Source organism: Vibrio sp. 1F279, from assembly GCF_041439815.1.
GTDB lineage: Bacteria > Pseudomonadota > Gammaproteobacteria > Enterobacterales > Vibrionaceae > Vibrio > Vibrio tasmaniensis_A.
The window spans coordinates 1-57447 of record NZ_JBGOOU010000036.1; the positions used below are offsets into that span (position 1 = coordinate 1).

The 57447-nt window shown below is 44.2% G+C and carries 55 protein-coding genes and 1 riboswitch; of the genes, 38 read left to right on the forward strand and 17 right to left on the reverse strand.

All coding sequences use genetic code 11. The annotated features are described in order from the left end of the window. Positions 1–962: 962 nt before the first annotated feature. Genes ACED60_RS20695 through hemC form a run of 4 tightly spaced genes read right to left on the reverse strand, consistent with a single transcriptional unit; the run spans position 963 to position 5059 of the window. Positions 963–2144: a heme biosynthesis protein HemY gene (locus tag ACED60_RS20695; protein ID WP_054542665.1), complete on the reverse strand. Its 1182-nt coding sequence runs from the start codon at positions 2142–2144 to the stop codon at positions 963–965. Continuing rightward, a complete protein-coding gene (locus tag ACED60_RS20700) occupies positions 2144–3370 on the reverse strand; it encodes a uroporphyrinogen-III C-methyltransferase (RefSeq protein WP_371728359.1) in 1227 nt (408 codons plus the stop codon). The genes ACED60_RS20695 and ACED60_RS20700 overlap by 1 nt, the downstream gene beginning before the upstream one ends. A 19-nt stretch (positions 3371–3389) precedes the next feature. Next, positions 3390–4118: a uroporphyrinogen-III synthase gene (locus ACED60_RS20705; RefSeq protein ID WP_371728360.1), complete on the reverse strand. Its 729-nt coding sequence runs from the start codon at positions 4116–4118 to the stop codon at positions 3390–3392. Positions 4119–4120: 2 nt separating this feature from the next. Then, positions 4121–5059 (reverse strand): hydroxymethylbilane synthase, encoded by a 939-nt coding sequence (gene hemC / locus ACED60_RS20710; protein WP_009848205.1) that lies wholly within the window; start codon positions 5057–5059, stop codon positions 4121–4123. Between the two features lie 344 nt (positions 5060–5403). Between hemC and ACED60_RS20715 the strand changes: the two genes are divergently transcribed. Beyond that, on the forward strand, positions 5404–7932 hold the full coding sequence (locus ACED60_RS20715) for a class I adenylate cyclase (RefSeq protein ID WP_371728361.1): 2529 nt from the start codon (positions 5404–5406) through the stop codon (positions 7930–7932). A gap of 71 nt (positions 7933–8003) precedes the next feature. Here ACED60_RS20715 and cyaY read toward each other — a convergent pair whose 3' ends face one another. Further along, positions 8004–8318, reverse strand: a complete 315-nt coding sequence (gene cyaY / locus ACED60_RS20720; protein WP_371728362.1) for an iron donor protein CyaY — start codon at positions 8316–8318, stop codon at positions 8004–8006. Between cyaY and ACED60_RS20725 the strand changes: the two genes are divergently transcribed. The 8 genes from ACED60_RS20725 to ACED60_RS20760 all read left to right on the forward strand — a co-directional run bounded on the left by ACED60_RS20725 (position 8298) and on the right by ACED60_RS20760 (position 18358). Further along, on the forward strand, positions 8298–8510 hold the full coding sequence (locus ACED60_RS20725; RefSeq protein WP_009848208.1) for a lipoprotein: 213 nt from the start codon (positions 8298–8300) through the stop codon (positions 8508–8510). The two genes, cyaY and ACED60_RS20725, sit on opposite strands and share 21 nt — an antisense overlap. A 41-nt stretch (positions 8511–8551) precedes the next feature. Then, on the forward strand, positions 8552–9805 hold the full coding sequence (gene lysA / locus ACED60_RS20730) for a diaminopimelate decarboxylase (protein WP_009848209.1): 1254 nt from the start codon (positions 8552–8554) through the stop codon (positions 9803–9805). Positions 9806–9816: 11 nt separating this feature from the next. Then, on the forward strand, positions 9817–10647 hold the full coding sequence (dapF, locus tag ACED60_RS20735) for a diaminopimelate epimerase (RefSeq protein WP_009848210.1): 831 nt from the start codon (positions 9817–9819) through the stop codon (positions 10645–10647). A 43-nt stretch (positions 10648–10690) separates the two neighbouring features. Continuing rightward, a complete protein-coding gene (locus tag ACED60_RS20740; protein ID WP_371728363.1) occupies positions 10691–11389 on the forward strand; it encodes a DUF484 family protein in 699 nt (232 codons plus the stop codon). Further along, entirely contained in the window at positions 11358–12290 is a 933-nt protein-coding gene (gene xerC / locus ACED60_RS20745) for a tyrosine recombinase XerC (RefSeq protein WP_086048531.1), read from the forward strand. The genes ACED60_RS20740 and xerC overlap by 32 nt, the downstream gene beginning before the upstream one ends. A gap of 15 nt (positions 12291–12305) precedes the next feature. Next, positions 12306–13022: a 5-amino-6-(5-phospho-D-ribitylamino)uracil phosphatase YigB gene (gene yigB, locus ACED60_RS20750; RefSeq protein WP_371728364.1), complete on the forward strand. Its 717-nt coding sequence runs from the start codon at positions 12306–12308 to the stop codon at positions 13020–13022. A gap of 165 nt (positions 13023–13187) precedes the next feature. Next, the gene (locus tag ACED60_RS20755) at positions 13188–15686 is read left to right on the forward strand and encodes an EAL domain-containing protein (RefSeq protein WP_371728365.1); all 2499 of its coding nucleotides are present in this window, start codon (positions 13188–13190) and stop codon (positions 15684–15686) included. Positions 15687–15877: 191 nt separating this feature from the next. After that, entirely contained in the window at positions 15878–18358 is a 2481-nt protein-coding gene (locus ACED60_RS20760; RefSeq protein WP_371728377.1) for an EAL domain-containing protein, read from the forward strand. A gap of 179 nt (positions 18359–18537) precedes the next feature. Here ACED60_RS20760 and ACED60_RS20765 read toward each other — a convergent pair whose 3' ends face one another. Next, the gene (locus tag ACED60_RS20765; RefSeq protein ID WP_371728366.1) at positions 18538–19134 is read right to left on the reverse strand and encodes a tRNA-uridine aminocarboxypropyltransferase; all 597 of its coding nucleotides are present in this window, start codon (positions 19132–19134) and stop codon (positions 18538–18540) included. Between the two features lie 2 nt (positions 19135–19136). Continuing rightward, positions 19137–20681, reverse strand: a complete 1545-nt coding sequence (locus ACED60_RS20770) for a COG3650 family protein (RefSeq protein WP_371728367.1) — start codon at positions 20679–20681, stop codon at positions 19137–19139. 39 nt (positions 20682–20720) lie between these two features. Between ACED60_RS20770 and ACED60_RS20775 the strand changes: the two genes are divergently transcribed. Beyond that, positions 20721–21188, forward strand: coding sequence for an EVE domain-containing protein (locus tag ACED60_RS20775; protein WP_371728368.1), 468 nt, complete (start codon positions 20721–20723; stop codon positions 21186–21188). Between the two features lie 88 nt (positions 21189–21276). Here ACED60_RS20775 and ACED60_RS20780 read toward each other — a convergent pair whose 3' ends face one another. After that, positions 21277–22104: a Cof-type HAD-IIB family hydrolase gene (locus ACED60_RS20780; RefSeq protein WP_009848219.1), complete on the reverse strand. Its 828-nt coding sequence runs from the start codon at positions 22102–22104 to the stop codon at positions 21277–21279. Between the two features lie 190 nt (positions 22105–22294). Further along, positions 22295–23275: an alpha/beta fold hydrolase gene (locus ACED60_RS20785; protein ID WP_009848220.1), complete on the reverse strand. Its 981-nt coding sequence runs from the start codon at positions 23273–23275 to the stop codon at positions 22295–22297. A gap of 81 nt (positions 23276–23356) precedes the next feature. Here ACED60_RS20785 and rhtB point away from each other — a divergent pair, with 81 nt between their 5' ends. The 7 genes from rhtB to ACED60_RS20820 all read left to right on the forward strand — a co-directional run bounded on the left by rhtB (position 23357) and on the right by ACED60_RS20820 (position 29925). Continuing rightward, positions 23357–23974, forward strand: coding sequence for a homoserine/homoserine lactone efflux protein (gene rhtB / locus ACED60_RS20790; protein ID WP_009848221.1), 618 nt, complete (start codon positions 23357–23359; stop codon positions 23972–23974). A 45-nt stretch (positions 23975–24019) separates the two neighbouring features. Beyond that, entirely contained in the window at positions 24020–25240 is a 1221-nt protein-coding gene (locus tag ACED60_RS20795) for an EAL and HDOD domain-containing protein (protein ID WP_009848222.1), read from the forward strand. Positions 25241–25338: 98 nt separating this feature from the next. Further along, on the forward strand, positions 25339–25680 hold the full coding sequence (locus ACED60_RS20800) for a metalloregulator ArsR/SmtB family transcription factor (protein ID WP_009848223.1): 342 nt from the start codon (positions 25339–25341) through the stop codon (positions 25678–25680). An 89-nt stretch (positions 25681–25769) separates the two neighbouring features. Further along, positions 25770–26771: an ArsJ-associated glyceraldehyde-3-phosphate dehydrogenase gene (locus ACED60_RS20805; protein WP_371728369.1), complete on the forward strand. Its 1002-nt coding sequence runs from the start codon at positions 25770–25772 to the stop codon at positions 26769–26771. 158 nt (positions 26772–26929) lie between these two features. Next, complete coding sequence (locus ACED60_RS20810; RefSeq protein ID WP_371728370.1) at positions 26930–27439, forward strand: cyclin-dependent kinase inhibitor 3 family protein; 510 nt, start codon at positions 26930–26932, stop codon at positions 27437–27439. Positions 27440–27536: 97 nt separating this feature from the next. Continuing rightward, on the forward strand, positions 27537–28757 hold the full coding sequence (gene arsJ, locus ACED60_RS20815; RefSeq protein WP_371710186.1) for an organoarsenical effux MFS transporter ArsJ: 1221 nt from the start codon (positions 27537–27539) through the stop codon (positions 28755–28757). Positions 28758–28911: 154 nt separating this feature from the next. Further along, entirely contained in the window at positions 28912–29925 is a 1014-nt protein-coding gene (locus tag ACED60_RS20820) for an acyltransferase (RefSeq protein WP_102249640.1), read from the forward strand. Between the two features lie 60 nt (positions 29926–29985). Here ACED60_RS20820 and ACED60_RS20825 read toward each other — a convergent pair whose 3' ends face one another. Continuing rightward, the gene (locus tag ACED60_RS20825; protein WP_009848228.1) at positions 29986–30315 is read right to left on the reverse strand and encodes a DUF2500 domain-containing protein; all 330 of its coding nucleotides are present in this window, start codon (positions 30313–30315) and stop codon (positions 29986–29988) included. Between the two features lie 244 nt (positions 30316–30559). Here ACED60_RS20825 and ACED60_RS20830 point away from each other — a divergent pair, with 244 nt between their 5' ends. The 4 genes from ACED60_RS20830 (at position 30560) to ACED60_RS20845 (ending at position 33607) form a co-directional block, all read left to right on the forward strand. Continuing rightward, entirely contained in the window at positions 30560–30934 is a 375-nt protein-coding gene (locus ACED60_RS20830) for a DUF4145 domain-containing protein (protein ID WP_122047539.1), read from the forward strand. A gap of 928 nt (positions 30935–31862) precedes the next feature. Continuing rightward, complete coding sequence (locus tag ACED60_RS20835) at positions 31863–32483, forward strand: lysoplasmalogenase (RefSeq protein ID WP_009848230.1); 621 nt, start codon at positions 31863–31865, stop codon at positions 32481–32483. Positions 32484–32573: 90 nt separating this feature from the next. Then, positions 32574–32810, forward strand: a complete 237-nt coding sequence (locus tag ACED60_RS20840) for a YecH family metal-binding protein (RefSeq protein WP_122047540.1) — start codon at positions 32574–32576, stop codon at positions 32808–32810. A 212-nt stretch (positions 32811–33022) separates the two neighbouring features. After that, the gene (locus ACED60_RS20845; RefSeq protein WP_009848232.1) at positions 33023–33607 is read left to right on the forward strand and encodes a YhgN family NAAT transporter; all 585 of its coding nucleotides are present in this window, start codon (positions 33023–33025) and stop codon (positions 33605–33607) included. 117 nt (positions 33608–33724) lie between these two features. On the opposite strand, the gene ACED60_RS20850 is transcribed toward ACED60_RS20845, so the two are convergent. Further along, positions 33725–33991, reverse strand: a complete 267-nt coding sequence (locus ACED60_RS20850) for a DUF1145 domain-containing protein (RefSeq protein WP_009848233.1) — start codon at positions 33989–33991, stop codon at positions 33725–33727. 10 nt (positions 33992–34001) lie between these two features. Further along, entirely contained in the window at positions 34002–34604 is a 603-nt protein-coding gene (gene rsmD / locus ACED60_RS20855) for a 16S rRNA (guanine(966)-N(2))-methyltransferase RsmD (RefSeq protein WP_009848234.1), read from the reverse strand. Between the two features lie 230 nt (positions 34605–34834). Here rsmD and ftsY point away from each other — a divergent pair, with 230 nt between their 5' ends. From ftsY to glpG, 6 genes are all read left to right on the forward strand, one after another. Then, entirely contained in the window at positions 34835–36103 is a 1269-nt protein-coding gene (ftsY, locus tag ACED60_RS20860) for a signal recognition particle-docking protein FtsY (protein ID WP_371728371.1), read from the forward strand. Positions 36104–36180: 77 nt separating this feature from the next. After that, positions 36181–36858 (forward strand): cell division ATP-binding protein FtsE, encoded by a 678-nt coding sequence (gene ftsE, locus ACED60_RS20865; RefSeq protein ID WP_009848236.1) that lies wholly within the window; start codon positions 36181–36183, stop codon positions 36856–36858. Next, positions 36845–37813 carry a permease-like cell division protein FtsX gene (gene ftsX / locus ACED60_RS20870; protein WP_371728372.1) on the forward strand — a complete coding sequence of 323 codons (969 nt, stop codon included), beginning with the start codon at positions 36845–36847 and terminating at the stop codon, positions 37811–37813. Before ftsE ends, ftsX begins: the two co-directional genes overlap by 14 nt. 177 nt (positions 37814–37990) lie before the next feature. After that, positions 37991–38848: an RNA polymerase sigma factor RpoH gene (rpoH, locus tag ACED60_RS20875; protein ID WP_029223159.1), complete on the forward strand. Its 858-nt coding sequence runs from the start codon at positions 37991–37993 to the stop codon at positions 38846–38848. A 441-nt stretch (positions 38849–39289) separates the two neighbouring features. After that, positions 39290–39610, forward strand: coding sequence for a thiosulfate sulfurtransferase GlpE (glpE, locus tag ACED60_RS20880; RefSeq protein ID WP_009848240.1), 321 nt, complete (start codon positions 39290–39292; stop codon positions 39608–39610). A 55-nt stretch (positions 39611–39665) separates the two neighbouring features. Continuing rightward, the gene (gene glpG, locus ACED60_RS20885; protein WP_012605025.1) at positions 39666–40508 is read left to right on the forward strand and encodes a rhomboid family intramembrane serine protease GlpG; all 843 of its coding nucleotides are present in this window, start codon (positions 39666–39668) and stop codon (positions 40506–40508) included. 87 nt (positions 40509–40595) lie between these two features. Here glpG and ACED60_RS20890 read toward each other — a convergent pair whose 3' ends face one another. Then, positions 40596–41003, reverse strand: a complete 408-nt coding sequence (locus tag ACED60_RS20890) for a flagellar basal body-associated protein FliL (protein WP_009848242.1) — start codon at positions 41001–41003, stop codon at positions 40596–40598. A gap of 162 nt (positions 41004–41165) precedes the next feature. On the opposite strand from ACED60_RS20890, the gene ACED60_RS20895 reads away from it, so the two are divergent. Together ACED60_RS20895 and ubiA are read left to right on the forward strand one after the other, a co-directional pair. Then, on the forward strand, positions 41166–41708 hold the full coding sequence (locus tag ACED60_RS20895; RefSeq protein WP_162924288.1) for a chorismate lyase: 543 nt from the start codon (positions 41166–41168) through the stop codon (positions 41706–41708). Then, positions 41709–42563 carry a 4-hydroxybenzoate octaprenyltransferase gene (gene ubiA, locus ACED60_RS20900; protein WP_009848245.1) on the forward strand — a complete coding sequence of 285 codons (855 nt, stop codon included), beginning with the start codon at positions 41709–41711 and terminating at the stop codon, positions 42561–42563. It begins immediately after the preceding gene. Between the two features lie 104 nt (positions 42564–42667). Here the strand turns inward: ubiA and plsB are convergent, their stop codons facing one another. After that, positions 42668–45091 (reverse strand): glycerol-3-phosphate 1-O-acyltransferase PlsB, encoded by a 2424-nt coding sequence (plsB, locus tag ACED60_RS20905; RefSeq protein WP_009848247.1) that lies wholly within the window; start codon positions 45089–45091, stop codon positions 42668–42670. 220 nt (positions 45092–45311) lie between these two features. Here plsB and ACED60_RS20910 point away from each other — a divergent pair, with 220 nt between their 5' ends. The 4 genes from ACED60_RS20910 (at position 45312) to dinF (ending at position 48838) form a co-directional block, all read left to right on the forward strand. Beyond that, positions 45312–45674: a diacylglycerol kinase gene (locus ACED60_RS20910; protein WP_029223019.1), complete on the forward strand. Its 363-nt coding sequence runs from the start codon at positions 45312–45314 to the stop codon at positions 45672–45674. A 94-nt stretch (positions 45675–45768) separates the two neighbouring features. Then, complete coding sequence (gene lexA, locus ACED60_RS20915; RefSeq protein WP_009848249.1) at positions 45769–46389, forward strand: transcriptional repressor LexA; 621 nt, start codon at positions 45769–45771, stop codon at positions 46387–46389. A 97-nt stretch (positions 46390–46486) separates the two neighbouring features. Further along, positions 46487–47365, forward strand: a complete 879-nt coding sequence (locus ACED60_RS20920; protein WP_371728373.1) for a class I SAM-dependent methyltransferase — start codon at positions 46487–46489, stop codon at positions 47363–47365. A 117-nt stretch (positions 47366–47482) separates the two neighbouring features. Further along, positions 47483–48838: an MATE family efflux transporter DinF gene (gene dinF, locus ACED60_RS20925; RefSeq protein ID WP_371728374.1), complete on the forward strand. Its 1356-nt coding sequence runs from the start codon at positions 47483–47485 to the stop codon at positions 48836–48838. A gap of 106 nt (positions 48839–48944) precedes the next feature. Here the strand turns inward: dinF and sthA are convergent, their stop codons facing one another. After that, positions 48945–50345 carry a Si-specific NAD(P)(+) transhydrogenase gene (gene sthA, locus ACED60_RS20930; protein ID WP_371728375.1) on the reverse strand — a complete coding sequence of 467 codons (1401 nt, stop codon included), beginning with the start codon at positions 50343–50345 and terminating at the stop codon, positions 48945–48947. A gap of 327 nt (positions 50346–50672) precedes the next feature. Here sthA and fabR point away from each other — a divergent pair, with 327 nt between their 5' ends. Next, a complete protein-coding gene (gene fabR, locus ACED60_RS20935) occupies positions 50673–51314 on the forward strand; it encodes an HTH-type transcriptional repressor FabR (RefSeq protein ID WP_010438693.1) in 642 nt (213 codons plus the stop codon). Next, positions 51314–51685, forward strand: a complete 372-nt coding sequence (locus tag ACED60_RS20940) for a YijD family membrane protein (protein ID WP_012605017.1) — start codon at positions 51314–51316, stop codon at positions 51683–51685. Before fabR ends, ACED60_RS20940 begins: the two co-directional genes overlap by 1 nt. Before the next feature lie 80 nt (positions 51686–51765). Here the strand turns inward: ACED60_RS20940 and trmA are convergent, their stop codons facing one another. After that, positions 51766–52875 carry a tRNA (uridine(54)-C5)-methyltransferase TrmA gene (gene trmA / locus ACED60_RS20945; protein WP_009848254.1) on the reverse strand — a complete coding sequence of 370 codons (1110 nt, stop codon included), beginning with the start codon at positions 52873–52875 and terminating at the stop codon, positions 51766–51768. 154 nt (positions 52876–53029) lie between these two features. Next, positions 53030–53233, forward strand: a riboswitch (cobalamin riboswitch). A 39-nt stretch (positions 53234–53272) separates the two neighbouring features. Here trmA and ACED60_RS20950 point away from each other — a divergent pair. The 3 genes from ACED60_RS20950 to murI are packed head-to-tail and all read left to right on the forward strand — an operon-like array spanning position 53273 to position 56614. Further along, complete coding sequence (locus ACED60_RS20950) at positions 53273–55033, forward strand: TonB-dependent receptor domain-containing protein (RefSeq protein WP_371728376.1); 1761 nt, start codon at positions 53273–53275, stop codon at positions 55031–55033. Positions 55034–55081: 48 nt separating this feature from the next. Further along, positions 55082–55747 (forward strand): ATPase, encoded by a 666-nt coding sequence (locus tag ACED60_RS20955; RefSeq protein WP_009848256.1) that lies wholly within the window; start codon positions 55082–55084, stop codon positions 55745–55747. Between the two features lie 60 nt (positions 55748–55807). Beyond that, entirely contained in the window at positions 55808–56614 is an 807-nt protein-coding gene (murI, locus tag ACED60_RS20960) for a glutamate racemase (RefSeq protein WP_029225473.1), read from the forward strand. Here murI and ACED60_RS20965 read toward each other — a convergent pair. Then, positions 56577–57029, reverse strand: a complete 453-nt coding sequence (locus tag ACED60_RS20965; protein ID WP_009848258.1) for an RNA-binding protein — start codon at positions 57027–57029, stop codon at positions 56577–56579. The genes murI and ACED60_RS20965 overlap by 38 nt on opposite strands. Positions 57030–57447: the final 418 nt, after the last annotated feature.

Consider the following 57447-nt stretch of genomic DNA (forward strand, 5'->3'; position numbering starts at 1 on the left):
TGTCACGCCGGGGGTCGCGGGTTCGAGTCCCGTCCACTCCGCCACTTATTAGAAAAGCCCTGCTAGAAATAGCAGGGCTTTTTTACATCTCAATAAAAGTGTTTTGCCCTTCGGCCGAGTGAGTCCTACAAAGGGTTTGCCAGAAGTCCACAATCCCATCCATTCCGCTACTTATTAGAAAGCCTAGTCTGACGACTAGGCTTTCGTCGTTTCTGGGGTATGTATTTTAACTCTTGGCTTTGGCTTCCGTAAAAGGTTGTTTTGGCTAGTAATCGTTGAATCGACGATTGATTAGAAAGCTATGCTAAGCAATAGCCGGGCTTTGCGATCTAACATGACAAATTGATATTAATTAATAAGTTAGCAGGAGTTCTCTAAGTGGCTGTGGCTTCTTAATTACTTCTGTTGAGTGATTAAGCCGCGCTTTAAACTTCGGAGTTTTATTGTGTCTCAGCATTGATTTCGTCTAGAGTCTGAAACTCCGCTGCTATACATTCACTTCTTCAATCTTAAACTAAGCTATCTGATCGTTATTCCTTCAAAAATCTATATAAAGGTTGTCAGTCAGCTCAAATGGATTCTAAACAGCTTGTTTTATAATTGGCTAAAACTGCATACGGATAGCTCTAAAGTATCCCTCAGTGTTTTTTAGGAAACCTTGCGGGTGATTTCATGAGGATTTAACCTCATGACTTAAAATCAGTACTTATAAAGCATTAATAGCATTTGAAATCCAATGATCAAGATGTGTGACTTATGGATTGTTCCGAGCTAGGCAGGCCTTATTAAAAATGGACGGTGCTTCGGTCAGCAATAAGCTGGGTGTGGAGAAGGGATCTGGATGGAAGACTTTTACTACCATCTCTAGTGTTTGCTTATTGGTACTGAGGAAGTTATCGAAGGTAAACAGTAGATACAAAAAAGCCGATGCTTGGCATCGGCTTCATGTTAGTTGTGTCAGTTTAAGCTGGTTGAACGAGAGCGAGTGCCTTGCGAGAAACTTCGTGAGCAGCCTTCGTTAAGTTTTGCTTTTCTAGTGCATCAGATAAGTATCCGTAATCTGATACGTTTGAGCGAAGTGCTAGTGCTTTCTCGAAGTGGGTTTGTGCTTCTGACCACTTCTGTTCTCTTAGGTAGAACTGAGCCAATGCGCTGTGTGCTTCGGCATTGCCACCATCTTTACTGATGGCGCGCTCTAGCATCACAACGACTGGGTGGTGATCGGCAAGGTTAAGCTCTGGAAGCAACATGTAGAGCTCATTTGAACCACTCTTCGCAATGTTTTCTTTGATCACAGTGAAGGCTTCTGAGTCAGCTTTACGAGCGATCAGTTGCTTCACAAAGCAGGAAACAAGGTGAGAGCTTTGTTTCTGCTTTCTTGAAAGCTTGTTCCAATGGCTGATTAAACCTTCGCTACCTTGCTGCTGTGCCACATCGTGAAGCAAGCCGCATTGTGCTTTTTGTTCTAACTCAACTTGCTCATCAGCCGTAAGAAGCTTGTTTTTGGCTAGCTTAGGCGTTAACTCTAGTAATGGTTGCCAGAGTTTAAGCTGCATGTAGGTGGCTTTTAGTAGGCCAAGTACAGCGGTGTTATTAGGATATGTACCTTTTAAGGTCGAAAGTGTATCGAATGCGGCTTCGTAGTTCGACTCACTGATTTGTTGTTTTGCTTTAGTTAGCTCAACGGCTAGTAGAGAGTCCTCTTGCTGGCTAGCAAGTTCGATGTATTTATCACGCTCACTCGTATTACCTTGTTCATGGGCAGCTTGAGAAGCGACTAAATAACAAAGCAGAGGCATGTCGTGATGATTAGCCCAGCGAGTTACTTTCCTCTCTGCGCCTTTCCAATCACCTTCAAGAAGTTTGATGATGCCTTCATTGGTATAACGACGAGAACGTTTTAGTTTACGAACACTGAACCAGTTCCAAGTCGTCGAGCTTGCGTACATAAGCTTTTTGAATAGGTACTCCAAGCCGAATAGAGCAGCTAGAAGAGCAATGACAAAAATAACCAGTGTTGTCACGCTCATCTCAATGGTCTTATTTGCTATCGAGATCAGGACATAACCTTGCTGACCTGAGAACTGGGTACCGACAACTAATCCGGCACCTAGAACGAGAAAAAGAAAAATCCAGCGAATCATTATTTCTCCTCCGTGGTCATAACGGTCACTTCACGACGTAGGCGCTCACGTATAACATCTGACAACTCATTTTGAGACTCAAGTTTTACAGGGTATTTCACAGAGATATTCTGCTCACTTAACTGTTTAATCGCCTTCTCAAATTCGATCACTGAGTTGTTATCTTGGTTCAGGTACGCTTTCGACCACTCGCTAGCGGTATTAAGTGCTGCACTGTAGACATCACCTTGCTCTTTGTAGACAGCACGAATTGCGGTCTCTAATTTACCCTTGATATTCTCACGTAGGTAGAAGTGTTGCTCAGGAGAGAGTAGAGGGATGACTTCACCATCACGACTACGGAAGGTGATGAAGTTTTCTGAGAAGTCTTTCATCGACGTCATCAGGTTGTTCTGCCAATCATTAATATCTTTTGATACCGCTTTTTTCTCAACAACTGCAGCTTCTGGAAGAATTGCATTGGCAAGCGGTAGCGTATCGACTTGCTGTTGTAGGCTTGTGATGCGTAAAACTAAGCCATCGCGGTCGATAAGAGGGATAGTGCGAAGCTTAGTAATGTCATTGGTCATTGATTGGCGCAGTGATACTAAGCTTGGGTCATTTAGTGCGGCGATACGTTGATCGGCGCTTTCCATTAGTTTGGTTGCGCTAACGGCATCATGCTCAAGGAACAATTTACGACCTGCTAGTTTTACTAGGTAATCGGCCTCAGCAAGCAACCAGTCATTTGGTCGACGGCCTTTAACGTCAGCTACTGCTAACTGCAGGCTTTGAATACTCTTTTGTTGCTGGGATTGTACGACCTGAGTTTTCTCCACTGCGTGAGAAGCTTCTTGGATAGTCTCTTGCTTGATGGTTTGCAGGTCTTTATTTACTGCAGATTGGGTATTTTGCAGTTGTGTTTGAAGAGCAGCGATTTGAGTTGAGTACTCAGCGCTCTTTTGCTGCATTTGAAATGCGATGCCGCCACTGAAAATAATAGAAATAGCGATCGCAATAGCGCCTAGTTTGACACCGCGCTTACCTTGTTTTTCTGCTTTCTCGATTTGCTCTTTATGCTCAGCTTGAGGTTGTTCACTTTGAACCGTATTTGACGCAGAGGCATCAAGTTTTTGTTCAGGCTGTTTTGTCTCTGTAGATTCAGCTTTTTCGTTTTCAACAACTACTGGCTGAGTGTCTTGTTTCTTTTCAGGTTCAATATGCTCATTATTTTTTTTGCTTGTCATGCTTATTTCCTGTTTCTAGCTAGGGCCGGAGAGCAGCCAGTAATATTTGGTTCGTAGCACTTTGAGTATTGGTCACGTTCGAGAAACCGAGTTGTTGTGCTCGTTCTACTATGCGCTGGCTTGGGACAAATAGTTGTCTCGTTGAAAGCCAAGCCAAATACTCATCAGGGGTAATTGAGCAGAGATACTCCAATTGTTCCTGACTAGTGATGACAACTTTGGACGTTTTTTTGTTTATCCATGTTTGATAGATATTGTGATCGTTAATGGGAATATATTCTCTACGGTAGGTCTCACAATAAGAGACTTGTGCACCTCGATTGAGTAGAGAATCTCTAATGAGCTCACGCCCACCATTTCCACGCAGTATCAAAATGGATTTATTATCTACGCCATTAAGTTCAGTAAGTTTGAGAAGATGTTCACTATCACTCACTTTGGGATAGTTTACTTTTTGTTTACTAACTTTGCTTAAAACGTGCGCAGTTTTTTGACCAACACCAAGATAAAGCGGCGAAGTTGGCCAAATAGATGAAGTTTTCGAAAGGATGTTTTGGGCAGCGGTCACGGCGTGGTGACTGACTGCAATAATGATATCGCTGTTATTAAGCTGGGTGCTTAAATCCGATGAGTGTGGATTATCAACGATACGAATAAGCGGATGATGGATTGCTTGAATCCCTTCATCCGCTAGTTGTTGGCAAAGCGATTGTCCCTCTGAACCGGGACGAGTCACCAACACTGTCATGATTATTCTTGATCAGCGTAGAGCTTGGTTAAGATTTCTCTCGCGCCATCATCCAGCAATTGATTTGCCAGAGTAACGCCAAGTGCTTCTGCATCTTTGCGAAGGCCAGAGATCTCACCACGAACCATTTTAGAACCATCTGGTTCGCCTACTAATGCACGTAGCCAGATATTATCGCCATCTAATAATGAGTAGCTACCGATAGGAACCTGACAACCACCTTCTAGAGTTAGGTTCATTGCACGTTCGCATAGCACACGATCGGCTGTGTCTTTGTGGTTCAGTGGCTCAAGAAGCTTGATTAGACGTTCATCATCTAGACGACACTCAATACCAACAGCGCCTTGCCCTACAGCAGGTAGAGACTGTTCAGGTTCGATAAAGCTACGGATACGTTCTTCTAGCTCTAATCGCTTAAGGCCAGCTGCCGCCAGCACGATAGCATCGTATTGACCATCGTCGAGTTTACCTAGACGAGTACCAACGTTGCCACGCAGTTCTTTGATGATGAGATCTGGGCGGTATTCTAGCAACTGACATTGACGACGCAGGCTGCATGTACCTACGACAGCACCTTGTGGTAACTCATCGATGTTGTTGTAAGTATTTGATACGAAAGCATCACGAGGATCTTCGCGCTCACAAATCGTTACTAGACCTAGACCTTCAGGGAAGTCGACCGGTACGTCTTTCATTGAGTGAACCGCTAGGTCAGCACGACCTTCTAGCATTGCTACTTCAAGTTCTTTAACGAACAGCCCTTTACCGCCTACTTTAGCAAGTGGCGTGTCTAGGATGATGTCACCTTTGGTCACCATAGTTACCAACTCAACCTCTAAACCAGGGTGAGCAGCTTGCAGTGCATCCCTTACAAAGTATGCCTGCCAAAGGGCAAGAGGGCTTTTTCTGGTCGCGATACGGATTGGTGCTGAATTTGTCATGGTGTTTCCGATATAGGTTCTGTAATAGGCTAATCCTACCATTGTGAGGCGAAAATTCTTACTGTTTGATCATTCGATACTTTGATAGCAGAGGGAATTTCATGAGTTCACCAAAATAGTGTGATTGGTATCTCATTTGAAACATGGGCTATTATTAGAAATAGTCAATAAAGAGGACACTACGGCGCCGCGAGTTTTACTTTCAGTCATCAAGGGATTCGTAAGTATGACGGCGTCCTTTGCTTTACCGATAAGGGTAAAAGTGTTAAATTGATCACGTTTTGTTGCTGCTTTCGTTCAGTAACTAAACAGAAGTACACTTAATCTCAAACCAAGGACTTACCTTGCAGGCTTACACTCAAACTTTGATTCAACGATTAGACAATCTAAATCAGCAGCGCATTGATCGTGCGTTGGCGTTGATGAATGTGCAGGGCCAGCGAGTTTTTAACCTTATCCCCGCGCTGCTTCATTTCAATCATCCGATGATGCCTGGTTATTATGACCAACAAGTTCCTTTTGGAATTCGTAGCTTCACGCTTAATGAATTCCAAAAGCAATTTGTCTCTGATACTGAATTAACTCTGGGCGGAAAACTTACCGAGGCCGATGAACCAGCAATCTTGGGCTTGTACACCATGGGCAGTACTTCGTCTATTGGTCAAAGTACCTCAAGTGATCTTGATATCTGGGTGTGTGTATCTCCAGATATGGATGGCGCATCTCGCGATAGCCTGACCAATAAATGTCTGCTTATTACTGATTGGGCTGAAACCTTAGGGGTTGAAGCGAACTTCTTTTTGATGGATGAAGAGCGTTTCCGCTCGAATCATTCTGAAGAGATGACCGGTGATAACTGTGGTTCTTCACAGCACTTACTACTGCTTGATGAGTTCTACCGCTCAGCCGTTCGTTTGGCTGGCCAGCGTTTGTTGTGGCAAATCATCCCGCCAGAAATGGAGGAGTGCTACGACGAGTATGTCCAAGGTTTATGTAACGATGGTTATCTTGATTGCTCGCAGTGGATCGATTTCGGCAAGCTGAACAGTATTCCTGCTGAAGAGTACTTTGGTTCAAACCTATGGCAGCTCTATAAGAGTATCGACTCACCGTATAAATCGGTGTTGAAGGCGATCCTGTTAGAAGCTTATTCATGGGAATACCCAAACACCCAGCTTCTTAGTATTGACACCAAGCGTCGTTTCTTCGCAGATGAACCTGATCTGTATGGCATGGATAGCTACTATCTGATGCTTGAGAAGGTAACTCGCTACCTAGAACGTATCAACGACCATACTCGATTGGATTTGGTGAGACGCTGCTTCTATCTTAAGACCCACGAGAAGTTGTCACGAGATGCGGGTATTGGTTCTGTCGCATGGCGTCGTGAAGCCTTAACCGAGATGACTAAATCTTGGAACTGGGGACATGAAACCATTGCTGAGCTCGACAACCGCCGTAACTGGAAGGTTGAGCAGGTTAAAGTGGTGCACCATGCGCTGCTTGATGCCTTGATGCTGAGCTATCGTAATCTGATTCAATTTGCACGTCGTAACGACATCACTTCAGCTATCAGCCCGCAAGATATCAGTATCTTGGCACGTAAGCTTTATGCTGCGTTTGAGGTGTTGCCAGGCAAAGTGACGCTACTGAATCCACAAATATCCCCGGATCTCCATGAGCCTGATTTGAGCTTTATCGAAGTTCGTCAGGGTCAGTCAAATAAAGCGGGTTGGTACTTGTACAAACAGCCTTTGATTGCACATCGCATTCTCGGTCAGCCTTCACTTGAACACCATGAGTACTTGAGTAAATTGGTTGCTTGGTCGTTCTTTAATGGCCTAATTACAGAGTCGACGCGTTTGCACTCTGTGGTTCGAGATGCTCATATTGATATCGATAAATTTTATCAAATGGTGAGCGATCTACGTAATACCTTCTCTTTGCGTAAGCGTCGTCCGAGTATGCAGGCACTGGCGAGCCCGTGTGAGATCAGTCAACTGGCGATGTTCATCAACTTTGAAAATGACCCGACGTCTGAATTAAGTGGTCGCGCATTAAAAGTGGATCTTAAGAATGCCGATATTTTCAGTTTTGGTGAAGAAGGTAAGAGTTTAGTTGGCAGTGTCGATCTGGTTTATCGGAACTCTTGGCATGAAGTTCGTACACTTCATTTCCAAGGCGAAACCGCGATGTTGGACGCGCTGAAGACGGTACTGGGTAAAATGCACCAGGATGCGTTGCCGCCAGAGTCGGTCGATGTGTTCTGTTACAGCAAAAACCTACGCGGTGTGATGCGTAATATGGTGTATCAACTGCTTGCCGAGTGTATCGACTTGCGATTAAAACCAATTGAGCCAGAGAAACGTCGCCGATTTAAAGCAATTCGCCTGGCAAACAAAATGTTTGGTCTGTTCTTTGAACGTCGTGGCGTTTCGGTACAGATGTTGGAAAACTCGGTCGATTTCTATCGGAGTATCTCAACCAACAAGTTGAAGGGTTCTCCTTTACTGATGCTTGATAAAGAACAGGAGTATCAGCTACCAGAAGTGGTTGATGGTTTTGCGAGTGAAGGTTTAATTCAATTTTTCTTTGAGGATACCGACAAAGGTTTCAATATTTATGTATTGGACGAGTCGAATCAGGTTGAGGTATATCACCAGTACAGCGGTGAAAAAGATGAGATGATCGCAAGCGTGAATTCTTTCTACACTTCAGTAAAAGATGAGTCGAAGGTGTCGTCTAAGTTGATTAACTTTAACCTACCTCAGTACTACCAAATTGTTCACCCTGAAGAAGGTAACTCTTATGTGGTGCCATATCGTAACGATGCGACTTTAGCTTCTCGGAGCTCAAAGATAGTCAATATCTAATCTTACCAAGACTGATTGATATTAAAAAAGGAGTGATTGATTCACTCCTTTTTAGTTTTTCTTACAAATGATTAGGCCCAATTAATCTCTTCATCTGCGTGCTTTTCGCACTCTTCTTTGACCATCTCAAACAACGCCATGCCCGTCTTTGAACATGTCCACTTGTCGTCAACTAGCTTGAAGTGAAAGCCGCCAGATTTAGACGCTAACCAGATCTCACGCATTGGTTCTTGGCGATTGATGATAATTTGGCTGCGGTTTTCAAACTCCAACGTCATTACGTTACCAGTCACTTCATAATCAATATCTGCCTCTGATTCATCGATCGCTTCTTCGATGTTTTGCATCTGTATATCGACCAGCTTATGAAATTCAGTCTCGTTCATCCTTTCTATCCTATTGCTTTTCCTGAGTGTGGTGCGATTATAGGGGGCATTGAGTTAATAATCACGATGTGCAAAATGAAAAAACTAATTACCGCTTTGTTTATGGTGTCCGTTATTGGACTTTCTGGTTGTGGTCAAACGGGTCCTTTGTATGATCCTGATGAAGTTCAACAGACTGAACAATCACAATAAGTGAAACACGCAGAAATCGTTATTTATAAGGGATAAGAACTTTGGATTACTTCAACTATCAGGAAGATGGCCAGCTTTGGGCTGAGGACGTCGCACTTTCACAACTAGCAGAGCAATATGGTACACCGCTGTATGTATATTCTCGTGCCACATTAGAACGTCACTGGAACGCATTTGACTCATCGGTAGGTGAGCACCCGCATTTGGTGTGTTACGCCGTTAAAGCTAACTCGAATCTAGGTGTGTTGAATACCTTAGCTCGTTTGGGTTCTGGTTTTGACATCGTTTCTGGTGGTGAGCTAGAGCGTGTGGTTGCTGCAGGTGGCGATCCGGCGAAAGTTGTTTTCTCTGGTGTCGGCAAAACAGCCGCAGAAATGAAGCGAGCGCTTGAGTTGAACATTAAATGTTTCAACGTAGAGTCTGAGCCAGAACTGGAGCGACTGAATAAAGTGGCCGGTGAACTTGGAGTTAAAGCGCCGATTTCACTGAGAATCAACCCTGATGTTGATGCCAATACTCACCCTTATATCTCTACGGGTCTGCGTGATAACAAGTTTGGTATCGCCTTCGATCGTGCTCCTGCTGTTTATGCGTTTGCTAAAACACTCGATAACTTGTCTATCCATGGTATTGATTGCCATATCGGCTCTCAGTTAACGGATATCGAACCTTTCATCGATGCCACTGATCGCTTGCTTGCGTTGATCGATCAACTACGAGCTAACGATATCAACATCAAGCATCTTGATGTTGGCGGTGGTTTGGGGGTGGTTTATCGTGATGAATTACCACCACAGCCCTCTGACTACGCGAAAGCCTTGTTGGCTCGCCTAGACAATCATTCTGATCTAGAGCTGATTTTCGAGCCAGGAAGAGCGATTGCGGCTAACGCTGGTGTATTATTAACAAAAGTCGAGTTCCTTAAGCCAACAGAGCATAAGAACTTTGCCATTATCGATGCGGCAATGAACGACCTGATGCGCCCTGCACTTTACCAAGCTTGGCAAGATATTGTTCCAGTTAGCCCGCGTCAGGGTGAAGCTGTGACTTACGATTTAGTTGGCCCTATATGTGAAACGGGTGACTTCCTAGGTAAAGATCGTGACCTTGTTCTTGAAGAGGGCGATTTATTGGCTGTTCGTTCAGCAGGTGCTTATGGCTTCGCTATGTCATCTAACTACAACACTCGTTCGCGTGCGGCAGAAGTGATGGTTGATGGCGATAAAACTCATTTGGTTCGTCAGCGTGAAGAGCTTACGAGTCTGTGGGAACTTGAAAACATTCTTCCGGAGTAATTTTAAGCGTTATGCACTTCCACTTTTCTAAAATGCATGGTTTGGGCAATGATTTCATGGTCGTGGACTGCATTACTCAAAATATTTTCTTTTCTCCAGATTTGATCCGTCGTTTGGCGGATCGTCACACTGGTGTGGGTTTTGACCAGCTACTTGTAGTTGAAGCTCCCTATGATCCTGAAACTGACTTCCATTATCGCATATTTAATGCAGATGGCAGTGAAGTTGAGCAGTGTGGCAATGGTGCACGTTGTTTTGCTCGATTCGTTCGCATGAAAGGCTTAACGAATAAGTACAGCATCAACGTGAGCACCAAGAAAGGGAAAATGGTTCTTAAGATTGAAGACAATGATTTAATCACTGTCAACATGGGTATTCCTGAGTTCGAACCGGGCAAGATTCCATTTAAGGCGAAGCAGCCAGAAAAGACGTATATCCTAAGAACGGATGTACACACCTTGTTCTGTGGTGCTGTTAGCATGGGTAACCCACATGTGGTTACCGTAGTTGATGACGTCGATACAGCAGATGTGGATACCTTAGGTCCGCTGCTTGAATCTCACGAACGTTTTCCTGAGCGTGTTAATGCTGGCTTTATGCAAGTGGTTAACCGTGAAGAGGTTCGCTTGCGCGTCTACGAACGTGGTGCGGGTGAAACTCAGGCGTGTGGCAGTGGCGCATGTGGTGCAGTTGCTGTTGGTATAACACAAGGCTTACTGGCTGAGAATGTGAAGGTTCGTCTACCTGGTGGTGACTTACACATTAGCTGGCAAGGCCCTGGGAAACCTCTGTTGATGACTGGCCCAGCAACGCATGTGTTTGATGGTCAGCTTTCTTGCTAATAACGATATAACAAATAGATTTATAAAAAATAAAGGATAGGTTTTGTCTTACGTTGAAGGCGACACTCTGACTGCAGAGGTGGTTGCGGAATATTTACGTGATAACCCAGATTTCTTTCAAAACAGGAAAGATTTGGTTGATCGCCTTGCTATTAATAATGTTGAGCAGGGCGCTGTTTCTCTGGTTGAGATTCAGCTTAAACGTCAGCGTCATAGAATCGAAGAGCTGGAAGAAGAGATCACTGGCCTGATGTCACTAGCGGCGAATAACGATAAAACTTTCTATGAATTCATGGATCTGCAAACTCAAGTGTTGAAATGCAGTGACTTCATTCAGGTTATCAAGGCTGTTGAACAAAAAGCGTTGGAACTAGGGCTTAAGGCTCATGTACGAGTTCTCTCACAATTAGGTTTTTATCAGCTGAATGAAGAGCGTTACTCGAAATTTTCACTTAACCATTTCAATGGCAAAGATGCTTATCTAGGGCGATTGAGAAAGGCAGACAGACACGATTTGTTTGGTGATTATCCAGTTCCAGAGCTAGGCTCTTATGTAGTGCTACCCCTTGCTAAGCGAACTCCACTGGGTGTACTCGCTTTTTCTAGTGAAGATGGCGGACACTTCCAGCCTCATATGGACACGCTCTTTTTACGCCATTTAGCACTTGTTGTCGCTCATTTGGCGGACACCTTACCTTGGCAGATAAATAATGAGCCTAGAACCCAAAATACCTCTTCCTAATAGCCTTCAAAAGCCGCTTTCTCGCTTCTATGAATATCTTAGAAGTGAGAAGGGACTCAGCTTACACACCCAACGTAACTACAAACAACAACTTGAAACCATGGCCGCTCATTTAGTCACTCTTGGACTAAAGGATTGGTCTCAAGTCGATGCGGCGTGGGTAAGACAACTTGCAAGTAAAGGCATGCGCGAAGGAATGAAAGCGAGCAGTATTGCGACTCGCTTATCGTCACTGCGCAGCTTCTTTGATTTCCTTGTCTTGCGTGGCGAAATGACCGCCAATCCTGCTAAAGGGGTTTCAGCACCTCGCAAACAGCGTCCTTTGCCTAAAAACCTCGATGTTGATGAAGTCGGGCAGCTGCTTGACGTAAACGAGGATGACCCGCTATCGATTCGTGACCGAGCGATGATGGAAGTGATGTATGGTGCTGGACTACGACTGGCCGAGCTGGTCGGTATCAATCTTAAAGATGTGTTGGGTCGACAAGGCGAAATCCGAGTGATTGGTAAAGGCGACAAAGAACGCAAAGCGCCTTTTTCTGGTTTAGCGAAAGAGTGGGTTGATAAATGGCTCAAAGTTCGTGGTGAACTCGCTTCGCCGGGTGAGCCTGCACTGTTTGTCTCGAAGTTAGGGACTCGTATCTCTCATCGCAGCGTGCAAAAGCGCATGGAAGAGTGGGGCAAGAAGCAATCTGTCGCGAGTCACATCAGCCCGCATAAACTGCGTCACTCCTTTGCAACGCATGTACTGGAGTCGAGCCAAAACCTTCGTGCGGTTCAAGAGTTGCTCGGGCATGAAAACATCTCGACAACCCAAGTGTACACTCACTTAGATTTCCAACATTTAGCACAAGCTTATGACCAAGCTCATCCAAGAGCTCGTAAGAAGAATAAAGATTAGATTAAAGGTTTAACTATGCGAATTTATCGAGGGTTAAAGCCCATCAAAGCCATGACCTTTGATTTGGATGATACCTTGTACGACAACTGGCCTGTGATCATGAAGGTTGAGAAAGAGATGGCGCAGTGGCTTTATCAAAAGCATCCTGTGTCTGCTTCTCTTTCGTTAGAAGAGTGGCAAGGTATCAAACAGCAAGTCGCCTCTGAAAACCCAGCGTTAAAGCATGATGTCACCGTGTGGCGAGAAACACAGATTAAGCGTGGTTTGTTACAACTGGGGTATTCTCAGCAGCAAGCAGAACAAGCGGCTCGTGAAGGCATAGAACACGCCTTGTGGCTGCGAAATCAGGTGGATGTGCCACAAGAAACGCATCGAGTGATGGCTGAGCTGAGCCAACGTATTCCTTTAGTTGCGATTACTAATGGCAATGTCGACCCACATAAAATTGGCTTGGGGCAGTACTTCCAATTAATCCTTAAAGCCGGTCCTGACGGCAGAGCAAAACCCTACCCAGATATGTTTGATAGAGCTCAGCAATACCTAAATTGTGACGCTGAGAATATTCTCCATGTTGGTGATCATCTTAGAACCGATGTCTATGGAGCGAAGACAAATGGTTTCCAAGCATGCTGGTTTAATGATACTGGTTCCAATTTATATGATTTCCCTAAGGCAACAGTGCTGCCTGATGTTGAAATAGAGCAACTTAGTGATCTTATGCGATTAACTTAATGGCCGTAGTAAGCTTAATGTGTCGCATTTATGATATTGAATTGTTACATTAGTCACAATTAAATGCCTGTTTAGGCTAGGATAATTGGCGACTACTTTTGATCGAAATTTTTGATTCATAGTAGTGCGGGTTCTCATTTCACTCGATTTCGAACAAGGGTTGGCATGCAAACATTTACATTTCTCGCAAATACTGAGGAGTTATTTAAGTCTCAATTTGATCAGCGAGAGTGGTGTGACAGCAAACAGTACCTTATTCAAATTTTCTCTGCTCAGTCCTCTGATATCGCTCGTCGAATTGCCAATGCAGCCCTCAATCGCATAGGGCATGCGACGTTAATCGGTCAGAGCGCCCGTTATGTTATCTGTGATAACAGCCTGAAGCATGAATGTACCTTAGTCGTCGTCAGTGAATTTAACGATACCCATTTAACGTCTACAGTTCAGACGTTTACCGGAAACCCAAATCAAGACAGCCAAGATCTCGCTTCTCAATTAAACCTTACAGAAGAAACCAAAACGGTTATCAGCTTGTGCGATCAGGTTGAAGGGCGTGACTATCCTATTTATAGCGCCTTTGAGAGTTTACCTTACGCATTACCAGTTGCTGGTGGGCTGTGCCACGAGAATGAATATGGCCGTTGGGTTATGTATAATGAGCAAACCTACCAACATGCTTGTGTTGCGGTTGCATTGACTAACCCTAGCTTAAAGATTTGGTCGGACGCGTATTCTGAGTGGAATCCTATTGGGATGAAATTGCGAGTGACACACGCAGTTGGAAATCGTTTATATGCGTTGAATGACAAGCCGGCTATCGAGGTGTTCAAACATTACCTTGCTGATGGTAAAGATCTCCCTTTTAGTCAGTTGATGAGCTTCCCCCTGTATCGAGAGCTCGGCAGAAAGAAGTGCATCTCGACGCCTCTACGTATTAATGATGATGGTAGTATTGAGTTTGATAGCCCTTGGCATGTCGGCGAAGAGGCCCAGTTTTGTTATAACCATCCTTCTTTGACCGCAGAAAAAGTGCGTCACGGCGCTGAGATGCTTGCCGTGCATCAGCCTGAATCGGTGATCATCTATAACTGTGTATCTCGACTAGAATTTATCGACAGTAAACTTGAGCTCAAACCATTTGAAGGGATAGTAAACGCGTGTGGTGCATACTGCATGGGCGAACTATATCGCAACGACGATCGCCAAGAGATACTGCATCACAGCCTTACCTATATTGCGATGAGAGAGTCGGACGAGATTAATGAGTTTCGTTGCGAAGATTTCAAGCGAGACTCAACGGTATCGCCACTACTCAACTTAGTCAGAAATGCGGTCGCAGACCTCGACAGTATGAACACTCAGATGGAGAACAAACTCCATCAACAGGCACGTCGCTTAACTGAAAGCTACCGTATTGACTCTCGCACTGGGCTACCCAACCGTATTGTATTAAAAGAACGCCTCAATACGATTTTATTCAATGAACATCTGTTGACGCTGAAGCTGACTAATTTTCATCAAGTTAACGAAAAATACGGTTATCAAGTGGGTGACCAATTACTGCTTGATCTGTCGAATCATTTTGTCGACCGATTGCACCTTAGTGTGGCTAAGGAATCCAAGGTAAAGGTTGAACTGTTCAGTATTGGTGTCGGTGAGTGGGCAATTATCTTTAACGCGAGTGTCGATAGCGTGAAGATAGAGCAACGTTTCGTCGAGTTTGCTGATGGTATTGAGCATATTAATTTTGAGCCATATGGATTAACCGACATAGACTACCTTTCGGTTTCTCTGTGTGGTGGTTTCGCTAGTCGCTGTGATTTCTTAGCTGATAGCGGTGATGAGATCTTGTTGAAAGCGATTGAAGCTCGACGCTACGGGGTGCGGAACAATACTCACATCACTAATGCAAAAAACATTCAGGTGAGTGAGGAAGATCGTAAAGAACAACTAGGCTGGCTGAGCTGTGTAAGCCGCGCAATCTTAGATCAGAACATTATCACCTACTCACAGCCGATTGTGGCGTCTGGTACTCACGAAATGATTGGCCAAGAGTGCTTGGTCAGAATCATGGAGTCGGACGGTACCATTGTACTCCCTGGTAAGTTCTTACCCATTATTGCTGACACGCATCTCTATACTCGCCTTAGCCGGCACATGATTCGAAACACCATTGGCTACATGGCAAATAAGCAGAGTTCTTTTTCAATCAACCTATCCCCACAAGACTTACTGAGCGATAAGACGCTTGAAGTTCTCGAGTCAGCGATTAGTGGTATGAACGACCCCACTCGACTTGGTCTAGAGGTTCTCGAGTCTGAACAGATCAAAGATTATGGCCGCATGATAGAAGTGTGTGATCACTTCCGTGCTCTTGGGGCGAGAATCATTGTTGATGACTTTGGTTCTGGTTATTCCAATATTGATGAGATCATTAAACTTGAGCCGCAGATCATAAAGCTCGACGGTAGCTTGATTCGCAATATCGACAAAGACCCAAAGCAAAGGAATATCGCCTCTCAATTAGTACGCTTGTGTCAGGTGTTTAACGCCAAAACAGTTGCCGAATTTGTCCATAACCAACAGGTTTGTGAAATTGCAGAGCAAATGGGTGTCGATTATCTGCAAGGTTATTACTTTGGTGAGCCTAAGCGACTGTTTTAGTTATTAAAACCCTCAGACCTTAACGTTACTTGCTTTTAAAGTGCTTCACTGGCACTGATGATGGCTCTTTAGTGGAATGAATGATGTCTAACTAGCGTCACATTATTTATAAGACGATTGTAAGTATTCCGTGCAAGCTTTATCTATAATAAGCACAATAACAAATCATTAACGTAACGATTAATGTGAATATGCAATCGACCTCTTTCCAGATACAAGACATTAAGTGCACCCAGCGTGAATTGCAAAAGATAGATTTTCATCAACATGACAATCTACTGATTCAGGTGTTTTCTTCTTTCGAGAAAGATTCGGTGTTGGCTGCCTGCCAAGTAATTCAGTCGACTTTCCCCAACGCCAAATTGATTGGTTGTAGCGCTAATCACTACATCAGCCAAGGTGTGATCCTGCATAAAGGTCTCTATGTTATTGTTACTCGCTTTGAGGCGATGTCTTACACTTGTGGTGTTGTCGAATATAGCGAGCAGCCTCGACGGGATAGCCAAGCGATGTGGCAGCAGCTTGAATGTAATGCTGATACTCAAAGCATTATCTGTTTCGCCGATCGCTTGCAGATAAATAACCAAGATCTATTTTCAGCGTTTGAGCAGTCGATATATTCATTACCTATTTGTGGCGGTGCATCGACCATTACAGAGCATGGACGATGGGTGATGCTCGATGGTATTTGCTATGAAAATGCCTATGTCATGTTAGCACTGCACAGTGTTGAACTCGCAATTACTAAGGGGTATTACTGCGAATGGAACCCCATTGGTCGTACCTTCCGAGTGACTGGCGCTCAAGATAATCGGCTAGCTGAATTGGACGGTATACCTGTCCGAGAAGTCTATAATCGTTACCTCGCTGACGGTCTCGAAATCCCTTTTGAGCAACTGTATAACTTCCCCTTGATGGTCGGTGAACCCAAAGACCAGAACACTCACTTACCGCTCAAGGTAACAGAGGGTGGAGAGATAGAATTCAGTGGGTCGTTTCAAGTTGGTGATGAGGTGCGGTTTTGTTATGACCATCCTTCATTGACCCTAGAGCAAATCCGATTGGGCGTTCAACAGATTGCTTCCCATAAACCAGAACAGTTTTTTATCTACAACTGTACCTCTCGCATTGATTTCATTGATGGCAACCAAGAGGTTGAGGTTTTCCAAGCATTAGCGGACACCTATGGCGTGTACTGCATGGGAGAGCTCTATCAAGATAATGGCCAGCAACGAATTTTGCATCATAGCCTCACTTATCTTGCGCTTAGGGAAGGTGAAGGCAAGGCGGTATTACCATTAGAGACACAACCCGCGACCAATATTTCCCCTCTGTTTTCATTGATACGAAATGCTCTGCTTGATGTCGATGACATGAACAACAGCATGGCGAGTAAGATTCAACAGCAAGCGACCGCATTGACCGCGAGCTACCGAATTGATCGCCGTACAGGTTTACCTAACCGAAGCGTACTGCGTGAAAAACTGTCAAAAATGAGTACCGATAGTCATTTGTTGGCTTTGAAAGTCACGACATTTGGCCAAATCAATGAGAAGTATGGCTATCGAGTCGGTGACAAGCTTCTGCATGATTTAAGCGAGTATTTTCAAAAGGCGCTGTGGCAGTTCTTTGATGAGGGGTGTCAGCTCTATAGCATTGGTATTGGTGAGTGGGCGGTGGTGTTTGATAGCTGGGTGGGGCAAGAACATATTCATCAGCGTTTTTCTGAATTTGCAGACCAAACGGAACATGTGAATTTTGAACCAACGGGGTTGCCTGATATTGATTACCTGTCGGTATCCATCTGTGCGGGCATAGCCAGCCGTCGAGATTTTCCTACGACCTCGATTGATGATTTGTTGTTGAAGGCGATTGATGCTAGGCGCAGCGCCGTGAGTCAGAACAAGCATCTAGTGAGCGCCAAGACGCTCATTCAATTGGAGAAGCATCGCCAAGAGCAGCTTGGCTGGCTGTCGTGTGTCAGTCGCGCGGTGCTTAATCAGAATATTGTGGCGTGCTCCCAACCTATTGTCTCGGCGCACAGCCATCAGGTAGAAAGCTATGAGTGTTTGGTCCGAATTGAAGAGGACGGTCAGTTGATTGCACCGGGTAAGTTCTTGCCAATCATTGAAGGAACGCATCTTTATACACGTCTGAGTCGACAGATGATAACGCGTACCTTTGATTTTATGAGTCAGCGAACCGATTCGTTCTCAATTAATCTAGCGCCACAAGATTTCAGCAATGAGAAAACCATTCTTCACCTTGAGCAGGCCATCAAAAAAATCAGTCACCCACAACGTATTGGCTTGGAGGTGTTAGAGACGGAACAAATTCAGGATTACGGTCGCTTGATTGAGGTGTGTAATCACTTCCGTGATCTTGGTGTGAATATTATTGTGGATGACTTTGGTTCGGGCTATTCGAATATTGATGAGATATTGAAGCTAGAACCACAAGTCATAAAGCTTGATGGCAGTTTGATTCGCAATATTGATAAAGATAAAAAGCAACGCAAGATCGCTCAGCAGTTAGTGAGCTTATGTCAGATTTTGAATGCTAAGACGGTGGCAGAGTTCGTTCATAACGAGCAGGTGTGTCGAATCGCAGAGGATATGGGTGTCGATTACCTGCAAGGTTACTACTTTGGTCAGCCTCAACGCTTATTCTGATAGGGAGAGTAAAATCTCTTTTCAACGAACAGCTAGAGTGTGCGTTTCACGTGAAACATTAAATGGTTCAATAGATTAAAGTACGATGTAAAAAGGGTGAGCTCATGGCTCACCCTTTTGTTTTCAGTATTTGTCCCGTCCCGAAATGTGTCTGTTGTCTTCCCGCGCTCTTGCTTGATCTATTTGAGAGCATGACCACATTTGTCGGCGTGGAATACTTTTAGATACTGTTGGTAGTAGTCATCAATGAGCTTGGCAGGTTCGCTTTCACCTAAAGATTTGAGCAATTCAATGCCCACTTCGCAAGTACACAAATGGCCACTGTCTTGATTGCGGCGCAAGGTGTAAGAGGATTCGCTGGTGATGTCGAGATGAACTTGTGGGACTGCTTGTAACCACGAGCTCTTGTTAAGCATCTTCTTCGCTTCTTGCCATGTGCCATCCAAAATGATGAATAGCGGTTTACGATTCTGGGCTTGGGTCATCACAGCTTGCTGACACTCGATGCTTTGATCACTTGGGAATAACAGAAACGGTTGTCGTGTTTCATCTTCAAGCAGTGCCATTAGCTCCGCTGGTGGTGTTTTCCTTTGCCATACCAAGGACTGACACTGCTCAATAGATTGCTGAAGCAGCTTTCCGGTGTTGGTGTCTCGCGACAGCTCATTCTCATGAGTCAATAGTACAAGATCAGTTTGGCTTTCAACCGTCGGTATTAGATGACAAACGCACTGGTGAATGAAGCCACAACCGGGGCAAGCTTGTTGGTTACTCATGTTTACAGCTTCACTCCACTTTGTACGGGTGAGATGCCATCAGCAAACAAAACCACATCGCTGATATCAGCATCATCTGTAACGGGTGCAACACTTGGGTTTAGCGGGTAGCTGACACCAGAGTAGGACAGTGTGTGTTTCGCAGCTGTTGCACCGCCGCCACTGACATTGAAGATCAGATCCTGCCAGCCGTGGTTTTGCGATTTACCTAAGCGTATGTCGCCCTTAACCAGTGTCACTCGGCTATTGAAGCGCCAGTTATCTTGATGGTTTTCGAAAATCAGCAGTGTACAGCCACCCGAGCCACACCAGTCCAGTTGAGCAAACAACTCTTCCTTGCCGTCACCGTTGAGGTCGTAGGTTAGCCAGCGGTACTGAGTGTTGTCTGGATCGGTATTGTTGATCTTAAAATACTCACGGATCGCTTGGTCGACTTTATGATCAAGTTGATCACTGGAGTTAACCTGCTTTGCGGTTAGATCTACGGCCGTGGTCGTATTCACCTGCGCCTGTTCACTCTTGGCTTCAAATAACACCAGACCGCCATTGGCAATCGGGTAGACAACGTTGCCCACTTTCTCTTTTTCAGCGACCAGCTTGCCGTTATCGAGCGTGAAGATGCGCTCGGAGATTAAATACTGTTGCTGGTGGCGAGTCATAACCACTTGTACCTGATTTTGGTTCAGTTGCTGCCAGAAGCCCTGCTCAACAATAGAAGGGTCTCCATTGCTGTACGAGTATGTCGTAATGGCGCTGTGGTCATCGTTGAGCTCAAGGTTGATAGAGAATCCAGTGTTCTGCGTTGAGCTCGCGAAGTAGAGCCCACTCCAGTCCAGCGTTGAGTCTTGGTTAGAGACCGTTGCACAGCCATTATAGTTACTGTCATTGAGGTTAAGCTTGGCATGCCATCCATAGATAGAATCACTCATACCGTCGCTACAGCTCTCCTTCGTAAGGTTGAGTTTGCCTTGTGCTGTTTTACCCTCTAATTGGTAATCACGACTGCTTGGTGTGGTGCGGCTCGATTCAATATCGAGGAGCTGTGGTTGTTCGCCCATCTTGGTGTATTTGAGCTGGTCTTTATCGAAGCTTGCTGACCAGAAGGGTTCATTACCGAATACTCGTGTTGAACGCAGTGGTTGGTCACAACGATTAGGGTTTTCTGCGGTTAGGATATTCACTTGATCAACCACGAAACGTGCCGTGAAATCTGCGTTATACCCGGTTTGGCTTGGCACGGTTAGGTGACCAATCAGCTCGCCGTATAAAGCTTGGTAAGGTCTCGTTGAGAGCCCTTGTGCTTCTAGCGCTAACTCTGGAGGTAAGTCTAACCAGTATTGTTGTTGGCTGTCGCAAGGAGTGAAGGTTCGACTTTCGTGACCAACCACCACCTGACCACGCATGATGAAGGTTTGCGGTTGAATGCTCAGTGGCTCATCCAAGGTTGCTGGTGGTAGTTCTGGCTTTTGGGGGGCATCTGGCGCTGTGACACAGCCTTGTAGTGTGAATACGACTAGCCATGTCACTGGGTTTTTCATTACCTTCATGTTATATCTTCCTCGGAGCAACCGTTAATTGGATTTATTATGGCATATTGGTTATTTAAAACAGAACCCGACACCTTTTCTATTCAGACTCTGAGAGTACAAAAAACCTCTTGTTGGGAGGGTGTACGCAACTATCAGGCTCGAAACATGATGCGTGATGACGTTAAGCTTGGAGACTTGGTGATGATATACCATTCATCATGTAAAAAAGTTGGCGTGGCGGGGATCGCGAAAGTAACCAGAGAAGCCTACCCAGACCACTTTCAGTTCGACTCAGAGAGTGATTACTACGACCCTAAATCTTCGCCCGATAATCCGCGCTGGATAATGGTTGATGTTGAGTTTGTGCGAGTGACTGAGCGCTTGATTCCTTTGGCAACACTTAAAGCCATGCCTGAACTGTCAGAAATGCCACTGGTTAAACGGGGCAACCGATTATCGATCATGCCGGTTACCGAACAAGAGTGGCAGGCAATATTAAGTAAAGAAGTACTGGGTTCTCGATAGCGTTAGAGAGAGCTTTTTACGTAAGGTTCAAAAAAGGCAGCCAGGTGGCTGCCTTTTTATTTATTCAGATCTCTTCGACGAGACGAGATTAGAGCAGGTGCTTTTCTAGATAGTGAGCAACGGCGTCGTCTGCGTTGCTGCCAATCACTTCATTGTCTGGTAGAGCTTTCATCACTTTTTCATGTGATGTGCCCATGATTAGACCTTTACCCGCCATCGCCAGCATCTCTGCGTCATTCATGCCATCACCAAAGGCAACACAGTTATCCAGTGTTAGGTTCAATGATTTCGCAACAGCGTCTAAGGCGTGGCCTTTAGATACTTCAGCGGCCATCACTTCTAAACACCAAGGTGTTGAGAAGGCGATGTTCAGTTTGTCTCCAAACGCATCTTTTAGCTTTTGCTCAAACGTGACCAGATATTCGTGGTCTTGCTCTGGATGTGTGAAGAAGACTTTAGCAATGCCGTCGCTTGGGGCATTATCAGCTTCAAATCGCTTGTAGCTAAAGCCAGACTCACTATGGAACTTAGCGAGCATTTCGTCTTCACGGTCGAGTAGCCAATCTTCATTCTGGTACATATGAATAAAGATATTTGGATCTTGGCGAACAATATCAATAACCGGTTGAACTAATTTCTGAGGGACGTCCTGGCTATACATCAGTTGATCGTTCTGGTCGTGCACGCGAGCACCGTTTGACGTGATCATGTATGCCGGAATCCCTGCAATTTGACGAATCCCTGCTACGTCGACGTGATGGCGACCCGTAGCGAAGATAAAGGTGTAACCTTGCTCGTGTAACTTCTTAAGCGTTAGTTTGGTAAAGTCGCTTAGCTGATGGTTGGGAGCCAAAAGCGTACCATCTAAATCAGAAGCAACAATTTTCACGGAATCTTTAAGTGCAGGAATAGTCATTTAACCCTCATTGCAAAATGCTTAGCAAATATCAATACTAGCCAACGCTAGCATCGTTTTAACCACAATATCTCTAGGTGGAAATTGTATGCCAATTTCATGCAAGAAAAGAGGGCAAAGCTCACTTACTTCTCTTCCTCTTTAGCGCTTATCTTCTTGGTCGGTTACTTAGCCTATTAGCTTATTCGATCTAGGCAAAAAACTGATTGATAGCATCCAGTGTGTGATTACGGTATTCATCTTGCTCAAACAGTACCTCATGCCTAGAACCCTCAATCACCTTAAACTGGCAATCAGAGTTGGTTTTTTTCAGCTTATTGATGAACTTCACTTGAGCATCGTTACTCACAATCTTCTCTTCCCCTGCCTGAATCAATAGCAGTGGGATCTTGATTTGACGAGTTTGTTGTATTGCCTGCTTGGCTGCCATTAACCCTTGCCATACCCAGCGAGTACTTGGTCCGCCAACCTGCAAAGAAGGGGAACCGTCATATAAGCAACGGAACCACTGATAGCGCACCTTACTGTGGCTTAATAAGTTATTTTCGAAGGGCTTAGAGTAATACGCCTGTTGCCCGGGGGCATAAGTCGGCTTGGCATAGAAAGCGGTGAGAGCTTGCCCAACAAGCATTGCGATAGGCTTGAAGTACCATTCAGTATTGATCCCAAACATCGGAGCGCACAGAGTGACTTTGTCAAACGGGTGGTTGGGATGAGTTTGCAAGTAGCGAGTGGCGATTGTACTGCCCATCGAATGTGCGAGCAGGTAGCGATTGGAATACTTGCTAAGATCAAAGCTGGCAATAATGTCAGACATATCTGATACGTAATCATCAAACTCGTGAATGTGACCAATGTCAGAGTCTGTTACCATACGTTCCGACTGACCTTGACCTTGGTGGTCAAATGAATAAACGTCATAACCTTGCTGATAGAAATCATAAAAGAGCTCTTGGTATTTTAAGCAGCACTCGATGCGACCATTTGAAATAACAATAGCTTTGGTGTGTGTCGGAGAAGTTAAGCTACACCAGTACAACCTTTTTTTACCGGATGATGTAACATAACCATCCTTTCGTTGTTGCCAAAGGGTGGAGATCGGGTGTTTAATCGCTTGCTCGAACTCAGGTTCTTGCGTGTATGAAAACAGGGTGGCACTGTGGTTTTCCATGGGAAATTACCTGAACTGATGCATGTGAGAGCGTCATCGCTACTAATGTTGTTAGATTAAAGAACTAGTAAGGAAATGCAAATGGATACTCATGTTTGGCTTGCTTATGTCGTCACGGCGATTTTGTTTAGTTTGGCACCGGGCTCAGGTACCGTTAACTCAATCAGCAATGGGCTCAGCTATGGCACCAAGAAGTCACTTGCGTCGATCGTAGGCTTACAGCTCGGTCTTGCATTTCATATTATGCTGGTGGGAGCGGGTATTGGTGCACTAGTGGCAAAATCCGCCTTGGCATTTACCATCATCAAATGGGTGGGCGTGGTTTATCTTCTATGGTTAGGCATTCAAAAGTGGCGTGATAAGTCTAGCTTGGTGGCTTCAGAAGAAAAATCAACGCTATCGAGTGGCAAGCTGCTCAGAAATGCAGTGCTTATCAATTTGACTAACCCAAAATCTATCGTGTTCTTAGTTGCTCTGTTTCCGCAATTTATCGATCCGACACAACCGCAAGCACCGCAGTTGTTGGTGCTTGGAGTGACCACTGTATTTATTGATAGCGTGGTTATGTTGGGTTACACCTCATTAGCTTCACAAATGGGACGTTTTATTCGCTCAGATCGCATAATGGGTAAGATAAATAAAATATTTGGTGGTATGTTCATGGGTTGCGGCGCTTTGCTGGCTGCTGCCAAAGCTTAATGAAAGTAATAGAGTTATAGTTAAATCAATTAGAGTTATCAATAAATGACCGCTACGTACGTTGCTCGACAACCTATCTTAAACCGTAACAAGAACACGCTTGGTTATGAGCTGCTGTTTCGTGACGGTGATAGGAATGCCTACCCCGCGCATATTGAATCTAATCGAGCAACGTATCGCCTGATCGTTGAAAACTTCTTGTCAGTTGGGCTTAACCCTTCGATCCCATCTTCACGCTGCTTTATTAATTTTCCGTATCAAAGCTTGATTCGTCGTCTTCCAATGAGCTTACCGAAAGATAAGGTCGTAGTTGAGATTCTTGAAACCTGCCAACCGACCGATGAGCTGTTAGAGGTAATCAAAGAGCTTTATCAAGCAGGGTATATGATTGCCCTAGATGACTTTACTTCGACACCTGAGTGGGAACGTTTCCTTCAATATACGCATATTGTTAAGCTTGATATCATGCAGATGGGGTTGGATGCGGCGTGTGAGTTAGTCAAAAAGCACGAAGGGAAGAAGTATAGTTTTCTTGCTGAGCGGGTTGAAACGGAACAAGAGTTCCAACAAGCGAAAGAAGCAGGGTTTAAGTTTTTCCAAGGCTATTTCTTTAGTAAGCCAGAAATCATAAAGACTAAGTATATTAGCCCAGAGCAAGTGATAGCGATGGAGCTATTCCAAGAGGTCTGTAAGCCGGATGTCGACTTCCAACGTGTTGAAAGCATCGTCGCGAAAGATATTGCCTTATCCTATAAGCTTCTGCGCTTTGTGAATACTATGTCACCCCGCCTTGAGGTCACCATCTCTTCATTTCGTCAGGCCTTGGTTTATTTAGGGCAAGAGAAATTGAAAATGTTTGTCTCGCTAGCAGTAGCGTCTTATGTCTCTGATAAAAAGCCCAAAGAGCTGTATGGCCTGTCTTTGCAGCGTGCGCAGTTTTGCCAACGGATGTCTCGTTACCAAGTATTTAAAGGGCATACTGAACAAGCCTTTATGATTGGTTTGTTCTCATTACTTGATGCGTTGCTCGATCTGTCGTTAGAGAACTTAATTGAACAATTACCGTTATGCACAAGTATTAAGGTCGCCTTGCTGCGCAGAGAAGGTCCATATGGCGCATTATTAGCGCTTGAAGAAAGTTTCGAACATGCTGATTGGCAAAAGATTGATGATCATTGTGCTGATCTAGGGTTGAACGTGGAACAAGTGAAAACAGAACTCACTGAAGCTCGACGCTGGAGCCATATTGTTACCAACAAACTCTGATATTCTTCGTTAAACTTTTATGACAATGAAAACGCACGCCTTGACGTGCGTTTTTTTACAACTAATATATATGCATATCCATATATGAGTATGTAGTTATGCTTCCTCACCAATTTTTTAAATTACTGTCTGATGAAACGCGAGTGCGTTGCTTAATGTTGATTGTGCGCCAAGAGTGCTTATCTGTTGGTGAGTTGACTCAGGCATTACAAGAAAGTCAGCCAAAGATTTCCCGCCATCTTGCGCAGTTGCGTTCAAACGGCATTTTAACTGACGTTCGCCAAGGGCAGTGGGTGTTCTACCGTCTGTCACAAGATTTACCGGGTTGGATGCTAAAGTTAATTGATGACCTTATCGCATCGAACTGTTTGAAAACTGAATACCAACAGGATATTGAGCGCCTAGAAGCCATGACTTCACGCCCTCAATGTTGCGTTTAAATACATTTAAATTTATTGCCAAAATCGTTGAGATTGCAGTTAGGCACTGCGGCTTCAAATATGAAGGCAATTAACTGAGAGAAAAGAGTATGACAGTCAAAGTAGGTATTAATGGTTTTGGCCGTATCGGCCGTCTAGCACTTCGCGCAGCGTTTGATTGGGCGGAAATTGAGTTTGTTCAAATTAACGATGTAGCAGGCGATACAGCAACACTGGCGCACCTTCTTGAGTTCGATTCGGTTCAAGGTCGCTGGAACCACGAAGTCGCGGTTGAGGGCGATGAGATGATCATCAACGGTCAACGCATTAGAACTACGCAAGAGCGCGATATCGATGCGATCGATTGGTCTGGTTGCGATGTTGTCCTTGAAGCGACCGGTGTTCACCGTAAGGCATCTTTCCTAAACAAATACCTTGAGCAAGGTGTGAAGCGTGTTGTGGTATCGGCGCCAGTGAAAGAAGAAGGCATTGCAAACATCGTTGTCGGTGTGAATGACGCTATCTTCGATCCAGCGGTACATAAGATTGTGACTGCGGCATCTTGTACGACTAACTGTCTTGCGCCTGTTGTGAAGGTGATTAACGAGAAGTTAGGCATCGAGAACGCAGCCTTTACCACTATTCACGATCTCACCAATACGCAAACTATTCTTGATGCGCCCCATAAAGACTTACGCCGTGCACGTGCATGTGGCATGAGTCTTATCCCGACAACAACGGGCAGTGCAAAAGCGATTGTTGAGATTTTCCCGGAGCTTGAAAATCGTATTAATGGCCACGCGGTTCGTGTACCACTAGCGAACGCTTCTCTGACCGACATCATCTTCGAAGTGAAGCAAGACACCACAGCTGAAGAAGTCAACGCGATGCTGAAAGAAGCGTCTGAGAATGAACTGAAAGGCATTCTTGGCTTTGAAGAGCGTCCCCTGGTTTCTATCGATTACAAAGGCGACCAACGCTCAACGATCGTAGATGCGCTATCAACCATGCTAGTCGGTAAGCGCATGGTTAAGATCTACGCTTGGTACGACAACGAGATGGGTTACGCAACACGTACTGCTGAGCTAGTACGTACAGTTGGCCTAGCTTAATACTCTTCATACTTGAAGCTGCAAGCGTTGTTAACTGCGTAAGTTCACCCTAATCACATAGAACCCCTATGCTCATAGGGCTGAACTTACTGGTTGCCTAGCTGCAACTCCAACTATTTTGAGTATCGGTCTATATACAAAAGAATTTTAAGAGATAGATGATGATGACAAACTCTCAAGTACACCCAACTTGGCAACTAGATCTAGAAACTGGTGCGTTAGTGCTTACTCCGTGCCCAGGCACTAAAGACGCTGACCTAGATGCATCGTTAACGCAACTGAAAGCACAAGGCGTTGAAGCTATCGTGACAGCACTTGATGACCATGAGCTTGCAAGCAAAGACGTAGCGGCACTTGGTGAGAAGACACGTGCGCTAGGCATGCAATGGTTCCAAATAGAAATCGAAGACGATTGTGCACCGGGTACCGATTTTGCTGCGAAGTGGCGGGCGACTAGTCCAGTTTTACACCAAATTGTGGATAACGGCGGTAAGGTAGCAATGCATTGCATGGGCGGTTCTGGCCGTACTGGCTTGCTGGCTGCACACCTGCTGTTAGAGAAGAGTTGGGATCTGAGCAAGATTGTTCAAGAGGTGCAGGCACTGCGTCCGGGCGCATTTACTAAGCCCATTCAGGTTGAATACATTAATGGCGTAGCGAACGGCTAATAAACCATTGTTGTTATACAAGGGGCTTTTGGTATCTGGAGTGTTGAACTTATCATGATCCAAAAGCTCTTTTTGTTTAGATTGCAGAGATAGCGTTATGTTTTCAAATCTAAGTAAGAGCGTTCGCCAATACATGTTGGTGACTTTTAACTACTGGAACTTCACCATTACTGATGGTGCACTTCGCATGCTGGTGGTTCTGTATTTTTACGACCTTGGTTACAGTTCGTTAGAAATCGCCTCACTGTTCCTTTTCTATGAATTCTTTGGTGTGGTGACTAACCTAATCGGTGGTTGGTTAGGGGCGCGTCTTGGCCTCAATAAGACCATGAACATCGGGTTAGGCATGCAAGTTGTTGCCTTAGGTATGCTCGCGGTACCAACGGCAATGCTGACTATTCCTTGGGTAATGGCGGCGCAAGCCTTGTCTGGTATCGCTAAAGACCTCAATAAGATGAGTGCCAAGAGTTCGATTAAGACTCTGGTTCCTGATGAACAACAGGGCGCGCTTTATAAGTGGATTGCGATTCTGACCGGATCTAAGAATGCGCTTAAAGGGGCTGGCTTCTTTATTGGTGGTTTGCTTCTTTCAACGATTGGCTTCCAATACGCTGTGCTTGCGATGGCAGCCGTGTTGGCATTGGTCTTCGTTGGCAGTGTGTTGAGCTTAGAAGCGGACATGGGTAAAGCGAAAACTAAACCTAAGTTCAAACAGATCTTCTCTAAGTCTGAATCCATCAACATCCTATCTGCAGCGCGTATGTTCCTGTTTGGTGCTCGTGATGTGTGGTTTGTGATTGCTTTGCCGATTTATCTAGGCAGTGTGTTTGGTTGGGACCACTCATGGGTGGGTGGTTTCTTAGCAGCTTGGACCATTGCATACGGCTTTGTGCAGGGTATTGCGCCTAAGATTACCGGTAAAGCGCAAGGCAAGGTGCCTGATGGTCATGCCGCGCTGTTGTGGGCGGGTGCATTGGCTATTGTGACTGCCGGTATTGCTTATGCGGTGCAAATTGGCTGGCAACCAGAGCTAGTTATCATCGGTGGATTGATGGTATTTGGTGCCATCTTTGCGGTGAATTCATCGCTTCACTCATATTTGATTGTGAGCTATGCGAAAGGCGATGGGGTGTCTCTTGATGTCGGTTTCTACTACATGGCAAACGCGATGGGTCGCTTGATTGGCACGATATTGTCGGGCTTGGTATTCCAAATGGCCGGTTTGTATGCGTGTCTGTGGGTATCCTTCGCATTCTTAGCGATAACGACGGTGATCTCTCTGCGTTTACCTAAAGTGCCGCAAATCTCAGCTGCATAAGCTTCAGCCGCATGAGCTTAAGTCGGATAACCTAGAGTCGAATAAGTTAAATTCGCGATAAGTATCTTCTTTAACACTAAGCTGACTTGGTATTTATTCCGGTCAGCTTTTTTATTGCTATAGTTGAATGATTGAATATTAATCAGGCATTTACATGAAGCAGCGAGTTCTCTTTTTTGATTTAGCACGATGTGTCGCGGCCATAGCTGTTATCGCGATTCATGTTTTGGCGCCTTATCGTAATGAATTAAGCACCATTCCTTTCGGTGAGTGGCTGACTGCCATTACGGTGAATGGTTTCAGCCGCTGGGCAGTGCCTGTGTTCATCTTGATTTCTGGTGCATTGATGCTGAGTGATCAGCGCCCGTTTGACGCCAAATACTACCTCAAGCGCCGTCTGGGTAAGGTACTGATCCCATTCATTGTTTGGTCGCTTTTCTATACCTACCTATCAGGTTGGTCGCTAATGGGTTTTGATGCGGACGTCAGTTGGGAGGTTTTGCTCAATAGTTATCATCACTACACGTACTATCACCTTGGTTTCTTCTATTACTTCATCCCACTCTACTTTGTGATTCCTTTTTTACAGATCATGGTCAGAAAGTACGGTGATAGATCTGTCTATGCCTTTACGGCGGTATGGTTGTTCACAACGCTATTGTTCTTATTGAAAATCGATGGCCCTTGGAGTCACGAGTTGTGGTTGTACACCGGGTACTTACCGTTGGGTTACCTGCTGTATAAGATGGTTCCACTTAACAAGATGACTGTCGGCGTGAGTGTGTTACTTGGTGGATTAGCGTTACTGACCACGGTTTATATGGTGGTTGATGCAAGTTTGGTCGCAGAAGAGTACACGGTAGGGCGTTGGTTATCTTACAAGACGTTGAACACCGTATTAGCGGCGAGCATGGTGTTCATGGTGTGCCGTTACTATGGTGAAGGCTTGTCTGAGAAGAGCAATCAAGTGGTTGGTTTTATCAGTAAACACAGCTTAGGTATTTATCTGCTGCACCCGATTTTCTTATGGCCAATGAAAGAGTTCGGTTGGTACCAAGGTCATCCTGCTTGGGTTATTCCATTATGGATCGTGATCAGCGGAGCTGGCGCGTTATGGATGAGCTGGTTGGTCTCTAAGTCAGAGAAAACACGTTGGTTATTGCCTTAGCGGTGGGTGCTAAGGCTTTCTGATGGATTGCTTAGAAGATACAGTTGAAGTACCTAATGTTTAGCGCTTCAATGCAAAGTGTAAGAACTTATCGCCTTGGTAGGTTAAGGTACCTTTGTCGCCAGGGTTCAGGGCGTGGAAGTAGTGGATTCCGACTTGGAACTCTCGTTTTGGACCAACCACACCACGTTGAACGTAAATCCAATACTCTTGATCTTCTTGGCCTGGTTCTGCATCAGGAAGGTCGATGGATTGTTTGTCCAACACAGTGACGTTCACTTTCTTTTCTGGCGCATTTTCACCTTGTGAGTGCTTTCGATAGAAACCAAGAAATACCCAAGCCGCTAGACCGGCGAGTGCAAAGATGGCAAAAAAGAGTGAATTAGGCATGTAACCTCCATGTAGTCGTGATGGTTATTCTAATCTTTCAAGCAATAGGGATATGTGTTTCAAGCCGTTATTCGTGAACTGTTGTAAGCCAAGCTGATTATTTTTCGGCAGACATCACATTTAGAGGCCAGTTTGGGATAAAGCATTGTTATTTATTGTCTCTTTCTCTCGTAAATAACAGTGATTTTGTATAAGAATAGGGAAATGCTCGACTAGAATTATAGTGTGGAGTGGGAGGGCTAATATGACCGATATTGAAAAAGTGGTGACAAGAACTCGTAATATAGAGAAATTATTGAGGCTTCAATATCATGCCGAAGGCGAAGGATTGCATGAGCTTGTGTCAAGCTGTGAAGAAAGGCTACCGCACGATACGGTGAGTAAGCTGCGTTATATCGCAACGTGTCGTAATAAGGTAGTCAATGAGCATGAGGCTAAGTTGGAAGACCAGCATAAGTTCATCATGATGTGTAACGACTGTGAGAAGGAGTTGACTCCACGTAGTGGTCGTTTTATTTGGCGAGTTGCAATCTTACTGATGATGGCAATGACTTTAGCTGCCGCTGGTTTCTATTATGCGAACTGGGATATGTTAACACTGCATCTGTTTTCGAAATGAAAAAATTGAACAAAAAAAGGGACGCTAATGGCGTCCCTTTTTTTATCTGTAACTTGCTTAGTACATCATCGGTAGTGTCATTAGACCTACAACTACCGCGATCATTACAAGTCCTTGTCTTTGCGAAGATGAAATCATAACACTACTCCTAAATTTGGTTGTCTCTCGCTATGTTTTAAAGAATAGCACTACTTATGGCTTTAGATCAAGAATTACTTTCGAAGCCTTTAAAAGTGATAGAAAACTATTGGGTTTTCTATCACTTTTGCTATGTTTTACTGTGTATTTTGGGGAGCTTTTATTTTGTTCGTTGTGATTTATTTTTGTTCTCATTTGGTTTAAGTTGTTGTTTTGTAATGGTCGTTTTGTGTAATTTATATTGTTAAAGGTTGTTAAACTGTATTAATAGGGCTTGGTGGTGTCTAGGTTTGTTTAATTAAGCTTTATAGGTTTTAGGTTTAATTTTTGTGATGGTTTTTTGACAGGAAGCTTAGCGAAACCTGACAAAGTGGTTTTTATAAAGGTAATTTACGCACTTTGTAAGTCTAGGTTTGTATAGTGTTGGAAAGTTCTATGTAAGTCTGTTTTTTGATTTTAAGTGTTTGTTTTTAATGTTTTTGTGTATTTGATTTTGAACTTTTAGTTATGTGGTATTTGCAATATATAGCGACATATTGTGGCGTTGGCAGGATAGAAGTGATTGGAATTTAAGTTTGGGTTCTCTAGCGTCAATTTATATGAGTTTTCCGAACAATGAGTCTATTTTAAAAGGAATAATCACTATCGCTGCGGGTATTGTGACGACTTCAATCTAAAGATGCTCTTTTTAGTGGAAGCGTAATCAAGATCCAATTTTGAAGGGCTGAGGCTTTACATCAACATCCGTGTGCCTAGACTGGCGACGATTAAAAGCAATAGGGCAAATGATATGTGGAGTTGGTTGGCGGTTTCCTTGTCTGGTATTGGAGCAATAACAGGAACGAAACATGGGCATATCGGTCAGGCTTTATTGTATAAGGTCTTTACCTTTGTATTATTGGCGATTATTGCTCTAACTCAATCTGTTGTCGTTGATTTTACCTATTGGGTAGTCGCTGGGTTAGCTATATCCGCGATCGCAGATGTGCTTCATACTGTTACTCAAAAACGTCTTCTGCATTTTGTGTGTTTCCTGTTGGCTCAACTTTGTTACAGCAAAGCATTTTGGTTACAGCTATCAGGAGAAATGGTCTGGTGGTTGTTCGCGCTGCTGTTAGCTGCATGTATCGTTGCTTTCTTCCTATTACTCCCTCGCTTAGACAAACTCGTTTTTCCAGTGGTTATCATGGGTATTGTACTCATTCAGCTTGCTTGGGCTTCTGGTGAAGTCTGGTTACTTGAGCCTCAGCTATCACATGCTGTTGGTTTTGTTGGTTGCTGCGTGCTGCTGCTTTCCGCATTGGCGTACGCCCTAAATTTCTATCGCAGCCCAATTAAGGGCGCTTATTTTTGGGTAACGGGCAGTTACTTTCTTGCACACGCTCTCATCGTTGCTTCCCTCACCATTTAGGGTAGAGCTAGCTTAACTCTGAGCTACATCAAGGCAGCTCAGATGAAAGTAGGTACTCTACGTCTACTTCATTTAACATGAGATAGACTTATGACTACCGAAATTCATGCACACAACGTTTTAAACTTACTGAGTGAAAAGCCACTGACTCGTGAAGAGTTGACGCAAGAGCTTACTCAAACCTATGGCGCTGAAGCTCGCTTTCATACGTGTAAGCTGAACGGTCTGGATTTAGATGGATTGCTGAAATTTTTCCTGAAAATGGAAAAGGTCGTGATCATTGATGACAAGCTTTGCACTAATCGCGAACGTGTTTGTAATCACTGATCTTGAATGACCATCAGTTCTTGTCGCCAGTGAACAGTGAACAGTGATTAGCGAGTGGATGCGATATTCTTGGCTCCACTCCGACCATTTCTCCCTCGTTTGGCTCTCATAAATACACTTCCAATAACGTAAATTCCTAAGTTTGTTACTGTGTTCGAAAATCAATCTTGAGGCTGCTATACTCCGCGCACTTACGCTTTCGAGACAAACTTATGGAAATTTTATCTGCAGCGACCATGCTGTTTCTTATTATGGATCCGCTTGGCAACTTACCAATCGTGCTTTCTATCCTTAAGCATATTGATCCGAAGCGTCGCCGTATTGTTCTTGTTCGTGAACTAATGTTTGCGCTGATTATCCTGCTGCTGTTCTTGTTTGCTGGTCAAAGCATCATGAACTTCCTGCATGTGCAGCCTGAAACCTTGAGTATCTCTGGCGGTATTATTCTGTTTATCATCGCGATTAAGATGATTTTCCCAAGTGCGGGTAGTATTACTGGCCTCGCGGCGGGTGAAGAACCGTTTATTGTGCCGATGGCGATCCCTATGATTGCTGGCCCTTCAGTGATTGCGGCATTGATTCTGTTGTCGACACAGCATCCTGACAACATGTTAGAGCTTTCAGGCGCAGTGATGCTGGCTTGGGGCGCGACCTTCTTTATTCTGATGTTTAATGGCTTCTTCCTACGAGTACTAGGTGAGAGAGGCCTTAAAGCCATCGAACGCTTGATGGGCCTGTTGTTGGTTATGCTGTCGACGCAAATGTTCCTAGATGGTGTAAAGGGCTACATGGGCTAACATCAGTATCATCGCTGAATAAAAAAACGCCGCTCAAATGAGCGGCGCTTTTGTATCAACTGTTTCTGTCATGATGTTTTCTGTCGCTAAGCGTTTTATATCTAAGCTTAAGCTTTATTACATCATGTGTTTGCGTCGGATATCGAGTAGGGCAAAGACGCCGAAAATCAATATGGACCACTTCTCCCAACGTGACATTTCGATCTTATCGCCAAAAGCACCGATGAAAATCAGCATCTGCAGGCCGTGCATGAAGAATAAGAATGCTGTCATGATATAAAGCGCAATCGCAGCATTACCCGGGAATGGGTAGAAAATATTGGCGATTAAGATAAACCAAACAAAGGCGATGGCTGCTTTTGCTAGTGGAAGCAAGAACTTCATTCAATAACTCCTATTCTTCAGTGATTCGATTGAACAGTCGGTAGCTCGACTGGCCAGTGGTCTTATCGCGGTGTAATTCCCAGTTTTCTGGCATAGCTTCGAGTTTTAGCTCTTTCTCTGTCTCGACGTAAATGATGGCGTTGTCGGCAAGCCAACCGTTGCTCTCAAGCAGTTGTACTGTTTCTGCGAGTAAGCCTTTACGAAATGGAGGATCGAGAAAGACCATATCGTAAGGAGTGCCTGGCTGCTTAAGAAAAGAGATAGCATCAGTGTTGACTACATTGATGTTGTCTGCTTTGAGCTCTTTCGCGTTATCAGAAAGCTGTTTGGCCGCTTTTTGATTCATTTCGAGCAGTGTCACCATTTTTGCTTGGCGAGAAGCGGCTTCAAAACCTAGACCACCAGAACCGGCGAATACATCCAAGCAGGTCGAATGTGGGATATCTTGTGCCACCCAGTTAAAGAGTGTTTCTTTGACTCGGTCAATGGTTGGGCGTAATCCTTCTAAATCATGAACAGGCAGCTTTCTACCTCTCCATGAGCCACTAATAATTCGAACAAAGCCTCCGGATGGCTTTTTTTGTGATGTGTTTTGCTGGCGACGTCTTACCATAGATTTTTTGACCGCTAATAAAGTGATACTATACCGAGCCCAATTTAAGTGGGTTCGAGTATTAAATAAATTTACAATGACAAAGTGTATCAAGCTAAAAGCAAACTTATCACTGCTTTGTCATTTTTCTTTACTATTCGTTTGTACAAGCTTGTATTGTATAACAATAGCAAAGAGTCGACGTGTATTAAGTCAATACAGCTAATTAGTAGATCTAGGAAACTCCTCTGATGACGGAAAAAAAGAAGCGCGGATTATTATCGTGGCTTGGTTTTGGTGAAGAAGAACAAAGCCCAAAAACTCAGAATGAAGCGAACGTAGAAAACGTTGAAGATCAAACTGAAGTTGAATCACAAGTTGAGGCTGAACAGGTCGCACCTGAAGTTGAAGACGCTAAATCAACGGAACCTAAGTCTGTTGAATCTGAACTTGCGGAGTCAGAGCAAACGCTTGAAGAGGCTCCACAAGATCAGCAGCCTGTCGCAGCAGAAGCAGAAGCAGAAGCAGAAGCAGAAGCAGAACAGGAAGAAGTGATTGCTCCTCAATCTAAGGTTGAAGAAGTTCAAGAGAAGCCGACAGAAAGCTTCTTTGCACGACTTAAGCGTAGCCTCAGCCGTACTAAAGCAAACATTGGTGCTGGCTTCTTTGGTTTGTTCAAAGGCAAGCAAATCGATGAAGACCTGTTTGAAGAATTAGAAGAGCAACTTCTGATCGCCGACGTGGGTATGAATACCACCGTGAAGATCATTGAAAACCTAACAGAAAAAGCATCCCGTAATGACCTAAAAGACGGTGAAGCGCTTTATGGTCTGCTTAAAGAAGAGATGTCAGAAATCTTGAGCCAAGTGGAACAGCCACTGGTTGTTGATACCACTAAAACACCTTACGTTATCTTAATGGTGGGTGTGAATGGCGTGGGTAAAACAACCACTATCGGTAAGCTGGCGAAACAATTCCAAAGTGAAGGCAAGAAAGTGATGCTGGCGGCGGGTGATACCTTCCGTGCGGCAGCGGTTGAACAACTTCAGGTTTGGGGGCAGCGTAATGATGTTCCGGTTATCGCTCAGCACACTGGTGCCGATAGCGCGTCTGTTATCTACGATGCGATTGAAGCGGCGAAAGCGCGTGGTGTTGATGTTGTGATTGCAGATACTGCAGGCCGTTTGCAGAACAAGAGCAACTTGATGGAAGAGCTACGCAAGATTGTTCGTGTAATGAAGAAGATCGATGATTCTGCACCGCACGAAATCATGTTAACGCTAGATGCAGGTACCGGTCAGAATGCGATTAGCCAAGCGAAGTTGTTTAGTGACGTGGCACCAGTAACGGGTATTACGCTAACTAAGCTAGATGGTACAGCGAAAGGTGGCGTAATTTTCTCAATTGCTGACCAGTTCCAGATTCCAATCCGCTACATTGGCGTGGGTGAAGGCATTGACGACCTGCGTCCATTTGAGTCGAAAGACTTTATTGAAGCACTATTTAGCCGCGAAGAGTAACGCGTGTAGCAAAGTGGTTTATCCTTAACCTGCTACCGTTTTAAATTTGATATGAGTGATCGTAAGAGGAATTTTCGGTGATCAAATTTCAGCAAGTGAGCAAAGCCTACCGAGGCGGACGACAAGCGCTCCAAAAAGTGGACTTTCATCTCAAACGAGGAGAGATGGCATTTTTAGGCGGGCACTCTGGTGCTGGTAAAAGTACCTTGCTGAAGTTGATCTGCGCGATAGAGCGCCCAACTGACGGACGTGTTTGGTTTAACGATCACGATATTACTCGTATCCCAGCCAAAGACATTCCCTTTTTACGCCGTAATATCGGGATTGTCTTTCAAGATCACCGCCTACTTATGGATCGCTCGATCTTCGATAACGTCGCTCTGCCTATGCGTATTGAATCTATTTCTGAAAACGAAATTAAACGTCGAGTCAGCGCCGCGTTGGACAAAACCGGTTTATTAGATAAAGCCCGTTGTTTGCCAAGCCAGCTCTCTGGAGGTGAACAACAACGGGTCGGTATTGCTCGCGCTGTGGTTAACCGTCCAACTCTGCTTTTAGCGGATGAACCAACTGGTAACCTAGATCCTGAACTATCGAGTCGTGTATTACGCTTGTTTGAAGAGTTCAACCGTGCGGGTGTCACGATCATGCTAGCGACGCACGATATCGGGTTAGTGAACACTCGCCCTCAATATCGTCATCTGGAATTAAACCAAGGCTTTTTGAGTGAGGTTGAAGATTATGGCCGCGAATAAGCGCATTAAGAAACCTCAATCCAATCGAGCAGCAAACCGGGCTTTAAGTGACGGTTTCTTTGTTGTTCATTGGAAACAAGCCAAGTCATCGTTCTCGCAAATGTGGCAGCGTCCGTTGGGTAACTTGCTGACGCTTGCGGTGATTTCAATGGCTTTAGCGATGCCCGCTTGTTTGTACCTACTGGGCAAGAACGTTGGTGAAGTGGCGCAAGATGTCACCAGCCCGTCACAAATTAGTGCCTATGTAGAGGATGGTATCCCTGAGCCGAGAGTCATGGTGCTTAAGGATGAAATCGAAAGTTGGGACCAAGTCGATCTGGTTGAGTACATTTCTCCGCAGCAAGGTCTTGAAGATCTTAGCCAGTATTCTGGTTTTGAGGACGCCCTAACTATCCTAGATGATTATTCATTGCCAGGTGTGTTGGTGATTACGCCAAGCGTACACAGCGATACCTTAATTAAAGAACTGGCAGGCAAGGTTAAGAAGCAAGAGTTAGTCACCGATGTTCGTTTAGATGAAGATTGGTTAGCTCGACTGGATGCTATCAAAGCACTTGCGGCTGTCATCGTGATTACCTTAACTGTGTTGATGCTTGGCGCAGTATTTCTGATTATCGGCAACACATTACGATTTAATGTGTTGGCGCATAAAGAAGAGATTCAAACCATGAAGCTGATTGGTGCTACCGACAGCTACATTCTTCGACCATATTTGTATGCTGGAATGTGGTTTGGTGTTTTAGGTTCGATTAGCGCGTGGGTAATGACGGCATTGATTACCGTATTACTGAACAGTGCAGTGGATGACTTGGCTCAGCTGTACGATAGCCACTTCCGCTTAATTGGCCTGAGTTGGGATGAATCTTTATTGCTTTTGATCGTCGGAACCTTGCTTGGTAGTGTAGCTGCGAAGCTTTCTGCACAGCGTCATCTAAAAGAAATTGAACCAGTTTAGGTGAATAGAGTCATATTTATACGAAAAATAGGCAGTTCTTAACCAGTTTTTGCCTTGTATAGACGAATTGATTATGCATAATTACTTCCCCCTCCTTGAAACCTGTTCATTTTAGGTTCAAGATTGTCGGGTTTTAATAGATGTATTACTCCAGATCAGAGATTGATGAGGAACCGAATGGCAAACCAAGCGTATCAAATGGCTTTAGTCACACAAGATAGTTTAGATAGCTATATCCGCTCAGCGAACAGTTACCCAATGCTGACGCCTGACGAGGAACGTGGACTTGCAGAGCGATTACATTACAAAGGTGAGATCGACGCTGCGAAAGGCTTGATCCTTTCACACCTACGATTCGTGGTGCACGTTGCAAGAGGCTACTCTGGCTACGGGCTGCCAATGGCTGACCTTGTCCAAGAAGGTAACATCGGCTTGATGAAGGCTGTTAAGCGCTTTAATCCAGAAGTTGGTGTCCGTCTAGTCTCTTTTGCTGTTCATTGGATCAAAGCTGAGATTCATGAATACGTATTGCGTAACTGGCGTATCGTTAAGATCGCAACGACTAAAGCACAGCGTAAATTGTTCTTTAACCTTCGTAAGTCTAAAAAGCGTTTAGGTTGGTTCAATAACGGTGAAGTTGAGACGGTTGCGCGTGAACTGGGTGTTGAGCCTTCAGAAGTTCGTGAAATGGAATCTCGCTTAGCGGCACAAGACGCGACGTTTGAAGCGCCGATGGACGACGACGACGGTGGTTCTGCTTACACAGCTCCAGTTTATTACCTAGAAGATAAAGCGTCAGACGTTGCTGAGACGGTTGAAGCAGCTAACTGGGAATCTCATACTAATAATCGCTTAGGTCTCGCATTGAAGAGCTTAGACGAGCGTAGTCAACACATTGTTCGCTCACGTTGGTTAGACGACAACAAAGCAACACTGCAAGACTTAGCGGATACCTATAGCATTTCTGCAGAGCGTGTCCGCCAGTTAGAAAAGAATGCGATGAAGAAATTGAAGCAAGCCGTTGGCGACTTCTAATAGCATTTAATTTTTAATAGTATTTGGTTTCTCATAGTAGCAAGCAAATAGCTTAATTTTGAAAAGGCCGAGATCGAGAGATCTCGGCCTTTTTGTTTTGGATCGATTTCTCAACTTTTGCGATCGAAATTTGCAAAATGATTTTGTGGATAACTCTGTGAGGAATTTATTCGTCAGCTGTCTAAAAGCAGGGTGTAGTAAGGCTTTGACAGGGTTTTTTGAGTGGGGATATGTTTCAGTTAACCCACAGTTAGATCAGGATCATTACTACATGTTGTGGATCTATTTTTAAAAAGGCACTTTATTCACGCAATTCACAGATTTATCCACAAATGGTGTAAAAGTGATCGCTGGTGGATAACCTTATTAAGTGGGTGTGATTGTTAGCCTTGGGATAGGTTACAATGGCAGCAAAGTAAATCAGTATAAAAAGAGAAAGTCATGGACCAGTTTAAACATATCGACGTTAAAGGTGCTCAAGCCCTTATTGAACAAAGTGAAGCTCGACTTGTCGATATACGAGATCCGCAATCTTTTGCGGTAGCCCATTCAGAAACCGCCTACCACCTGACTAACGATACAATGGTGTCGTTTATGGATGAGGTTGAGTTCGAACAGCCTATCTTAGTGATGTGTTACCACGGTATTAGTAGCCAAGGCGCGGCACAATATTTAGTGAACCAAGGCTTTGAAGAGGTATATAGTGTTGATGGCGGTTTCGAAGCTTGGCATCGTGCTGAACTTCCGGTGATTGCGGGTTAATAGCTTTATCACTTAAACGCTTCAAGCATCTCCATAGTATGAATAGGAAGTAACAATGATTAGATTGATGGTGTTAGACAACCCACGTCTTGCTCAAGCATTTATTGATTATATGGCCTCTCGTCAGATCCCTATTCAGATGTCTCCAGAGGGAGAAGGGCGCTTTGCTTTGTGGCTTCTTGATGGTCAATTTCAGGTTGAAACCGAAGCTGAGCTGAATCGTTTTCTTGCTGAACCCAATCATAAACGCTATCAAGCGGCGTCTTGGGATATGGCTGAGACTAGAAAGAGTAATTTCCATTACCACACGCCAAGCTTTTTGGGCATGATTAAAGCAAAAGCAGGTCCTGTGACACTGAGCCTAATGTTGGTGTGTGTGGTGATTTTTGCGCTGCAACAGATTGGTTTTGGCCAAGCTATTTTCAATGCCCTGCACTTCCCAGCAGTTGATGGACAGCAATGGCAGCTGTGGCGTTGGTTGAGCCATGCTGTTCTGCATTTCTCTGTTATGCACATCGCATTCAATATTTTGTGGTGGTGGCAGCTAGGTGGGGATATTGAGAAGAAACTAGGCAGCCTCAAGCTACTTCAGATCTTTGCTGTCTCTTCTGCGCTTTCAGGTGCTGGTCAGTATTGGGTTGAAGGGGCGAACTTCGGTGGTTTGTCTGGTGTTGTGTACGCTTTGGTTGGTTACTTATGGGTTGTCGGTGCGAAGGCGCCACAACTTGGTTTAGGTATCCCAAGACAGATTGTCGGCTTTATGTTGGTGTGGTTAGTGCTTGGGTACATGCAGCCATTTATGGCGATCGCCAATACAGCGCATTTAGCTGGCCTAGCCGCTGGTGTCATTATTGGCTTTATCGATGCGATGAAAGCACCGAGCTCGGCAAGAAGCTAACTCATTTTTTCTAGTGAGTAGCCAAACGATAGAGACAAAAAAGCGGCCAGATGAGCCGCTTTTTTATTGGGATTCGTTTTTACATCGTTACTGGTAAAGATATTTGGTAAACAATAAGTCAGCAATGAGAGTTTTACCTGTTTCAGGAAGTAAAATCTTATTGAGGTGCTCAACTAAGGACTTTCTCAAATCTTCACGACCGGATAGAGACTTAATTGTCTCTTCATTTTGCTTGCCGAGTAATTCAATCACCGCATCACGAATCAATGGCTGATGATGCTCAATGGCTTCTAAGTCATTACTATTTGCGACCATTATGTCGAGACGGACCTGAATATAGCCCAGTTTTTTACCTTTAGTGTAAAAATTGGTGGTGAGATCGGGCTCTAGCGTGAAGTAGGCTAGTTTGGGTGTCGATTCTTCTTCAGCGAAACTTGATGCTGAAAACAGTAGATTAATCGCAATAAATAGTTGGGCTACATAACGTTTGTGCATATTTGAGACTTTTCTTTAGTTTATTCGCGATATTCGAAACGCATTAGTCTTGTTACAATGAGCGGTCTAAATCTAAATACGTTTACAATTCGAAGGACGCTTTAATTTTATTCGAAAGTTGAAGCTTTATTGTACGTGTAAAGTCACCTATTGAATACTAGTATGAATCAGTCAATATCATTGTATCTAAATTCATTAATGAATGTAGATTGGCAAAGCACAGAAAAATTTAATTTTCCTAATGAAACCACCAAAGAGTGGCTTATGGAACAAGGATCGCTTTCCCGTAAGTTGGGCAAGTGCTGCAAGCACCTGTCTGTTGAGTTGCTTCATAATCAAGTTGTGGAACGATCAATTCTGCAACAGGACGAAGAACGCCTTTTATCATCACATGATTGCTTACTGCGTAAAGTGATTTTAAAGGGTGATGATGAGCCGTGGGTGTTAGGTCGAACCTTAATACCTCGAATTACCCTAGAAGATCATCAGCATTCTGACCTTTCTCAACAAGGGGATGTCCCGCTTGGGTTAACGGTTTTCAGTGCTGAGAACGTGGAGCGAGATGCGCTTCAAGTCGGTTGGGTTATCGCTGGCGATGAGCGATTACTCGCGCGTCGTTCTCGATTATGGATGAATCATAAACCGATGCTTGTGGCCGAACTTTTTTTACCAACATCCCCCATTTACTCTAAGGAGAGTGTGTAAATGCTTGCCACCAAAGCGAAGGCGTACTGGCAATTGACGCGAATGAATCGCCCGATTGGTACTCTGTTACTCCTTTGGCCGACCTTGTGGTCGCTGATTATTGCTGCGAAAGGCATGCCTGATTTTGATGTCTTGGTTGTTTTCATACTCGGTGTGGTGTTAATGCGATCGGCTGGCTGTGTGATTAATGATTTTGCTGACCGTAAAGTTGATGGTCATGTCAAACGCACCAAGCAACGTCCATTACCTTCAGGTTTGGTTTCCAGCAAGGAAGCCATTGTGCTCTTTCTAGTGTTAGCTGTGGTTTCTTTTTTGTTGGTACTCACCATGAACCCGCTGACTATTAAGCTCTCTTTTATTGGGGTTGGTCTCGCGTTCATTTATCCTTTCATGAAGCGTTTTACACACCTTCCACAGTTGTTTCTCGGATTGGCTTTCAGTTGGGCAATACCAATGGCTTGGGCGGCGCAAACCAATGAACTGCCAAGCATTGTGTGGTTTATCTTCGTGATTAATGCGTTGTGGACGATAGCCTACGACACGCAATATGCGATGGTTGACCGAGATGATGACTTGAAGATTGGCATCAAGTCGACGGCTATTCTGTTTGGTCGTTTTGATAAGCTTATGGTTGGCGCGCTGCAGTTAGTTACACTGGCGATGTTGATTGCATTGGGCATGCACTACCAACTCGGTGATACTTTCTACTGGGCACTGTTAGTTTCGGGAAGCTTGTTCGTGTATCAACAGCATCTGATGCGTCACCGCGATCGAGACCTTTGCTTCCAAGCCTTCTTGAACAATAACTATGTTGGAATGGCGGTGACTGTAGGCTTGTTCATTACCTTCTGGTAAGCATCAACTTTACAAGTAAACGAACGCTAAAGAAAAAGGCACCCATTGGGTGCCTTTTTTGATCGTGTTCAGTCTAGTGATTAAAGTGAATGCTAACCAAGAGATTATTCTGCTTGGTGGATACTCTCTTGAATCGTCAAACGTACTTCAGGGTAAAGCATTGAGTAGAGAAGTTTAGCGAATTGCTGAGTCTTTTCTAAATCACAGTTACCATCGTTATCCAGATATTGCTGCTGTTTCAGAGTTGCGAACATCGACGCAAACACGCCTTTATCGAAGAACTCCGGTGCGTTGATACCTTGTAGGCGACCCAGTCGCTGTGCGATGTCTTGGCTCTTCTGCTCAAGGTCTGACTTATCTAGATCAGGATTCTCTGCCAATAGGTTCAGAGCAATTGAGTAGCGCTGGAGCGTTTCTGAAATCGTACGGCCTAGTAGCATCAGTGCTTGGCTGTTTGACTGGTTGATCGTTACTTGGTTGTTCGACACAACAAGCATGCCTTGACCGACTAGCTCATCAATGATGTTCGCAACCACGCTTTCAAGCTGATCTTCGTCGTAGCTTAAAAATAACTCTTTCTTTAAGAATGGGTAGATAGCTGCAACATTTTCTTGAATAGCGTCGATTGATAAACCGTGCTGACGAATGGTCATCTGAGCGATCAATGATGGCAATGCAAACAAGTGAATGATGTTATTACGATAGTAGGTCATCAGAATCGATTGGTGACGATCAAGCGAAATGATGTCGCCCATAGTGTCTGATTCAATTAAGAACTTGTTCAATGACTCTGCGTGTTTTACTAAGTCTTCAGCGCTGTCTTTAGGCACTGTGAATGTACCTGAATAAGGCACATTCTTAAGTAAAGACAGGTAGCAGTTGATCTGAGAAACCAAAGAGTCACGAGACAATGCGCGCTGTCTTGAAGCCAATAGTGCCGTTGCACAAAGAGTCAGGGCATTGGTCGCTGCCGCATCGTTAATGTGCGTCATCATTTTGGTTGCCAAGTCATTAACCACCGGGTTCATCCATTGTGGTTTGCTGGTTCCCATTGGGTCGATATCTTTAGTCCACTCAGGAGCATGTTCGTTCAGATATTGGTTAAGCTGAATTGGCTCACCGAAGTTCACGTAGCCTTTACCAAAGTTACGCAGCTTACGAATTGTACGAATCACTAGACTCGCGTTTTCTTTCTCTTTACGCTTACCACGAAGTTCTTTCGCGTAGGTCGCGACTTCCATTACGTGCTCATAGCCGATGTATACAGGAACCAAAGTCACCGGACGGTTCATGCCGCGCAGCATGGCTTGGATTGTCATCGCTAGCATGCCGGTTTTCGCCTGCAATAGACGACCTGTACGAGAGCGACCACCTTCACTGAAGTATTCTACCGAGTAACCTTTAGCGAATAATTCCGCTAGGTATTCGCGGAAAATAGTCGAGTACAACTTGTTGCCTTTGAAGCTACGACGAATAAAGAACGCACCGCCGTGACGGAAAATAGGACCGGCAGGGAAGAAGTTCAGGTTGATACCTGCTGCGATGTGCGGAGGCACCATGCCTTCATGATAAAGCACATAAGAAAGCAGTAAGTAATCCATGTGACTACGATGACAAGGTACATAAACGATCTCGTGACCATCTTGAGCCAGCTTACGAACGGTTGAAGCGTTGCTAATATGCAGGCCTTGGTACAACTTATTCCACAACCAACCAAGAATCTTCTCACCGCGTTTAATCAGCGAGTAAGAGAAGTTAGCTGCGATCTCATCCATGATGTCTTGAGCTTCTTTGCTCGCTTTCTCTATGGAAATATTTTTTGATTCAGCTTCATCTTCTATCGCCTTTTTGATTGCTTCTGACTTTAGCAGGCGGTCGAACAGAGCTTGGCGGCTTGGTAGGTTTGGACCCGATGCTGCAAGCTTTTGACGAGAGAAGTGAATGCGTGCCACGCGCGCCAGTTTATGCGCGATGGTGCTGTCGGTACCGTGTGAGTTAGCCATGTATCGTAGAGATACCACTGGGCTAAAGCGAACCAGACAGTCACGACCTGCTAGCAATACAGCTTTCGATTTCTCTAAGCCGTTCATTGCTTGTAGGTAAGGCTTCTGGTTATTCTCTTTACCAGGTTTACGACCCCACAATACGGTGGCAGGGATAACTTGAACGTCGAGCTCAGAGTCTTCAGCATGCAGTGAAAGCAGTTCAGAGAAGACTTCAATTGATGAGCTTGGTACATAATCATCGTCTTGCAGCAGAGTTTTGCGAGAAGAGATAAAAACGTAGCGTTGCAGTGATTTGCCATTGATTTCAAGTTTGCTCAATGGATCAGGTAACCCTAATTCAAGTGCATGTTTTTGCAATGTAAGAATGTCTACACTTGAGCGAAACGGTAAGGCGTATACAATCGGTTTGCTCAAATCAATGTTCAAATCCTCTACAGGGTTTGAAGGGATTGATGTGCTCTTTACCAATAGGGATAAAGGTAGCTTCATTAATGAACGTGAAAAAGATTGTCCAGAAGACATATAGGTTCACTGCCTCAATAGTTATTTCAATGTGCTCAAGCGTATCTCTATTTCTATAATGAAAAGGATAAATCCTGTGAGTGAAATAGGGATAAGCCTAGGCGTAAATTTAATCGATGCAAGAATACCAGAAACTGGTCTAACCTTTTAATGGAAATAGTCATATTGCCGTTAAGTTTGTGGAAAATCATTCATCGACTGATTGAGTATAGAGTTAAAAATGACCAAAAAATCAAACACCGGATTCAAACGTATCGTCAAAGCTGCGGGCTTTTCGTGGCAAGGCATCACGAGCTCGTTTAAAAACGAGGCTGCATTTCGACAAGAAGTCTTCATGGCCGCAGTGCTTATTCCGTTGGCGTTCTACTTAGATGTAAACCAAGTTGAGCGAATATTAATGATTTCAGCCGTCGTGTTGGTGATGGTTGTCGAGTTGATTAATACCGCGATTGAAGCGGTCGTTGACCGAATCGGTAGCGAACATCATGAGCTTTCTGGGATGGCGAAAGATGTTGGCTCAGCTGCCGTTTTTATCTGTTTAGTATTAGCTGGTTACGTGTGGTTAGAGATCTTATTTTTGTAATTCGCTAAAAATGAACTAAAAACAACCAATTGCTTTGCTTTTGTTCAGTTACTGGATATACTCACAGTCAACTGTATAAAAAGACAGGTGAATCATGAAGCCGTTAACGCCCCGCCAGCAACAAGTTTTTGACCTTATCAAAAGTAAGATCGAAGATTGCGGTATGCCACCGACTCGTGCAGAAATCGCACGTGAACTTGGTTTCCGCTCTGCAAATGCTGCAGAAGAACATTTGAAAGCTCTTGCTCGTAAAGAAGCGATTGAGATTATCCCGGGTGCGTCTCGCGGTATTCGTATTTTGCTTGAAGATGCAGCGAATGAAGAGCAAGGGTTACCATTAATCGGTCAGGTTGCCGCTGGCGAGCCTATTTTGGCTCAAGAGCATGTAGAAATGCATTACCAAGTTGACCCAGGTATGTTTAAGCCACAAGCTGACTTCTTACTTCGCGTAAATGGCGAAAGTATGAAAGACATCGGTATTATGGATGGCGATTTACTGGCCGTGCATAAAACACAAGACGTGCGTGATGGACAAGTTGTCGTGGCTCGTGTCGACGATGATGTAACGGTAAAACGCCTAGAGCGCAAAGGTTCTACCGTTCTGTTGCATGCTGAAAATGAAGAGTTTTCTCCAATTCACGTGGACTTAGAATCCCAACACTTGTCTATTGAAGGACTTGCGGTTGGTATTATTCGTAACACGGACTGGATGTAGTCAGTGCAAACAGCTTATTGATATTTACTCTCAATAACTTGTTATTGTAATTGATATTCATTATCATCTTCTTTGTCGAGATACAAGGAAGATGATGATGCCAAACCCAACCAAACCTCAAATGAAGCCGCTTATTCGTAAGTCGCACACCTATGATCAAAAGGCTTCTTCTGATCTCGGGTCAGCACATCAAGAATTCCAAGTACCGACGAATCTTGTTCAACACCTTTGGTTTCGCAGCCGCGAAAGCCTAGCCGATGACGGTCTTGTTTATGACCCTATTGCAGCACAAGCCTGCAAGCGTTGCCAACTCGCACCTGAATGCCTTACCGGTGAACTCGACCAGCAACAACTCCTTTACGCGACACTGACTCAACTTTGTGACTCTCAAGTTCAACAGTTTTTATCTCATAACCCAGATGCTTGGATTATTAACGTGGGAGCAGGGCTCGATACCCGTTTCTACCGTTTAGATAATGGCCGCTGTCATTGGGTTGAGCTAGATGTAACCGAGAACTTAGTTTGGCGACAACGCCTGTTCCACAAGAATGAACGCTACCGTCTAGAGTGTGGCTCGGTGGATGACCTGACCTGGTTGGATGAACTTAATATTCCAGAACAAGCCTCAGTGATGGTGGTGTGTGAACATGCTCTGCTGGATTGTAATGAACAACAGACGGCGAACTTTATTCAATCTTTGAGTCGTTATTTTACCCACGCACATGCGTGTTTAGTGTTAGCTGGAGATAAAAGCTCTAGTGCTCTTGGGCAAAAGCTCGGTTCTGGAAAATACGCACATGGCTTATCTTCTCCGATAGACAGCGTCCTTAACTGGTTGCCATGGGCGCAATGGGTTAAATCGTTTTCACCTTTAGAGCAGCAATGTAATCGTTGGAAGTTGTGGCAGCGATTGTTGTGTAAGATTTCTCAGTTTAAAAAGCGTTTAACTCCTCAATTAGTACTCGTTAAATGGTAATGCTAGCTTTTTCTATCAACAGATAGCTTGGTAAAAGCTAAGCAAGACATAAAGTGCACAACATAGTGAAAGCACACTCACTAGGTTAAACTATCGCCTCTAATCAAAGAGGTGATCGTGAAGCTATTTAATCCCCAAACTATTTTTCAAACTCTATCCAATCAAGCGATGCACAAAAAAGTGCTTTTGCTCGCGATCCCGATGGTTCTTTCCAATATTACAGTTCCTCTACTGGGTTTAGTCGACGCTGCGGTTATCGGGCACTTAGAGCATTCTTGGTATTTAGGTGGTGTGGCCTTGGGTGGCACTATGATCAGCGTGACTTTTTGGTTGCTTGGTTTCCTAAGAATGTCGACGACTGGACTGGCCGCGCAATCTTATGGGGCGAACGATGGTAAGCAGCTTGGCTTAGTCTTTGTGCAAGGCGTGACCATGGCCTTAGGATTTGCTGGTGTCTTTTTGCTATTGCACAGCTTCGTTGCGGATGCGGTTTTCTCTCTGAGTAGTGCCAGTGACCAAGTGAAACACTATGGCCAGCAATATTTCTCGATCCGAGCATGGAGTGCGCCTGCTGCGTTGACTAACTTTGTGCTGTTAGGTTGGTTACTCGGAACCCAAAATGCCAAAGCACCCATGTGGATGGTGATCATCACTAATATCACCAACATTGTTTTAGATATCGTATTTGTGATTGGCTTCGGCTGGCAAGTCGAAGGCGCTGCGCTGGCATCGGTGATTGCGGACTATGCGGGTCTAACGTTTGGCTTAATTTGTGTGTATCGAATCTGGATGAAGAGGCAACTGCCATCACCATGGGATCTGCTTAAGAAAACCAGTCAAGGCTTGAGTCGTTTCGTAAAACTGAATCGCGATATCTTTCTGCGTTCCTTATGTCTGCAAGCCACTTTTACTTTTATGACTTTCCAGGGCGCAAGCTTTGGTGATGATGTGGTGGCAGCCAATGCGGTACTGATGAGTTTCTTGATGATCATTTCTTATGGGATGGATGGTTTTGCCTACGCAATGGAAGCCATGGTCGGTAAAGCGATCGGCGCGAAAGATAAAGATGAGCTCAATCAGTCTTTGATAAGTACTTTCTTTTGGAGTTTCAATATTTGTTTGGTACTGACCATAGTGTTCGTGATTGCTGGGTCTAGTTTGATTAATATGATCACCACAATCCCAGAAGTGAAGACTCAGGCTGAAGTTTATTTACCGTGGTTGATTGCGATGCCGCTCGTTTCTATGTGGTGCTTCTTGCTGGATGGTATCTTCGTGGGCGCAACCAAAGGCAAAGATATGCGTAACAGTATGTTTGTTGCGACCTGCAGTTTCTTTGCGATTTTCTATTTAGCATCAGGTTTAGAAAACCATGCGCTGTGGCTAGCAATGTTGAGCTTTATGGCGATGCGTGGGATTGGTCTTGGTGTTTTATTTGTTTCTCAGTGGAAGAAAGGAGAGTTTCTCGCTTAGCTTGCATAGCTTAGTTCAGGGAACGAAAAATAAAAACAGCAAGCTCATGGCTTGCTGTTTATGTATTTTGCCTACAGGTGGTCAAATAGTCCTGTTGGTTCTTTGTTTAGAATAAACGGTTAAGTCCGTTAAGCGCTGCGACGCGATACGCCTCGGCCATCGTCGGATAGTTAAAGGTAGTATTCACAAAGTATTCGATGGTGTTGGCTTCACCTTTTTGTTCCATGATCGCCTGACCAATGTGAATGATTTCAGCGGCACGTTCACCAAACACGTGGATACCTAAAATCTCTTTAGTTTCACGATGGAAAAGTATCTTCAAGCTACCAATATCTTTACCTGCAATTTGAGCGCGAGCTAAGTGCTTGAATGAAGAACGTCCCACTTCATACGGTACTTTAGCTGCAGTAAGCTCTTGCTCGGTTTTACCGACAGAGCTGATCTCAGGAATGGTGTAGATACCTGTTGGGATGTCTTCGATAAGGGGTCGTTCTGCTTCACCTTTCACCACGGCTTGGGCCACAAATCGACCTTGGTCATAAGCAGCACTTGCTAGGCTAGGATACCCAATCACATCACCGACAGCGTAAACATGTTCAACACTGGTTTGGTAGTTGCTGTTGACTGATACTTGTCCACGAGAGTCCGCTTCTAAGCCAACCGCACCAAGGTTCAGTTTATCAGTATTACCCGTTCGACCATTGGCATACAGTAGGCAATCGGCACGCATTTTTTTACCTGACTCTAGATGAATGATTACACCATCATCTGTTCCTTCAATTTTCTCAAAGGTCTCATCGTTACGAATAACAACACCACTGTTCCAGAAGTGGTAAGAAAGTGCATCTGAGGTTTCGTTATCTAAGAAGGACAACAGGCGATCGCGAGTATTAATGAGATCGGTTTTAACACCTAAACCGCGAAATATAGAGGCATATTCACAGCCGATAACACCAGCACCATAGATGATGATGTGTTGTGGGTCGTGTTTCAGAGAAAGAATCGAATCACTGTCGTAGACACGTTCATGCATGAAGTCGACGTTGTCTGGCTGATAAGGACGAGAACCTGTCGCGATAACAAATTTGTCTGCGCTGTAGTGTTCCTCAGTGCCGTCGCTTTGCATTACGGAGATCGTGTGGGTATCGATAAAACGTGCAGTACCGAAGACTAACGTGCATTGGTTGCGATCGTAGAAACCTTGGCGCAAGCGAGTCTGTTTGTCGATGACCGATTTAGCATGTCCCAGAATATTGGAAAATGTTGAGTGGATACTTTTATTGTTCTGACAAAACAGAGGGTTACTGTTGAATTCAATAATACGACTTACGGCATGACGCAGTGCTTTGGAAGGAATGGTCCCCCAGTGGGTACAACCACCCCCAACGCTGCTCTCTTTTTCAATGATAGCAACGTTCAACCCGGCTTTGGTTAATCCCATCGCTGCCCCTTCTCCTCCGGGGCCACTACCAATTACGATTACATCAAAGTGGTTGGAGTGCGACATAGATATCTTCCTTGTTATATTTGATTAACATTGCTTTAGCGAGATTTTAACTGATTCTGTTCTTGGGTACATGAAAAGGGCATCAGAGAGTCGGTGAGATCACGTCATGCTACTGAAAAAATAATATTTGGTATGTCGTATGTCTCCAAATGACGGTGCGGATATTGAAATGTTTTCTTTGAACGTATTTACTTCGATACGTGAACAAAGAGGTGTGTTTAGTGTCTTATATAACCAGAGTGCCTTATATAAGTAAGTGATTCGCGTTATATTGAATAGAGTATTAGACATGCCTGTTTAGGCTGTAAAAGAAGATGTTGATAAAGTATGAAACCAATGGGCATTCGCGCACAGCAAAAAGAAAAGACTCGTCGTAGCTTAATCGATGCGGCATTTAGCCAACTCAGTGCCGATCGTAGTTTTTCTAATCTAAGCTTGAGAGAAGTCGCTCGTGAGGCTGGAATAGCTCCGACTTCCTTTTATCGCCATTTCAAAGACATGGATGAGCTTGGCTTAACCATGGTCGATGAAGGTGGCTTATTGTTGCGTCAGTTGATGCGTCAAGCTAGGCAACGCATAGTAAAAGAAGGCAGCGTGATTCGCACATCGGTTGAAACCTTTATGGAATTCATTGAAAGCAGCCCAAACGTATTCAGACTGTTATTGCGGGAGCGCTCAGGAACTTCATTTGAGTTTCGTGCAGCGGTAGCTCGTGAGATACAGCATTTCTCTGCTGAGTTAACCGAATATTTAATCACAACAGGAATGACAAGAGACGAAGCTTTTACTCAAGCGGAAGCCTCCGTCATCTTGGTTTTTAACTCAGGGGCAGAAGCATTAGATTTAGATCGACGTCAGCGAGATGAATTGGCTGAGCGTTTGATCATGCAATTGCGAATGATGGCCAAAGGAGCTTTTTGGTATCGTAAAGAACGTGAACGTAACCGATTAAAAGGCGGGATTGAATAATGTCGAATGAAAATAATACTGTAAACCATGGTTCTGAAAGAAAGACACTCGTACTTGCTGTTGTAGCAGGTGTGTGTGGTGATGCACTGTTATCTTGGGTAACAATGAGCGAAGTGGGCTTCTCTATTTTCCCGCTGATTGCTTTAGTGTTGGCTGTACAAGCGCTATACCAAGAATACCTAACAAATCCAGTATCTGAAGATATTCCGTTAGTGGGTTTAGCTTGTTTCTTTGTAGGTGCATTTGGCCACTCGGCTTTTGTGAAAGCACAACACCCTGATGCAGGTTCAAACTTCTTTGCGATTATCGTCGCGATGCTACTGCTCGCTTGGGTAGGTAAGAAGCTAGGCTTTATCGGTAAAACCGCTTAAACCAATCTATAAATAAAAAAACGAGCCAATTGGCTCGTTTTTTTGTATCTGCTGCTTAGCTTCGATTTAGAGAGCGAGGTTTACGCTTTACGCTCTAGGAACACACCTGCTTCCATATGGTGTGTGTAAGGGAACTGGTCAAATAGAGCAAAACGAGTGATGTCGTGTGTTTCGCTTAGAATGTCTAGGTTCTCTTTCAATGTCTCAGGGTTACAAGAGATGTACATGATGCGCTCGTAGCCTTGAACCATCTTACAAGTATCAACATCCATACCTGAACGCGGTGGATCAACAAAGATAGTGTTGCAGTTGTAGCTCTTAAGATCGATGTTCGCTTGCTGTAGACGACGGAATTCACGCTTGCCTTCCATTGCTACGGTAAAATCTTCCGCAGACATGCGGATGATCTGAACATTTTCAATCTTGTTGGCTGCGATGTTGTATTGCGCAGATTCTACTGACGGCTTCGCCAGTTCTGTTGCCAGTACACGTTCGAAGTTCTGTGCCAGTGCTAGTGAGAAGTTACCGTTACCACAGTAAAGTTCAAGTAAGTCGCCTTTGCTGTCTTGAGTACAGTCGACTGCCCACTCCAACATTTTCTCTGCTACTTTGCCGTTTGGTTGAGTAAAGCTGTTCTCAACTTGCTGGTAGATGTAGCTATCACCATTCACATCTAGCTTTTCAATGACGTAGTCGCGATCCAGTACGATTTTCATTTTACGCGCACGGCCAATCAGATTTAGGTTAAAACCTTCATCGTTCAATTGTTGTTTTAGCGCTTTAGCGTCTTGAATCCACTGCTCACCTAATTGGCGGTGGTAAAGCAGTGACACCAAAATCTCGCCGCTTAAAGTCGAAAGGAAGTCTACTTGGAATAGTTTGTGGCGCAGAGAGTGGTTGTCCTTCATTGCATCCGTTAATAGAGGCATTAGGTCGTTAATCAGGCGGCTAGCCGCAGGGAACTGGTCTACGCGATATTTTTCTTTAGTTTCTTGATTGAACATGACGTAATACATATCGTCACCTTCATGCCACACGCGGAACTCTGCACGCATACGGTAGTGTTGTTCTGGAGATTCATACACTTCCAGCTCAGGCACATTATATTCTGAGAACATTTCAGTAAGACGCTCAGTCTTTTCTGCCAGTTGTTCTTGGTAGCGTTGCGGGTTTACTTCTAAATTCGCCATTGTTATGCCTTTTGCTATCGTGCTTTTAAATCAAGAGCGCAGATTTTATTCAATCACAGGCGCTTGTCCAGTGTTGAGAGCCATTCAGTTTAAATAGACGACGAAAACTATAGCTTATAACTATCTTAGACTAGACAAATGATTCATAGGTCAATACTATTTCCGGCAAGCTGGTGCCATGTGGATGTATAGATGGCTGAAGAGGGAATCTGGTGAAAATCCAGAACTGACGCGCAGCGGTAAGAGAGAACGAGTATTCAAAGACACTGCAAATAGCATTTTGTGGGAAGTCGAATATTAGGTAACCATAAGGTTGTGCTCTTGAGTCCGAATACCTGCCAGCGGCTAAGCCATACAATGTGGTTTAGTAGGACTTTACGCGATTTAGGATCACAACATGAACAAATCCCTTATAGCGGTTGCTGTAGCATCGCTGCTTTCACCTATCTCCAATTTACACGCACAAGAAACATCTGCTGACGAAACCATGGTCGTTACGGCTAACCGTTTTGAGCAAAGCACTCAAAGTACAACGTTACCTGTTGTAGTTGTTACTCGAGCAGAGATTGAAGCGATTCAAGCTAATGATATTTACGAAGTACTACGTCGTTTACCTGGTATTCAGGTAGCGAGCAACGGCGGCTACGGACAAAAGCAGAGTGTTTTTGTTAGAGGTACTAACTCTGACCACATCTTAGTACTGATTGATGGCGTAAAAACAGCAAGTGCAACATCAGGAGGAGCAAATTTTGCTGCTATTCCACTAGTTGGGGTTCAGCGCATTGAGTTTGTGCGTGGTCCTCGAGCTGCAATTTATGGAGCCGATGCGATTGGTGGTGTAATTAATATTATTACAGACACATCAAGTTCAGAAGCAAAAGTTAGCGTAGGGTTTGGATCTGATTCATACAAAAAAGGCAGTGTGGCAGTGTCTGGTAATATTACAGACTCGACAAGTGGTTCTGTAGCTGTAAAGCGAGCAGAGACTGATGGGTTTTCTGTTCAAAACTCAGCAGGTGATCAAGACGCAGATGGACATGAAGTGACTGAGCTAGCACTTGCGATAACTCATAAGCTGAATGACGAGTTTAAGCTTAAGTTTAATTCTACTTACTCGGATGGTGAAACAGAGTACGATCCGAAAAATGCTACAAAAGATCAGACACTTTACAGTGCAATTGGCCGTCTTAGTTATACTGGAGAAACGTTGTCGAGCAACTTTTCTTTAAGTAAAGCTCAAGATTCTAGTAAAGATTATTACTACAAAAGTACTTATCAAACGGACCACCAGGCCGTTGCTTTCACAAATTTATTCACTGTGAACAATGAAGTTTCTATTGGTGCGGGTCTTGATTGGTCTAAAGATGACGTATCAGAGTCCTCAAAAGACTATGCCGAGAAATCTCGTACGAATAACTCGCTATATGTTAGTGGCTTTTATGACAACCAAGCCGTACAAGCTGAATTAGCTTTACGCGGTGACGATAACCAACGCTACGGCAAGAATACTACATGGCAAGCGGGTTTAGGATATTGGTTAGCAGCTAATTATCGCGTGACGGCTAATGCTGGTACGGCATTTAAAGCACCGACATTTAATCAACTATATTGGCCGGGCTCAGGTGTTCCAACCTTGAAACCTGAAGAGTCAAAAAACTATGAAGTCGCGTTCGAAGTCCATCAATCATTGGTTGATTGGAGAGTATCGGCTTACAAAAATGATATTAAAAACATGATAGTTGGATGGCCTTCAAAAAACATTGGTGTCGCTGAAATTAAAGGCTTAGAGCTATCGGGAGAATTCGATACAGGAAGTTTTTCTCACCAAGTTAGCCTTGACTTTATGGACCCGACAGATAAAAGCGATGGGTCTCAACTTTTACGTAGAGCGAAACAAAATGCTAAGTGGAACGTGACGTATTTTGCGGACAACTGGCAGGCGGACTTGAGTTATTTATATCAAGGTAAACGTATGGATAGCGGCAATGCTGAGTTAGATGAGTACTCGCTAGTAGATATAGCTGCGAGCTACTTTGTGACGGATCATTTCACAATGAGAGGGCGTATTGCTAACCTTTTTGATAAAGATTACACGTTAGCCAAAGGGTATGAAACACAAGAAAGAAGTTTCTTTATAAACGCTGACTACCAGTTCTAATTAACAACTAAACCGCCTTCGGGCGGTTTTTTCTTATTGGATATATCAATGAAAAAGAAAGTCGTCATGAGTTGGTCGTCAGGAAAAGACTCTACGTTAACGTTAGAGCGCCTACTTGAAAGCACCGAGTATGAAGTTGTTGCTCTGTATACTACGTATGTTGGAGATGAAGTTCCTTTCCAGGTAACTCCTATTGAGGTAGTTGCAATGCAAGCTCGATTGGTCGGTTTACCATTAATCATGATTGAGCTACCGGAAGTCTTCCCAAGTAATGAGGTTTATCAAAGTACGATTGTCTCGGTACTTAAAGATTCTAGTTTATCAATCGATGCGGTCGCGTTTGGAGATATGTTCTGTAATGGCATTGCCGATTACCGAAGAAGTTATATAGAGCCAGCTGGTTGGGAGTGTGTGTTTCCCCTAATGGGAGAGAGCAGTCAGGTACTTGCGAGTGAAATAATAGACAGAGGAATCGAAACCTTTCTCGTCACGGTCGATACCGATGCATTAGACATGAGCTATTGCGGGAAAGAATACACGTTTGAGCTAATCGACAGTTTACCGAGTCACGTCGACCCATGCGGCGAAGATGGTGAGTTCCATACTTTAGTAACGTCAGCGCCATGCTTTAAAGGAAGGCTTAAGATAGAGCTGGAAAATGTAGATCAGGGTGAGCGCTTTGTGCATCAACGCTACCGAGCCTGCATTATGTAGAGTGATGATTGGCGAAAACTAAGTGAAGGGGTATCATTGCAACGGAACTTATTACAGGTAATGGTTGTGTCGGAAAGCATACAAAAAAACATATTGATCTTTGATTCTGGAGTTGGCGGTCTGTCCGTATATAAAGAGATAAGCCACTTACTACCGAATCATAACTATACTTATGTATTCGATAACGAGGCTTACCCATACGGTGAGCTCGACCAGCAAGTCCTTATCCACAGAGTTCAAAGCATCGTCGCCAGTTTTGTGGCTAGCCACGCTATTGATATTGTGGTGATAGCCTGCAATACAGCAAGTACAATTGTGTTACCTACACTAAGGGCTAATAACCCAATCCCTATTGTCGGGGTTGTTCCGGCAATCAAGCCAGCATCGCTACTTGCCAATAAAGCCGTTGGTCTTATTGCAACACCCGCAACGATTACTCGTGAATACACACACGAGCTCATCAAAAACTTCTCTAGTAATAAAAGAGTTGAGCTTTTAGGTTCTACTCAGCTGGTGGATATGGCCGAAGATAAACTCCGAGGAGAGGCGATTAACCTTGAAGAGCTGCAGCAAATCCTTCAACCAATGATCAACACAATTGATGTGGCTGTTTTAGGGTGTACTCATTTCCCACTGATCAAATCAGAGATTCAGCAAGTGCTAGGTAAAAACGTGATGTTGATTGATTCAGGTAAGGCTATTGCTAAGCGGGTTCAAGATTTATTGGATTTAGAGAGCAGTACTGAAGAAGGGGGAGTGCGTGAGGCTTTTTGTAGTGCACTTCCTAAAAAAGAAAGTGCACTAAATAGTATGCTGAAGCAGTTAGGGTTTAGCTCAGCTCAGCTTCGTCCGTTTCTGGATGTTTAGGATCGTTTGCAACGCGTACTTTTAAAGTACGTTGCATGTAATCTTTATCGTTAAGTTCTGAAATAGCATGATTCACATCATTACTTGCCATAACAACAAATCCAAAACCTCTTCTTTTACCAGTACGTTTGTCTTTCATTAAACGTACAGCAAATACTTCACCATATTCAGAGAACAATTCACGTACATGTGATTCATTCGCTTTGTATGGAAGGTTACCCACATAAAGTGTTTTTGTTGAAGCCTTAGGTTCTGACTCTGATTTTGAGTTGGTGCTTGAAAAATTAACAACAAAAGCGGAAGCCAAGACACCAAGGATAAAGGTAATTGCAGGCGATATATCTACCTGAGAGAAAACAATGCCGCCCAATACAGCTAGCGCGACAATTAACAACATCGATTTTTTTGAGTTCATATCGGAATACTACATATTAATAAACGAAATATACGCATCTACCATTAACAAAATAGACACATGAATCTTACGTTCATGGCTTCCATTTTGCCAATGTATTGCTGTGATACGTCTCAAATGTTTAGTTTTTATTCGAAAAATGCGGATGTGGTGGCTTTTTAGGCGAACAAAACTTTTATTTAAAAAAGCTCTTGTGCTCTATATCGAACTCTCTATAATGCCGCCTCACCGACAAGGAGTGAGACGAAAGTCACGCTGCGAAATCGGTAGAGAATAAGAGTTTGAAAATAACCCTTGACTCTCTAAGTGGTGCAGGTATAGTACGCACCCCTAGCGACTGAGATGTAAGTCACAAAACGCTAGAGCTCTTTAACAATTTAAACCTATCAATCTGTGTGGGCACTCGTTGATGAATATC

Excerpts from the sequence above, each read along its gene's own strand:
- ftsY (WP_371728371.1), top strand. The coding sequence starts at position 34,835 with ATGACGGAAAAAAAGAAGCGCGGATTATTATCGTGGCTTGGTTTTGGT.
- ACED60_RS20700 (WP_371728359.1), bottom strand. The coding sequence starts at position 3,370 with ATGACAAGCAAAAAAAATAATGAGCATATTGAACCTGAAAAGAAACAA.
- ACED60_RS20965 (WP_009848258.1), bottom strand. The coding sequence starts at position 57,029 with ATGAACTCAAAAAAATCGATGTTGTTAATTGTCGCGCTAGCTGTATTG.
- ACED60_RS20775 (WP_371728368.1), top strand. The coding sequence starts at position 20,721 with ATGGCATATTGGTTATTTAAAACAGAACCCGACACCTTTTCTATTCAG.
- dapF (WP_009848210.1), top strand. The coding sequence starts at position 9,817 with ATGCACTTCCACTTTTCTAAAATGCATGGTTTGGGCAATGATTTCATG.
- glpE (WP_009848240.1), top strand. The coding sequence starts at position 39,290 with ATGGACCAGTTTAAACATATCGACGTTAAAGGTGCTCAAGCCCTTATT.
- ACED60_RS20800 (WP_009848223.1), top strand. The coding sequence starts at position 25,339 with ATGCTTCCTCACCAATTTTTTAAATTACTGTCTGATGAAACGCGAGTG.
- ACED60_RS20955 (WP_009848256.1), top strand. The coding sequence starts at position 55,082 with ATGAAAAAGAAAGTCGTCATGAGTTGGTCGTCAGGAAAAGACTCTACG.
- ACED60_RS20755 (WP_371728365.1), top strand. The coding sequence starts at position 13,188 with ATGCAAACATTTACATTTCTCGCAAATACTGAGGAGTTATTTAAGTCT.
- ACED60_RS20845 (WP_009848232.1), top strand. The coding sequence starts at position 33,023 with ATGGAAATTTTATCTGCAGCGACCATGCTGTTTCTTATTATGGATCCG.
- ACED60_RS20765 (WP_371728366.1), bottom strand. The coding sequence starts at position 19,134 with ATGAGTAACCAACAAGCTTGCCCCGGTTGTGGCTTCATTCACCAGTGC.
- hemC (WP_009848205.1), bottom strand. The coding sequence starts at position 5,059 with ATGACAAATTCAGCACCAATCCGTATCGCGACCAGAAAAAGCCCTCTT.
- ACED60_RS20835 (WP_009848230.1), top strand. The coding sequence starts at position 31,863 with ATGTGGAGTTGGTTGGCGGTTTCCTTGTCTGGTATTGGAGCAATAACA.
- ACED60_RS20795 (WP_009848222.1), top strand. The coding sequence starts at position 24,020 with ATGACCGCTACGTACGTTGCTCGACAACCTATCTTAAACCGTAACAAG.
- sthA (WP_371728375.1), bottom strand. The coding sequence starts at position 50,345 with ATGTCGCACTCCAACCACTTTGATGTAATCGTAATTGGTAGTGGCCCC.
- ACED60_RS20825 (WP_009848228.1), bottom strand. The coding sequence starts at position 30,315 with ATGCCTAATTCACTCTTTTTTGCCATCTTTGCACTCGCCGGTCTAGCG.
- ACED60_RS20830 (WP_122047539.1), top strand. The coding sequence starts at position 30,560 with ATGACCGATATTGAAAAAGTGGTGACAAGAACTCGTAATATAGAGAAA.
- ACED60_RS20725 (WP_009848208.1), top strand. The coding sequence starts at position 8,298 with ATGAAATTCAGTCTCGTTCATCCTTTCTATCCTATTGCTTTTCCTGAG.
- ACED60_RS20920 (WP_371728373.1), top strand. The coding sequence starts at position 46,487 with ATGCCAAACCCAACCAAACCTCAAATGAAGCCGCTTATTCGTAAGTCG.
- ACED60_RS20695 (WP_054542665.1), bottom strand. The coding sequence starts at position 2,144 with ATGATTCGCTGGATTTTTCTTTTTCTCGTTCTAGGTGCCGGATTAGTT.
- ubiA (WP_009848245.1), top strand. The coding sequence starts at position 41,709 with ATGCTTGCCACCAAAGCGAAGGCGTACTGGCAATTGACGCGAATGAAT.
- arsJ (WP_371710186.1), top strand. The coding sequence starts at position 27,537 with ATGTTTTCAAATCTAAGTAAGAGCGTTCGCCAATACATGTTGGTGACT.
- ACED60_RS20810 (WP_371728370.1), top strand. The coding sequence starts at position 26,930 with ATGATGATGACAAACTCTCAAGTACACCCAACTTGGCAACTAGATCTA.
- ACED60_RS20760 (WP_371728377.1), top strand. The coding sequence starts at position 15,878 with ATGCAATCGACCTCTTTCCAGATACAAGACATTAAGTGCACCCAGCGT.
- rhtB (WP_009848221.1), top strand. The coding sequence starts at position 23,357 with ATGGATACTCATGTTTGGCTTGCTTATGTCGTCACGGCGATTTTGTTT.
- ACED60_RS20850 (WP_009848233.1), bottom strand. The coding sequence starts at position 33,991 with ATGAAGTTCTTGCTTCCACTAGCAAAAGCAGCCATCGCCTTTGTTTGG.
- ACED60_RS20950 (WP_371728376.1), top strand. The coding sequence starts at position 53,273 with ATGAACAAATCCCTTATAGCGGTTGCTGTAGCATCGCTGCTTTCACCT.
- ACED60_RS20895 (WP_162924288.1), top strand. The coding sequence starts at position 41,166 with ATGAATCAGTCAATATCATTGTATCTAAATTCATTAATGAATGTAGAT.
- ACED60_RS20940 (WP_012605017.1), top strand. The coding sequence starts at position 51,314 with ATGTCGAATGAAAATAATACTGTAAACCATGGTTCTGAAAGAAAGACA.
- plsB (WP_009848247.1), bottom strand. The coding sequence starts at position 45,091 with ATGTCTTCTGGACAATCTTTTTCACGTTCATTAATGAAGCTACCTTTA.
- ACED60_RS20820 (WP_102249640.1), top strand. The coding sequence starts at position 28,912 with ATGAAGCAGCGAGTTCTCTTTTTTGATTTAGCACGATGTGTCGCGGCC.
- rsmD (WP_009848234.1), bottom strand. The coding sequence starts at position 34,604 with ATGGTAAGACGTCGCCAGCAAAACACATCACAAAAAAAGCCATCCGGA.
- trmA (WP_009848254.1), bottom strand. The coding sequence starts at position 52,875 with ATGGCGAATTTAGAAGTAAACCCGCAACGCTACCAAGAACAACTGGCA.
- lexA (WP_009848249.1), top strand. The coding sequence starts at position 45,769 with ATGAAGCCGTTAACGCCCCGCCAGCAACAAGTTTTTGACCTTATCAAA.
- cyaY (WP_371728362.1), bottom strand. The coding sequence starts at position 8,318 with ATGAACGAGACTGAATTTCATAAGCTGGTCGATATACAGATGCAAAAC.
- ACED60_RS20890 (WP_009848242.1), bottom strand. The coding sequence starts at position 41,003 with ATGCACAAACGTTATGTAGCCCAACTATTTATTGCGATTAATCTACTG.
- rpoH (WP_029223159.1), top strand. The coding sequence starts at position 37,991 with ATGGCAAACCAAGCGTATCAAATGGCTTTAGTCACACAAGATAGTTTA.
- fabR (WP_010438693.1), top strand. The coding sequence starts at position 50,673 with ATGAAACCAATGGGCATTCGCGCACAGCAAAAAGAAAAGACTCGTCGT.
- xerC (WP_086048531.1), top strand. The coding sequence starts at position 11,358 with ATGAGCCTAGAACCCAAAATACCTCTTCCTAATAGCCTTCAAAAGCCG.
- ACED60_RS20705 (WP_371728360.1), bottom strand. The coding sequence starts at position 4,118 with ATGACAGTGTTGGTGACTCGTCCCGGTTCAGAGGGACAATCGCTTTGC.
- ACED60_RS20805 (WP_371728369.1), top strand. The coding sequence starts at position 25,770 with ATGACAGTCAAAGTAGGTATTAATGGTTTTGGCCGTATCGGCCGTCTA.
- ACED60_RS20780 (WP_009848219.1), bottom strand. The coding sequence starts at position 22,104 with ATGACTATTCCTGCACTTAAAGATTCCGTGAAAATTGTTGCTTCTGAT.
- ACED60_RS20785 (WP_009848220.1), bottom strand. The coding sequence starts at position 23,275 with ATGGAAAACCACAGTGCCACCCTGTTTTCATACACGCAAGAACCTGAG.
- yigB (WP_371728364.1), top strand. The coding sequence starts at position 12,306 with ATGCGAATTTATCGAGGGTTAAAGCCCATCAAAGCCATGACCTTTGAT.
- ACED60_RS20840 (WP_122047540.1), top strand. The coding sequence starts at position 32,574 with ATGACTACCGAAATTCATGCACACAACGTTTTAAACTTACTGAGTGAA.
- ACED60_RS20910 (WP_029223019.1), top strand. The coding sequence starts at position 45,312 with ATGACCAAAAAATCAAACACCGGATTCAAACGTATCGTCAAAGCTGCG.
- murI (WP_029225473.1), top strand. The coding sequence starts at position 55,808 with ATGGTTGTGTCGGAAAGCATACAAAAAAACATATTGATCTTTGATTCT.
- ACED60_RS20770 (WP_371728367.1), bottom strand. The coding sequence starts at position 20,681 with ATGAAGGTAATGAAAAACCCAGTGACATGGCTAGTCGTATTCACACTA.
- glpG (WP_012605025.1), top strand. The coding sequence starts at position 39,666 with ATGATTAGATTGATGGTGTTAGACAACCCACGTCTTGCTCAAGCATTT.
- ftsX (WP_371728372.1), top strand. The coding sequence starts at position 36,845 with ATGGCCGCGAATAAGCGCATTAAGAAACCTCAATCCAATCGAGCAGCA.